Origin of the sequence: Butyrivibrio sp. (assembly GCF_017635265.1) — a bacterium.
GTDB lineage: Bacteria > Bacillota > Clostridia > Lachnospirales > Lachnospiraceae > Butyrivibrio.
In genome coordinates this window covers 1-57,671 of the sequence record NZ_JAGBLU010000015.1, presented here as the reverse complement: position 1 = coordinate 57,671, position 57,671 = coordinate 1, and the positions used below count along the sequence as shown (strand labels likewise).

54 protein-coding genes, 1 pseudogene and 1 riboswitch are annotated in these 57,671 nt (G+C 40.0%); of the genes and pseudogenes, 53 read left to right on the top strand and 2 right to left on the bottom strand.

All coding sequences use genetic code 11. The features are described from left to right. The first annotated feature begins 8 nt into the window (after window positions 1-8). The 46 genes and pseudogenes from J6O61_RS02265 (at window position 9) to J6O61_RS02040 (ending at window position 47,713) form a co-directional block, all read left to right on the top strand. Entirely contained in the window at window positions 9-158 is a 150-nt protein-coding gene (locus J6O61_RS02265) for a YezD family protein (protein ID WP_292209065.1), read from the top strand. 176 nt (window positions 159-334) lie between these two features. Further along, entirely contained in the window at window positions 335-1,204 is an 870-nt protein-coding gene (locus J6O61_RS02260; RefSeq protein ID WP_292209061.1) for a radical SAM protein, read from the top strand. Then, window positions 1,197-1,607 (top strand): NifB/NifX family molybdenum-iron cluster-binding protein, encoded by a 411-nt coding sequence (locus tag J6O61_RS02255; RefSeq protein ID WP_292209058.1) that lies wholly within the window; start codon window positions 1,197-1,199, stop codon window positions 1,605-1,607. Before J6O61_RS02260 ends, J6O61_RS02255 begins: the two co-directional genes overlap by 8 nt. 49 nt (window positions 1,608-1,656) lie before the next feature. Beyond that, the gene (gene nifH / locus J6O61_RS02250) at window positions 1,657-2,514 is read left to right on the top strand and encodes a nitrogenase iron protein (RefSeq protein ID WP_292209056.1); all 858 of its coding nucleotides are present in this window, start codon (window positions 1,657-1,659) and stop codon (window positions 2,512-2,514) included. 24 nt (window positions 2,515-2,538) lie between these two features. Beyond that, a complete protein-coding gene (cysK, locus tag J6O61_RS02245) occupies window positions 2,539-3,483 on the top strand; it encodes a cysteine synthase A (protein WP_292199850.1) in 945 nt (314 codons plus the stop codon). Window positions 3,484-3,494: 11 nt separating this feature from the next. Further along, the gene (locus J6O61_RS02240; protein ID WP_292209053.1) at window positions 3,495-4,841 is read left to right on the top strand and encodes a nitrogenase component 1; all 1,347 of its coding nucleotides are present in this window, start codon (window positions 3,495-3,497) and stop codon (window positions 4,839-4,841) included. A gap of 11 nt (window positions 4,842-4,852) precedes the next feature. Continuing rightward, window positions 4,853-6,388: a nitrogenase component 1 gene (locus J6O61_RS02235; protein WP_292209050.1), complete on the top strand. Its 1,536-nt coding sequence runs from the start codon at window positions 4,853-4,855 to the stop codon at window positions 6,386-6,388. A gap of 16 nt (window positions 6,389-6,404) precedes the next feature. Continuing rightward, window positions 6,405-7,532: an ABC transporter substrate-binding protein gene (locus J6O61_RS02230; RefSeq protein WP_292209047.1), complete on the top strand. Its 1,128-nt coding sequence runs from the start codon at window positions 6,405-6,407 to the stop codon at window positions 7,530-7,532. A gap of 16 nt (window positions 7,533-7,548) precedes the next feature. Continuing rightward, on the top strand, window positions 7,549-8,577 hold the full coding sequence (locus tag J6O61_RS02225) for an ABC transporter permease (protein ID WP_292209045.1): 1,029 nt from the start codon (window positions 7,549-7,551) through the stop codon (window positions 8,575-8,577). Beyond that, on the top strand, window positions 8,577-9,362 hold the full coding sequence (locus tag J6O61_RS02220) for an ABC transporter ATP-binding protein (RefSeq protein WP_292199236.1): 786 nt from the start codon (window positions 8,577-8,579) through the stop codon (window positions 9,360-9,362). Before J6O61_RS02225 ends, J6O61_RS02220 begins: the two co-directional genes overlap by 1 nt. 35 nt (window positions 9,363-9,397) lie before the next feature. Then, on the top strand, window positions 9,398-9,814 hold the full coding sequence (locus tag J6O61_RS02215; protein ID WP_292209044.1) for a DUF4418 family protein: 417 nt from the start codon (window positions 9,398-9,400) through the stop codon (window positions 9,812-9,814). A 1-nt stretch (window position 9,815) separates the two neighbouring features. Then, window positions 9,816-11,030: an ABC transporter permease gene (locus J6O61_RS02210; protein WP_292209042.1), complete on the top strand. Its 1,215-nt coding sequence runs from the start codon at window positions 9,816-9,818 to the stop codon at window positions 11,028-11,030. Beyond that, window positions 11,031-11,699: an ABC transporter ATP-binding protein gene (locus J6O61_RS02205; RefSeq protein WP_292209040.1), complete on the top strand. Its 669-nt coding sequence runs from the start codon at window positions 11,031-11,033 to the stop codon at window positions 11,697-11,699. A 148-nt stretch (window positions 11,700-11,847) separates the two neighbouring features. After that, entirely contained in the window at window positions 11,848-12,786 is a 939-nt protein-coding gene (locus J6O61_RS02200; RefSeq protein ID WP_292209038.1) for a transporter substrate-binding domain-containing protein, read from the top strand. 25 nt (window positions 12,787-12,811) lie between these two features. Continuing rightward, the gene (locus J6O61_RS02195; RefSeq protein ID WP_292209036.1) at window positions 12,812-13,474 is read left to right on the top strand and encodes an amino acid ABC transporter permease; all 663 of its coding nucleotides are present in this window, start codon (window positions 12,812-12,814) and stop codon (window positions 13,472-13,474) included. Window position 13,475: 1 nt separating this feature from the next. Continuing rightward, entirely contained in the window at window positions 13,476-14,246 is a 771-nt protein-coding gene (locus J6O61_RS02190) for an amino acid ABC transporter ATP-binding protein (RefSeq protein WP_292209034.1), read from the top strand. A 20-nt stretch (window positions 14,247-14,266) separates the two neighbouring features. Next, the gene (locus tag J6O61_RS02185) at window positions 14,267-14,653 is read left to right on the top strand and encodes a VOC family protein (RefSeq protein ID WP_074883906.1); all 387 of its coding nucleotides are present in this window, start codon (window positions 14,267-14,269) and stop codon (window positions 14,651-14,653) included. A 38-nt stretch (window positions 14,654-14,691) separates the two neighbouring features. Beyond that, entirely contained in the window at window positions 14,692-15,681 is a 990-nt protein-coding gene (locus tag J6O61_RS02180) for a PLP-dependent cysteine synthase family protein (protein ID WP_292209030.1), read from the top strand. Window positions 15,682-15,799: 118 nt separating this feature from the next. Then, window positions 15,800-16,735, top strand: coding sequence for a cysteine synthase A (gene cysK, locus J6O61_RS02175; protein WP_292209028.1), 936 nt, complete (start codon window positions 15,800-15,802; stop codon window positions 16,733-16,735). 84 nt (window positions 16,736-16,819) lie between these two features. Next, window positions 16,820-18,010, top strand: coding sequence for a MalY/PatB family protein (locus tag J6O61_RS02170; RefSeq protein ID WP_292209025.1), 1,191 nt, complete (start codon window positions 16,820-16,822; stop codon window positions 18,008-18,010). A 48-nt stretch (window positions 18,011-18,058) separates the two neighbouring features. Then, window positions 18,059-19,234 (top strand): PLP-dependent aspartate aminotransferase family protein, encoded by a 1,176-nt coding sequence (locus tag J6O61_RS02165; protein ID WP_330613709.1) that lies wholly within the window; start codon window positions 18,059-18,061, stop codon window positions 19,232-19,234. Window positions 19,235-19,269: 35 nt separating this feature from the next. Further along, window positions 19,270-19,483, top strand: a riboswitch (cobalamin riboswitch). A 149-nt stretch (window positions 19,484-19,632) separates the two neighbouring features. After that, on the top strand, window positions 19,633-21,276 hold the full coding sequence (locus J6O61_RS02160; protein ID WP_292209023.1) for a sirohydrochlorin cobaltochelatase: 1,644 nt from the start codon (window positions 19,633-19,635) through the stop codon (window positions 21,274-21,276). 176 nt (window positions 21,277-21,452) lie between these two features. After that, on the top strand, window positions 21,453-22,889 hold the full coding sequence (locus tag J6O61_RS02155) for an ABC transporter substrate-binding protein (protein WP_292209020.1): 1,437 nt from the start codon (window positions 21,453-21,455) through the stop codon (window positions 22,887-22,889). Window positions 22,890-22,892: 3 nt separating this feature from the next. Beyond that, window positions 22,893-23,909, top strand: a complete 1,017-nt coding sequence (locus J6O61_RS02150) for a FecCD family ABC transporter permease (RefSeq protein WP_292209017.1) — start codon at window positions 22,893-22,895, stop codon at window positions 23,907-23,909. A gap of 25 nt (window positions 23,910-23,934) precedes the next feature. Continuing rightward, window positions 23,935-24,432, top strand: a pseudogene (locus J6O61_RS19550) (ABC transporter ATP-binding protein); the annotation flags it as partial. 339 nt (window positions 24,433-24,771) lie between these two features. Then, the gene (locus J6O61_RS19545) at window positions 24,772-26,247 is read left to right on the top strand and encodes a cobyric acid synthase (RefSeq protein WP_292209071.1); all 1,476 of its coding nucleotides are present in this window, start codon (window positions 24,772-24,774) and stop codon (window positions 26,245-26,247) included. Beyond that, entirely contained in the window at window positions 26,232-26,858 is a 627-nt protein-coding gene (locus J6O61_RS02135; protein ID WP_292209014.1) for a precorrin-8X methylmutase, read from the top strand. Before J6O61_RS19545 ends, J6O61_RS02135 begins: the two co-directional genes overlap by 16 nt. 8 nt (window positions 26,859-26,866) lie before the next feature. Next, entirely contained in the window at window positions 26,867-27,988 is a 1,122-nt protein-coding gene (gene cbiD, locus J6O61_RS02130; RefSeq protein ID WP_292209012.1) for a cobalt-precorrin-5B (C(1))-methyltransferase CbiD, read from the top strand. Further along, complete coding sequence (cobM, locus tag J6O61_RS02125) at window positions 27,988-28,755, top strand: precorrin-4 C(11)-methyltransferase (RefSeq protein ID WP_292209009.1); 768 nt, start codon at window positions 27,988-27,990, stop codon at window positions 28,753-28,755. The genes cbiD and cobM overlap by 1 nt, the downstream gene beginning before the upstream one ends. After that, a complete protein-coding gene (locus J6O61_RS02120; RefSeq protein WP_292209007.1) occupies window positions 28,752-29,762 on the top strand; it encodes a cobalt-precorrin 5A hydrolase in 1,011 nt (336 codons plus the stop codon). Before cobM ends, J6O61_RS02120 begins: the two co-directional genes overlap by 4 nt. Before the next feature lie 12 nt (window positions 29,763-29,774). Continuing rightward, window positions 29,775-30,503 (top strand): precorrin-3B C(17)-methyltransferase, encoded by a 729-nt coding sequence (gene cobJ / locus J6O61_RS02115; RefSeq protein ID WP_292209004.1) that lies wholly within the window; start codon window positions 29,775-29,777, stop codon window positions 30,501-30,503. Beyond that, the gene (gene cobK, locus J6O61_RS02110) at window positions 30,500-32,497 is read left to right on the top strand and encodes a precorrin-6A reductase (protein ID WP_292209000.1); all 1,998 of its coding nucleotides are present in this window, start codon (window positions 30,500-30,502) and stop codon (window positions 32,495-32,497) included. Before cobJ ends, cobK begins: the two co-directional genes overlap by 4 nt. Before the next feature lie 6 nt (window positions 32,498-32,503). Further along, window positions 32,504-33,898, top strand: a complete 1,395-nt coding sequence (locus J6O61_RS02105; RefSeq protein WP_292208997.1) for a cobyrinate a,c-diamide synthase — start codon at window positions 32,504-32,506, stop codon at window positions 33,896-33,898. Between the two features lie 68 nt (window positions 33,899-33,966). Continuing rightward, window positions 33,967-34,863, top strand: coding sequence for a LysR family transcriptional regulator (locus tag J6O61_RS02100; protein ID WP_292208994.1), 897 nt, complete (start codon window positions 33,967-33,969; stop codon window positions 34,861-34,863). Between the two features lie 157 nt (window positions 34,864-35,020). Continuing rightward, window positions 35,021-35,371 carry a PilZ domain-containing protein gene (locus J6O61_RS02095; protein ID WP_292208991.1) on the top strand — a complete coding sequence of 117 codons (351 nt, stop codon included), beginning with the start codon at window positions 35,021-35,023 and terminating at the stop codon, window positions 35,369-35,371. Between the two features lie 429 nt (window positions 35,372-35,800). Further along, window positions 35,801-36,817, top strand: a complete 1,017-nt coding sequence (trpD, locus tag J6O61_RS02090) for an anthranilate phosphoribosyltransferase (protein ID WP_292208988.1) — start codon at window positions 35,801-35,803, stop codon at window positions 36,815-36,817. A gap of 95 nt (window positions 36,818-36,912) precedes the next feature. Continuing rightward, the gene (gene trpC, locus J6O61_RS02085) at window positions 36,913-37,692 is read left to right on the top strand and encodes an indole-3-glycerol phosphate synthase TrpC (protein ID WP_292208985.1); all 780 of its coding nucleotides are present in this window, start codon (window positions 36,913-36,915) and stop codon (window positions 37,690-37,692) included. Between the two features lie 15 nt (window positions 37,693-37,707). Beyond that, window positions 37,708-38,316, top strand: a complete 609-nt coding sequence (locus J6O61_RS02080; RefSeq protein WP_292208982.1) for a phosphoribosylanthranilate isomerase — start codon at window positions 37,708-37,710, stop codon at window positions 38,314-38,316. A 31-nt stretch (window positions 38,317-38,347) separates the two neighbouring features. After that, the gene (gene trpB / locus J6O61_RS02075) at window positions 38,348-39,538 is read left to right on the top strand and encodes a tryptophan synthase subunit beta (protein ID WP_292209070.1); all 1,191 of its coding nucleotides are present in this window, start codon (window positions 38,348-38,350) and stop codon (window positions 39,536-39,538) included. Further along, entirely contained in the window at window positions 39,531-40,298 is a 768-nt protein-coding gene (trpA, locus tag J6O61_RS02070) for a tryptophan synthase subunit alpha (protein ID WP_292208980.1), read from the top strand. Before trpB ends, trpA begins: the two co-directional genes overlap by 8 nt. 39 nt (window positions 40,299-40,337) lie before the next feature. Next, window positions 40,338-41,804, top strand: a complete 1,467-nt coding sequence (gene trpE, locus J6O61_RS02065) for an anthranilate synthase component I (protein ID WP_292208977.1) — start codon at window positions 40,338-40,340, stop codon at window positions 41,802-41,804. Continuing rightward, a complete protein-coding gene (locus J6O61_RS02060) occupies window positions 41,801-42,367 on the top strand; it encodes an anthranilate synthase component II (RefSeq protein WP_292208974.1) in 567 nt (188 codons plus the stop codon). The genes trpE and J6O61_RS02060 overlap by 4 nt, the downstream gene beginning before the upstream one ends. Window positions 42,368-42,436: 69 nt before the next feature. Beyond that, window positions 42,437-43,204, top strand: a complete 768-nt coding sequence (locus J6O61_RS02055; protein ID WP_292208971.1) for a ZIP family metal transporter — start codon at window positions 42,437-42,439, stop codon at window positions 43,202-43,204. 100 nt (window positions 43,205-43,304) lie between these two features. Next, complete coding sequence (locus tag J6O61_RS02050) at window positions 43,305-44,000, top strand: response regulator transcription factor (RefSeq protein WP_292208969.1); 696 nt, start codon at window positions 43,305-43,307, stop codon at window positions 43,998-44,000. After that, window positions 43,997-45,250 (top strand): sensor histidine kinase, encoded by a 1,254-nt coding sequence (locus tag J6O61_RS02045; RefSeq protein WP_292208965.1) that lies wholly within the window; start codon window positions 43,997-43,999, stop codon window positions 45,248-45,250. The genes J6O61_RS02050 and J6O61_RS02045 overlap by 4 nt, the downstream gene beginning before the upstream one ends. Before the next feature lie 84 nt (window positions 45,251-45,334). Beyond that, on the top strand, window positions 45,335-47,713 hold the full coding sequence (locus J6O61_RS02040; protein WP_292208962.1) for a hypothetical protein: 2,379 nt from the start codon (window positions 45,335-45,337) through the stop codon (window positions 47,711-47,713). A 64-nt stretch (window positions 47,714-47,777) separates the two neighbouring features. Here J6O61_RS02040 and trxA read toward each other — a convergent pair whose 3' ends face one another. Beyond that, window positions 47,778-48,095: a thioredoxin gene (gene trxA / locus J6O61_RS02035; protein WP_292208960.1), complete on the bottom strand. Its 318-nt coding sequence runs from the start codon at window positions 48,093-48,095 to the stop codon at window positions 47,778-47,780. A gap of 221 nt (window positions 48,096-48,316) precedes the next feature. On the opposite strand from trxA, the gene J6O61_RS02030 reads away from it, so the two are divergent. From J6O61_RS02030 to J6O61_RS02020, 3 genes are read left to right on the top strand one after another with little or no spacing between them, the layout of a single operon-like run. Then, complete coding sequence (locus J6O61_RS02030) at window positions 48,317-48,565, top strand: GlsB/YeaQ/YmgE family stress response membrane protein (protein ID WP_292208958.1); 249 nt, start codon at window positions 48,317-48,319, stop codon at window positions 48,563-48,565. Window positions 48,566-48,625: 60 nt separating this feature from the next. Beyond that, window positions 48,626-49,183, top strand: a complete 558-nt coding sequence (locus J6O61_RS02025) for a chromate transporter (RefSeq protein WP_292208956.1) — start codon at window positions 48,626-48,628, stop codon at window positions 49,181-49,183. Next, window positions 49,180-49,746 carry a chromate transporter gene (locus J6O61_RS02020; RefSeq protein ID WP_292208953.1) on the top strand — a complete coding sequence of 189 codons (567 nt, stop codon included), beginning with the start codon at window positions 49,180-49,182 and terminating at the stop codon, window positions 49,744-49,746. Before J6O61_RS02025 ends, J6O61_RS02020 begins: the two co-directional genes overlap by 4 nt. A 31-nt stretch (window positions 49,747-49,777) precedes the next feature. Here J6O61_RS02020 and J6O61_RS02015 read toward each other — a convergent pair whose 3' ends face one another. Continuing rightward, window positions 49,778-50,674: an AraC family transcriptional regulator gene (locus tag J6O61_RS02015; protein ID WP_292208950.1), complete on the bottom strand. Its 897-nt coding sequence runs from the start codon at window positions 50,672-50,674 to the stop codon at window positions 49,778-49,780. Window positions 50,675-50,945: 271 nt separating this feature from the next. On the opposite strand from J6O61_RS02015, the gene J6O61_RS02010 reads away from it, so the two are divergent. From J6O61_RS02010 to J6O61_RS01995, 4 genes are all read left to right on the top strand, one after another. Then, a complete protein-coding gene (locus J6O61_RS02010; RefSeq protein ID WP_292208947.1) occupies window positions 50,946-52,883 on the top strand; it encodes a beta-L-arabinofuranosidase domain-containing protein in 1,938 nt (645 codons plus the stop codon). A 9-nt stretch (window positions 52,884-52,892) separates the two neighbouring features. Next, window positions 52,893-54,923, top strand: coding sequence for a glycoside hydrolase family 31 protein (locus J6O61_RS02005; RefSeq protein WP_292208946.1), 2,031 nt, complete (start codon window positions 52,893-52,895; stop codon window positions 54,921-54,923). 388 nt (window positions 54,924-55,311) lie between these two features. Next, complete coding sequence (locus J6O61_RS02000) at window positions 55,312-56,211, top strand: glycerophosphodiester phosphodiesterase family protein (RefSeq protein ID WP_292208944.1); 900 nt, start codon at window positions 55,312-55,314, stop codon at window positions 56,209-56,211. A gap of 38 nt (window positions 56,212-56,249) precedes the next feature. Next, on the top strand, window positions 56,250-57,671 hold a 1,422-nt coding region (locus tag J6O61_RS01995; RefSeq protein WP_292208942.1), incomplete at its 3' end, for a pyruvate, phosphate dikinase.

The window sequence follows — 57,671 nt, the reverse complement described above, 5'->3', positions numbered from 1 at the left end:
GAAAATGTATGGCAGGCAGAATTGAAGATAATACTAATAAGGATTGCTGGGAAAAGATAAAAGAGCTCGTATCGGGGCTAAGATACGGGAGTGTGATAATCACTGTGCATGATGGCAAGATTACGCAGGTTGAGACAAGCACAAAGATCAGGTTCTAACTTTTCTTTATAACCAGCGATAAGAAATACTTGTTTTTCTTACGCTTATGACCATGATAGAATTCACTTTAATTTAATAAAGCCGACTAGACAACTAGAGGCTTACGCATACTTCACTTTATTTTAAGTGAGGCATTCGTAAGCCTCTTTTTGTTTGAAACGATGAGGTAAGTAATATGCCACTAGATAAAGAATTAGTGTACAAAGAGCATCCATGCTTTGGACCATGCAAAAAGAATAAAGGAAGAATACATTTACCGGTAGCACCGGGATGCAATATAGAATGTCGTTTCTGCGACAGAAAAATAAATGAGGATGAGCAAAGGCCAGGAGTTACCAGTACTGTACTGGAGCCGGAGGAAGCATCAAGATTTATAGATCTTGCGCTTATGCAATGCCCTGAAATAACTGTAGTTGGTATAGCAGGTCCGGGAGATACGCTGGCAACCGACAGAGCGCTAAAGACATTCAGACTGATAAAAGACAAATATCCAAATCTTATTAAATGCATGAGTACCAACGGACTTTTATTAGATGAGAAAGCGGATGAAGTCAGTGAACTTGTAGATACGCTTACAGTCACAGTTAATGCGGTGGATCCTGAAATTGAAGCAAAGATAAATAAAAGGATCATTTACCACGGAAAGGTATACGAAGGGGTAGAGGCCGCAAAGATACTGATACATAACCAGCTAAGCGGGATCAGAAAGGTAGCAAAATCAGGAACGCTGGTAAAAGTAAATACTGTTTTGGTACCGGGAGTAAATGATAAGCACATCGAGGATGTGGCAGCTACAGTCAAGGCAGCAGGAGCGCTTATCTACAACATTATTCCGCTGATCCCGCAGAATGAAATGAAAGAATTTAGAGCACCTAGCTGCGAGGAACTCTACAAGGCAAGAGAAGAGGCAGAAGTCCACATAAACGTATTCAGACATTGTCAGCACTGCAGAGCAGATGCCTGCGGAGTTCCGGGAGTTTATGACATAGGTGCAAAGCTTTATCAGGGAAGATTATTCGTAAAGGAGACTTTTTCTCATGGCTGAAGAAACTTTTAAAGTTGCGGTAGCAACATCAGATGGGATAAATGTTGATTCTCATTTTGGACATGTCACTGAACTTACAATTTATGAGGTCGATTCAAGAACCGGAGGCAATGAGCCTGTTGAGAGCAGAAAGCTGATCCAGAGTGCATGTAAAAGCGGAACCTGCAACGACCATGAAATATTTGAACTGATAAGTGAACAGCTTTCGGATATTGAATATGTTCTGGCAGCAAAAATAGGTCCTAAAGCGGTTCAGGCCCTTAGCAGAAAAAATATAACAGCTTTGGATATTGTGGCAGATATAGATGAAGCAATCCACAAAGTCAGAGACTATCGGGACAGAAAGACTTTGAGCAGGGAAAGAGCCAGACAGATATTGTTAAATGCCGGGATTGAAGATTAACAGATCCCGAATATATAAGCAAAACAGATTGAACGGAGGAGAGTTTTTAATGTCAAATGGGAAAATCAGACAGGTAGCTATTTATGGAAAAGGAGGAATCGGAAAGTCTACAACTACACAGAATCTTACAGCGGGACTTGTATCGCTTGGAAAACAGGTAATGGTAGTTGGATGTGATCCAAAGGCCGATTCAACAAGACTTCTCATGGGCGGCCTTGCCCAGAAAACAGTTTTGGATACTATACGCGAAGAAGGCGAAGATATCGAACTTGACAGAATAATGGGAACAGGCTTTGGCGGAACAAGATGTGTAGAATCCGGCGGGCCTGAACCGGGAGTTGGCTGTGCCGGCCGAGGAATCATTACTTCCATCGGAATGCTTGAAAACCTTGGAGCATACACAGAGGATCTTGATTATGTATTTTACGATGTCCTTGGCGATGTAGTATGCGGAGGATTTGCAATGCCTATCCGTGAAGGAAAGGCTCAGGAAATATACATAGTAGCTTCCGGCGAAATGATGGCTTTGTATGCCGCAAACAATATTTCAAAAGGTATAGCTAAATATGCCAAGACCGGTGGTGTTCGCCTTGGTGGAATCATTTGTAACAGCAGAAATGTTGACCGTGAAAAAGATCTTTTGAGAGCATTTGCTAAAGAGCTTAATTCTCAGCTCATATATTTTGTGCCAAGAGACAATATTGTGCAGAGAGCGGAAATACATAGACAGACAGTAATACAGTATGATCCGGATTCACAGCAGGCACAGGAATACAGAAATCTTGCGGAGGCAATTGAGAATAATACTTACTTTACTATTCCAACACCAATGACGCAGGAAAGACTTGAAGAGATCCTTATGGAATATGGCCTTATGGAAAATCTTAAGGACGATTACAGAATTTAAGCATTTTAAACAGGAGGAGATAAGATGAAGGCTGTGCAGGATTTGACTGAACTTGTTGGCAAAACTCCGCTTTTAAAGCCCAACAGGTTTCTGAAAGAAAACGATCTTGAGGCAGAAGTGTATTTCAAGGTAGAGTATTTTAACCCCGCCGGATCTGTTAAAGACAGGATTGCACTTGGAATGATCGAAGATGCGGAGAAGAAGGGACTTTTAAAGCCCGGCTCCACAATAATTGAACCAACCAGCGGAAATACAGGTGTTGGACTTTCCTTTGTGGGAGCAATAAAAGGTTATAACGTCATTTTGACAATGCCTGACACCATGAGTATTGAACGACGCACACTCGTTACAGCTCTTGGAGCCCAGGTAGTACTTACACCGGGAGCCCAGGGTATGAAAGGGGCCATAAGACAGGCAGAAGCCCTTAACGCTCAGATTGAGAACAGCATAATACTTCAGCAGTTTGAAAATCAGGCCAATGCTGTTACTCATGAAAACACAACTTCTCAGGAAATATGGGAAGACACAGATGGAAAAGTTGACATCTTTGTGGCAGGTGTAGGAACCGGCGGAACAGTTACAGGCGTTGGAAGAGGGCTAAAAAAGCATAATGAAAATATTAAGGTTGTGGCCGTTGAACCTTTTGAGTCACCTGTTTTATCGGGAGGAAATCCGGGACCTCACAAGATCCAGGGAATAGGCGCAGGATTCGTGCCCAGAGTATTTGGTGAAGATGTAATTGATGAAGTCCTCCAGATCCGCGGAGATGAAGCTATTGATACTTCAAGACTTCTTGGCAGAAAAGAGGGGCTTTTAGTTGGAATATCCTCAGGAGCAGCAGCTGCAGCAGCACTGATGCTGGCAAAAAGACCTGAGAACAAAGGAAAAGTCATCGTAGCATTACTTCCGGATACCGGAGAGAGATACCTTTCAACTGAATTATATCAGTATCCTAGCGATACACATTAAAGGGGAGAACAATGGGAAGCACAGCAAAAGGAATAATCGAAAGACCGCGTACTACTTGTGCCCAGGGAGGAGCATTGGCTACGCTGGCATCACTGCCGGATGTTATCGGTATATCTCATGCGGCTGAAGGATGCTCAGGAAATCTTACAGGTTCAATCGGTACATGTTCGGGATATAACGGAGAAGGATACTGTGGTGGAACGCAGACACCTTCAAGCGCAGTTAGAGAAAAAAATGTAGTTTTTGGCGGAACTGACAGACTTCGTCAGGAGCTTAAGTCAGCTCAGGAGCTGTTAGAAGCAAAGCTCTTTGTTGTAGTTACAGGATGTATGACAGAGATCATAGGAGATGATGTTCAGGCCGTAGTTGATGAGTTTGAAGATGCTGAAACTCCTGTAATAGCAGTTAATACGCCAAGCTTTGAGGGAGATGCATATTCAGGTTATGAGAGAGTACTCACCGGAATATTCAATAAATATATCCCTACGTCAGATGAAAAGGATGACAAGCTGGTAAATATTTTTGGAGTGATACCTAATTTTGATCCAAATTACAGAGGAGATCTTGAAGAGATAAAAAGACTCCTTGAAAGTGTCGGATTAAAGGTAAATACCTTTTTTACTCCTGATCAGACTTATGACAATATCCTGTCTGCCTCAAAAGCATCTTTGAACATTCATTTTTCAAGAGTATGGGGAGTTGATTTTGAAAAAGGCTTTGAGCAAAAGCATGGTACACCACACTGGATCACTGATCTTCCAATAGGATCTGTACAGACAGGAGCATTTTTAAGAGAACTTGCAGAGCATATAGAAATTGATAAGGATCTGCTTGAAGAGGTGATAAAAAAAGAAGAGGAGAGATACTACAACTATTTTATCAAAACTCTTGATCTTGTGATAAACGCTCAGTTCTTCTATTATGCAGCAACTGTAACAAATTCTAATTATGCTATTCCTCTGGCTAAGTATTTGAAAAATGAACTTGGCTGGAAAGTTGATGATGTCTTTGTAACAGATCTTTTGACAAAGGTAAAGGCAAAGAAATTTGAGGATGTTTTTTCTGAACTTGGAGTTCCGGGCGACCTTATTAGAGAAACGGACACCAAGCAGATAGCATGGCAGCTGAACAAGCGCCACGCAAGGAATCAGGGACAAAGATATTTTGACCAGCATGGGCCTCTGTTTATCGTAGGCAGCAGCTTGGAAAAGTATGCGGCACAGGATATAGGAGCGCTGACATATGCAGTATCTTACCCTGTTGTAAACAGAGTGATCACTCAGCGCGGCTATTCAGGCTATAACGGCGGATTGAATCTGCTTTCAGATCTTATAACTGTACCTGTTTCAGGAAGATAGGAGGAAATAAAATGAGCGAACTTGAAAATAAATACGTCGAGAAATCAATTCCTCCTACCAGAGAGGAAAGGCTTGAAGCAACCGATGCCTACCACGGATGCAGCTGCGATCTTCTTGACTGTTCCAGAAACTGCTGTCTGAAAGGAAAAGACAGAGACTTTTGGCAGGGAAGTTCATCCTGTCAGATGTTCCTTTCAATCATGATGTCAGCACCCATTGAAAATTCTGTTCTTATAATGCATGGACCTGTAGGCTGCGGACATCAGCTGCACATACAGACTTTTTCAACAAATAACGGAAAGAGAGTAAGGGGGCTTACACCCAATCCGGTGAACTGGCTTTCAACAAATCTTTCTACAACAGAGATAGTAAACGGCGGAGAAAAGAAACTGAGGGAAGCAATTGAATATGCTGACAAGACCTTCAGACCTGAATTTATTTTTGTTCTTTCTACCTGCGCACCAAACATTATCGGTGATGATGTAGAAAAGATAATAGAGGATGAAAGCAAGGTTGTATCTGCTCAGCTTACAGCAATACACTGTCCGGGCTTTAGATCAAAATATGTATCAAGTGCCTATGATGCTTTTTACCACTCACTTATCCGTCATATTCAGCTTGAACCTATAGAATACAAGGACTATGTTCCGCTTAATCCGGCTGACCCCAATGCGACATTTCTGGCAGCAGGCTATGAGTATAAGAAAAAATATACTGTAAATGTCATGACCCTTGAGTCAATGGGAGCACAAGATGAAGCTGAACTTTCAAGAATTCTTAATGCACTTAATCTGAATGTGAATGTTCTTCCTGAGTACAGTAATGCTGACAAGATCAGATTTGTATCCGAGGCAGCTTTAAATGTGAGTCTTTGCTGGATGCATGACGATTATTTTGTTAAGTACTTAAAGGACAAATATAACGTTCCATATTACATGGGAATGCCACTTGGACTTAAGGCAACAAGAAAATGGCTTGTTGATATAGGAGAACACTTCGGACTGAAAAAAGAAGCTGAAAGACTTGCCGATTATGAGGAAAAACTTGTACTTGAAGCAATAGCTCCTTTTAAAGAAAAGCTTAAAGGTAAGCGCGTAATGATCTCCGGAGGAAGCGTACGAAGTGCTGTTGAGGCTTCACTTATCCATGACGATCTTGGAATGGAGATTGTGTCTGTCATAGGTCTTTTATATGACTCCAATGCCGAAGCAGCTTTTGAGGATCTGGTAAAGGATCATCCGCAGGTTCCTGTTGTCGTAAGTGACCAGCCATATGAATTTGTAAATCAGGTTAAGCAGAGCAATCCGGATATTGTTCTCTGTCATGCAAATGGTCTTACTGAGCCTGCAAAGCTTGGAGCAGTAACTGTTCCTGAGTTTGATATCGGAGGAGCATATTTTGGATATAACGGAGTTTTCCAGGTAGCAAGACAGCTTGCCTTTGCACTTGAAAATGACTCTTACGTAAAAGAAGTATCAAAGCATGTCAAGTTCCCATACAAAAAGACTTGGTATGAAAAAGACCCATTCACATATCTTAAAGACTGAAAATAAGGAGGAGAGTATGAAAAAAGCAATTTACAAACTTATCGCAGCATCTTTTGGAGCGATCCTTACATTGACAGGATGTGGTGCTGCAAGCTCAAACGCAGCATCTGATTCAGCAGGTGCATCAAACCTTCAACTTGGAGCGGCTGAGGGAACAACCCTTACAGAGGAGGGGCTTATTGATTATTCAACCTTAAGCGAAGAGGAGCTGACAGCTCTTTATGAAAAAGAACCGGCTCATGATCAGACAATAACAGTAAACTACACCGGATCTCTTTGTCCTGTGGCACTTCCTGTGGCAAAATACCTTGGCTATGTTGAAGAAGAAGGAATCAGTTCTTTTGACTTTGTGCAGATCTCAGGTAGCGCTGCAAGAGATGCTCTTGCATCAGGAAACCTTACAGTGGCAATAGGATTCTTGTCAGACTGGCTTTTGTATTATCAAAACGGTGAAGAAGTTGTAAGTACACTGGCTCTTCACTCAGGATGCGCTTCTGCTGCAACTTTGGCAGATTCAGATATAACCAAATTTGAAAAAGGACTCAGAGTTGGCGTTTCAGGCGATATCGGGGGCGTATTCCATAACATCGGACTTAGATTTATAAACCACGATGGATTTTCCACTGAAGATTTTACCTGGGTTGCCCTTGAGCCGGGAACACTTCTTGCAGCACTTCAGGAAGGACAGGTAGATGTAATTGTTGCCAGCGATGAGCTTATTTACAACTTTGTTGAGGATGGATATGCAAAGGTAATCCGCTCACAGGACTACGATCCTGATTTTGAGAGCGAAGTGTGCTGCTCACTTGGATTTAATAAGGACTTTGTAAAGAACAATCCTGTTACAGTTTACAAGATCACAAGAGCTGTTTACAGAGCATCAAAGTGGCTTGCAGAGAACGAAGAAAATCGTGAAAAGGCAGTAGATCTTTTGATAGATAAACAGTACATCTCAGCAACTAAGGAAATGGGCGTCAAGCTTGTTAATCTTTTGCACTATGGCTTTGGTACAAAAGAGCTGGTGGCTACCACAAATGTTATCGGACAGGAGTACAAGGATCTTGGTCTCCTTCCGGCAGATTTCGATTTATCTGATGCTGAGGAAAAATTCCTTGTAAAGTATGATCTTACAAAAATAAAGTGATCAGGGGAGGGCATGTATGGCAGAAATAGCAGGTACTTTAAATGTAAATATTTCCCGTAAAGAACTCAGACTCCTTGAACAGAGAGATTTAACAGGCAGGGATAAATTGATAAGAAGGATTGTTGTTTTTTTGCCTGCGGTCTTCGTATTACTGCATATATTGGAGCATCTCTATGTACCCTCATTTAAAAGCTACAAACCATCTACAGCGTATGTCGCTCTGCTGGTAGCTTTCCTGGGTGCTCTTGTGATATGGGATGTTTTTACCTTCTTTTCTTATGAGGCCTTTGAAAAACTCAGATTCAAAAGTGCACTGTATGTGGCTATTGTGATAATTCTTACCATGTATGATGTTGCAACTATAAAGGTTGGTCTTTTAGCACTTCCATATTTTCCATGGATTGGGAAAATACTGGATGCGATGATATCTGACAGAAGTAAGCTCTGGGAGTGTATATATCATTCATTTAAACTTTTGTTCACCGGATACTTTTGCGGAGTTGGAATAGGTCTTTTGTGCGGAATACTGGCAGGATGGTCAAAGACAGTACACTATTGGATACAGCCTATAACAAGAGTTCTTGGAGCGATTCCCAGTACAACCTATATGCCGATAGTGATGATGCTTGCGTCATCACTCTTTGGCGGAGCTGCTTTTATTATCGGACTTGGCGTGTGGTTTCCTGTAACTGTTTCAGCGATGAACGGAGTTCAGAATGTCCAGAAACATTACTATGAAGCTGCAGAGACACTTGGAACAAAAAGGCTTGGAATTCTTTCAAGAGTAGTTATACCGGCTTCGATGCCGACGATTTTTACAGGACTTACTCAGGGAATGAGCATAGCGTGCCTGACCCTTGTAGTTGCAGAGATGATGGGTGTTGAGGCCGGCCTTGGATGGTACATCAACTGGCAGAAAGGCTGGGGAGATTTCACCAAGATGTACGGAGCTATTATCCTTATCTGTTTAACATTTATTTTAGTCAACTCAATACTGGGACTTATAAGGAAAAGAGTACTTCGTTGGCAGGATGGAGGTATTTGATGGCTGTAGGAAATGTTGAGATAAAAGACGTAACAAAAATATTCAGAAGAAGTGATGAACAGGAGACACTTACTGCGCTTGATCATATTAACCTGTCGGTAGCACCTGGGGAGTTTGTATCAATAGTAGGTGCAAGCGGCTGCGGAAAGTCAACGCTTCTAAGGATCATAGCGGGTCTTGAAAAGCCAACTTTAGGGGAAGCTGTCTGTGACGGGGATGTTATAACAGGGACAAGCGAAAAGAGGGGACTGGTTTTCCAGAATCACGCCTTGTTTCCATGGCTCACTGTTTGGGACAATGTCTTGTTTGGATTAAAGTCAACAGGGAGAGTCAGTGAAAAAACAGATCTTGCCGAGCAGCTCCTTGATCAGGTTGGACTTACCAAATTCAAAAAGTCATATCCAAATCAGTTATCCGGTGGAATGAGTCAGCGTGTGGCCCTTGCGAGGGCTCTTGCCACAGAACCTGATGTCCTTCTTTTGGACGAGCCCCTTGGCGCTCTGGATGCTTTTACCAGGATGAATATTCAGGATGCTCTTATTGATCTGTGGAAGACAAGGGAAAAGACAATGATACTTATCACTCACGACGTTGATGAAGCAATTTATCTCTCCCAGAGAGTGATAATAATGTCTCCGAGACCTGGAAGGGTTATTGAGACGCTTAATATTGATCTTCCTTATCCGCGCAACAGAAGTGATTCCAACTTTACTTATTACAGGAATTATATCCTTGAAAAGCTCGATTTTGCGCAAAAGGGCGGAGAGATAGAATACGTGATCTGATGAAATTTAAAGTTCTTTTGAGAAGGAGATATAGTATGAAAAATAAAGTTATCGCACTGATCACATCGCTTCTTGGACTTGTGGCAGCGGTAGGACCAAGAACTGTTTTTGCAGTTTGTTCTTCACATGAAATGAAAATGAAATGTTATTACACAGCAGGCTGGGAACTTGCAGTAGGAATCATTGCTGCGATTGCGGGAATTGCACTCTTTCTGGCTAAGGACATAAAGCTTAAGATTGCATTATCTTCTGTGCAGGCAGTGCTGGGAGCATTCATTATACTTATTCCAACTGCAATAGTAGGTGTTTGTTCAAGTCCGATGATGCACTGCGTTTCAGTAACGAAACCTGCGCTTATTGTGACAGGTACTCTGGAAATAGTAGCAGGTCTTTTATCATTATATTTTTATGTAGCAGAGATCAGTGTAAAAGATAAATTGAAGGTGGCATGATTTGAGAATTAAAGATATTGCTTTTAAGAAAATTAAAAATGGTAAAACCGGAGGCGCGGTAGCTTTTTTGTTCGCTATCATCTTGTCCTTTACTGTTTTTGCAGGAATGCTTTTAGCTTCAAGCATCTCTATTGGAGCAGGGAATCTAAAACAGAGGCTTGGAGCGGATATAGCTGTTGTTCCCAAGGGACAGGAGAGTAACTATCAGGGGATCATCTTGAACGGAGAGCCTGTAGAATGCTCTTTTGAAAGAAAATATGAGGGTGTTATCCGCAGTGTGGAAGGAGTAGATAAGGTAACTCCCGTAATATATCTTGCAAGTCTTAATGCTTCATGTTGTTCGGTTCCGATACAGATCATAGGATATGATCCGAAAACTGATTTTGTAACAACACCCTGGATCTCAGATGAATTTGTAGATAAATTTTCTGATGGAAATCTTATCGCCGGAAACAATATAGCTGTTGATGATGAGAATACCCTTACGTTTTTTGGCCGAACTTATGAAGTTGGAGCAAGACTAAACAAAACAGGAACAGGAATGGATAAGTCTGTGTATGTTTCTTTTGATGTTATGGAGCAGCTTATAAGTGACGCAAAAGAAAAAGGCATATCATTTGGGGATGAAAATGCAGGTGATACAGCCAGTATTACAGAGGAATATGTATCTGCATTTCTTGTATCCGTCAAAGAAGGGTACAGCGTAGACAATGTAGCAGGGAACATCATGAGACAGGTCCCGGGCGGAGTTGTTCAGAGTAAGAGTCTTTATAAAACAGTTACAAACGGTATAGCTCTTATTTCAGATATCATTAAAACCATAACCTATGCCATGTTTATCAGCATAACCTTAGTTACTGTATTTTTGCACCTTTACAGAGTTGGCACCAGAAAAAAAGAATGGGCTATCTATAGGATGATGGGAGGATCAAGGAATTGGATCCTTGGCCTAATTTTTACTGAGACAATTGCTCTGTCGTTTTTGGGAGCAGTAGTTGGAATAGCTTTGGGAGCACTGATATATTTCCCATTCAGTAATCTTATTTCCCAGCAGGTCAAGCTTCCCTTTTATTTGCCGGGGATCACAGGAATAATACTGACAGCTCTTGCAAGTATTGCAGTTACCATGTTAAGCGGAGTTTTACCGGGGATAATTGCAGGAGAATCTGCAGCAAGGACGGAATGTTACGAACTTATGCGTGAGGGGGAGAATTAAATGCCCGTAGTTTCTGAAAATGTTGTAAAAGAATATAAGAGGCGTGGAACTTCCTTTACGGCAGTAGATGATGTGAGCTTTACTGTGGAAGAGGGGAAAATAACCGCAATAATGGGGCGCTCCGGAAGCGGTAAAAGTACTCTGTTAAATATCCTTTCAGGTATGATAAAGCCTGAAAGGGGCCTGGTGACTATTGATGGGAAAAAAATTTTTGATGAGAGCGTCAGATCTAGAGATAGATTAAGAGCAGAAAAAATAGGAATAGTTCCGCAGACACATAGCCTTGTGTCAGGCCTTACCTCTTATGAAAACATCCTGCTTCAAAAGTCTTTTGCTTTAGAAAAAAAAGAAAGCTCTGAAGATTCTTTTTCTGAAATAGTTGGTGCACTTGATCTTAAGGATCTTTTGGATGCTTATCCCGGTAATCTTTCAGGCGGCGAGATGAAGAGAGTATCAATAGCAAGAGCTCTGTTTGGAAATTTGAAATATCTTTTTGCTGACGAGCCCACAGGAGAACTGGATAAAGATAACTCGAAAAAGGTCATGGAGCTGTTCAGAACTGAGGCTGATAAGGGAAAAGGAATACTGATTGTGACCCATGATAAGCTGGCTGCGGATATGGCTGATATCGTATATACAATGGAAAACGGAAAACTAAGACTGCTATAATCGGCAGTCTTTTTTGATTAAGAAAAATTTATATCTGCCTATAAGAACAGTGTCTTTTACATGGAGCTTTGGATACTGCATAATCTCAATTATCAAAAACAAAGAGCAAAGAAAAATAGCAAAGAAAAATCTGAGGAGGATAACCATTATGAGAAAGAACTTATTAAACAAGACAGTTTCTATTGCAGCAGCTGCTGCACTTACAGGAAGTTTTTTGACAGGATGCGGAAGCGCTGAAGCAGCAAGCGCTGCAAATGAAGAAGCAAAGGCAGCAGAGAGTGTTGCTGAAGTATCAGAGGAAGTTAAAGAGGAAGGTTCACAGGAGAGCAGCACAGAAACAGCAGAAGCAGCAGAGGCAGAATCAGCTGATGCAGGTCTTCTTGCAGATATTAAAGAAAGAGGCTACATCGTTGTTGGGACAGAAGGAACCTGGAGTCCATACACATATCATGATGATAATGATGAACTTGTTGGATTTGAGGTTGAGGTAGCAAAGTACATCGCTGACTACATTGGAGTCGATGTTCAATTTTCAGAGACAGTTTGGAGTTCAATGTTTGCTTCTCTCGATGCAGGCCAGATAGATATCGTTGTTAATGGCGTTTCATATTCTGAAGAGAGAGCAGAAAAATATGATTTCTCAGAGCCTTATAACTATTCACAGTACGCAATCCTTACACTTGCTGATAACGATGAGATTAATTCCTTAGAGGATGCAAAGGGTAAGACAGCAGCAAATGATCCAACAAGTTCAATCGGTAAATTTGCAGAGGAGAGCGGAGCAGTGCTTGATGAAGTTGGTGAAGCTGCACAGGCTATAAGCGAAGTTAAAAATGGAAGGGCAGATCTTACATTCAGCCCTGTAACTGTTTTTGCAGATTACTTAAAGAATCATCCTGAGGATGCTGACAAGTTTAAGGTAATTGTTGTTACAGATCCAGAGCCTAGTGCATACGTTCCTGTTGTAAAAGGAAATGAAGCACTTGTAAGTGTTATAAACGAAGCACTTGACCAGGCTAAAGAAGACGGAACTTTATCAGAACTTGCACTCAAGTACTTTGATGTTGACACAACCAAGGGTGAATAAAAAATAAATTGATTGGATAGTGGTTATGAACGAGAGAATTGTAACTGAGTTAATTGAATCATTTGGAAAGCTGTTTTGGGCCGGAGTAAAGGTGTCAATCCCTCTTACGGTAACTTCATTTTCAGCGGGGCTTCTCATAGCATTTTTAGTTGCTCTTGCACAGATAGCCAAGGTGCCAATCTTAAGGAGACTAGTGAGGATTTATGTCTGGATCATAAGATGTACGCCGATGATCGTTCAATTATTTGTAGTATACTTTGGACTTCCAAGCATTGGCATCACATTAAATTCTTTTTTTAGTGCATGGCTTGTAATGTCACTTAGTGTCGGAGCTTACTGCTCTGAAACAGTGAGAGCAGCAATAGAGTCAGTTCCAGCAGAACAGCTTGAAGCCTGCTACTGTGACGGACTTACATTCTGGCAGGGTATGATATATGTCATAGTTCCCCAGGCGCTGAGAACAGCATTTCCACCACTGTCCAATTCGATAATTGGTCTGGTGAAAGATACATCACTTGCTTACAGTGTCGCATTGGTGGAAATTCTTGCAACAGCCCAGAGAATAGCTGCAAGGACCTATGATTATTTCTGGCTTTATATGGAGGCAGGTCTTATCTATCTTATCATATGCTCAGTTCTTACAGTACTTCAAAGTAAGGCAGAGAAAGCACTTGAAAGGAGAAGATAATATGCTGGAGCTGAAAAATGTACATAAGCAGTTTGGTGATAATGTGGTTCTAAAGGATGTCAGCCTAAAAGTAGATAAAGGAGATGTTGTAGCAATACTTGGTCCAAGCGGATCAGGAAAAACAACATTTTTAAGATGTGCAGGGTATCTTAACAGAGCTGACAGTGGAAAACTTATTATCGGCGACGAGGAATATGACCTTAAGAAGATTAAGGGAAAAGATTTACTTAGATACAGAAGCAGAGTTGGTTTTGTTTTTCAGAGTTTTAATCTCTATGGAAATAAGACGGCGCTTGGAAATGTTACTTTGGGACTTAAGGTTGCCCAGAAAATGAAAAAAGAAGAAGCAGAAGAAATAGGGAGAAAGCTTCTTAAGAAAGTTGGGCTGTCCGACAGAGCCGATTTTTATCCATCCAAGCTCTCAGGTGGTCAGCAGCAAAGAGTAGCCATTGCAAGGGCGCTTGCAACAAATCCCGAAGTTATCTTTTTTGACGAGCCAACATCAGCTCTTGATCCGGAACTTACAGGTGAAGTACTAAATGTTATAAAAGAACTGGCTGATGAGGGTGTAACAATGATAGTTGTAACTCATGAGATGGAATTTGCAAGAAAAGTTGCTACAAAGGTTGTATTTATGGAAAACGGAGAAATTGTAGAAGAAAATAATTCGAAAGATTTCTTTGAACATCCGCAAAAAGAAAGAACGAGAGAGTTTATTTACAAGTCAAGTACATGGGCAGCAGATGCCCAGTATGACGGAAGCGGAATTTGACAAAAAGGGGATTTACAAATATGTATCTGAAGAATGTAGGAATTTTTGTAGAAGATCTTGAGGGAGCAAAAAAATTTTTTGAAAGCTATTTTGGAGCTAAAGTATTAAAAACTTTTGATAACCCAGCTAAGGAGTACTATTCATATATTCTTGAGTTTGATGGTCAGGCCTGGGTTGAACTTATGAAAAAACCTGAGACTGTCAGTCTTCCAAAAGATCCAAACAGACTGGGATTGGCACATATATGCTTTAAGATTGATACCAGAGAAAAACTTAATGAGATCATCTCCGGGTTTAAAAAAGATGGTTATAAAATTCAATATGAACCAGAAAACGAAGACGGTCCAGGAGAAGTAAGAGCAATAACTTTTGAAGATATAGTAATTGAGGCCAATTACGGATATTGATATAGATACTAAAAAATAGTCTGACAGGGGATAAAGAAATGGCTCATATTGTGAAAAATATCTCTGAACTGGTAGGGCACACGCCACTTTATGAATTTGTTAGATTAGAAGAAAAATACGGATTAAAGGCGACAGTACTCGGCAAACTTGAATATTTTAATCCGTCCGGATCAATCAAGGACAGGACAGCACTCAACATGCTGCTTGATGCTGAAGAAAAGGACCTTATAAAACCAGGGGATACAATAGTTGAAGATACTTCAGGAAATACAGGAATTGGACTTGCTGCGTTTGCTGCCAGCAGAGGGTACAAGCTAAAGATATTTCTTGAAGAAGATCAGTCAATCGAAAGACGCAAGATATTAAAGGCATATGGAGCTGACGTCATGTTTACCAGTCAGGTTCCGGGAATAAAAGAGGCGAAGGAAGCCGGAATTTTTTCTATGGCTTTTTATCAAAAAGCAATTGAAGAATACTGCGCAGCTCAGGAAACAAAGCATTTTTTTATAAATCAAATGTCAAATGAATCAAATCCAAACGTACATTATTCTACGACAGGTCCTGAAATATGGAATGATGCAGATGGCAAAGTGGATATCTTAGTGGCAACAGCGGGAACCGGTGGAACAATAACAGGATTATCCAAGTTTTTTAAAGAGAAAAACCCTGATATCAGGATAGTGGCAGTACAGGCTGATAAAAAATCAAGAACAGGGTCATCGGATAATCCAAAAACAATTGATGGTATCGCTCCGTTCTATGGAGATGACATTAGAAATGAATACAAAGCTCCATTTATGGTGTCATTTGAATATGATGAATGTATTGAAGTCAGCGGAGAAGATACATATAGCACAGGACGGGATATTGCCAGAACGGAAGGAATTTTCCTTGGACAGTCTGCGGCTGCAGCAATGGTGGCTGCAAAACAAGTCGCACAAAGGCCTGAAAATGAAGGAAAAAATATTGTAGTAATTCTGGCAGACAATGGAATGAAATATCTTAGTACGCAGATGTATGATAAGTAACCTTTAACCCTGCCTATAACCTTTGTTTAATTTCACTTTATTTTTTTCTGTGCTAATATCAATTTATCAAAACAAACAAAGAACACAAATACATTAAGAATACATGGAGGAAATCATTATGGCAGACATCAAAGAAAGCGCATTGGAACTTATTGGCAAGACGCCAATTCTTAAGCTTAACAATTATAGCAAAAAGGCAGGAGCTACAGAGACGACTCTTCTTGCAAAGCTTGAATATTTAAACCCAGCAGGATCTGTAAAGGACAGAGTAGCCCTTAGTATGATTGAAGATGCTGAAAAGAGTGGAAAACTTAAACCAGGCGCCACAATCATCGAGCCAACATCTGGAAATACAGGAATTGGTCTTGCAGCAGTTGCTGCAGCAAAGGGATACAGAGCAATTCTTACTCTTCCTGACACAATGAGCGTTGAGAGAAGAAATCTCTTAAAGGCATATGGTGCTGAGATTGTTCTCACAGAAGGCTCTAAGGGAATGAAGGGAGCAATTGCAAAGGCTGATGAGCTTAATGGTCAGATTGAAGGATCTATTATCCTCGGACAGTTTATCAATCCTGCAAATCCAAGAGTCCACAAGGAGACTACAGGTCCTGAGATTTGGGAGCAGACCGGTGGAAAGGTTGATATCTTTGTAGCCGGTGTAGGTACAGGTGGAACTGTTACCGGTGTAGGTGAGTACTTAAAAGAGCAGAACCCAAATGTTAAGATAGTTGCTGTAGAGCCTGCAACAAGCCCTGTTCTTTCAAAGGGAGAGGCTGGCGCACATAAGATCCAGGGTATCGGTGCAGGATTTGTTCCTGATACACTTAATACAAAGATTTATGATGAGGTTATCGCAATCGAGAACGAAGATGCCTTTGAAGAAGGCAAGAGATTTGCAGTTTCAGAGGGAATTCTCGTTGGTATTTCATCAGGTGCAGCACTTAAAGCTGCTACAATTTTAGCTGGCAGGGAAGAAAACAAGGGAAAGAATATCGTAGTTCTTTTACCTGATTCAGGTGACAGATATCTTTCAACTCCATTATTTGCCGACTAATAATTTCGCTTCATAATAATCTTCTTTCACATATTGCTCCGAGGCTCATTTGCTTCGGAGCAATAATCATAAACGGAAAATAAAATGGGAAAATATAATTTTGATGAAATAATAGATAGAAAAGGCACAAGCAGCCTTAAATATGACTTTGGACCAGAGAGAAAGGGAAGGGATGATCTGCTTCCGCTGTGGGTGGCGGATATGGACTTTAAGCTTCCGGAGGAAATCCTTTCAGATATAGAAAAAAGAGTTCGACACGGTATTTTTGGATATACGGATCCAAAAGACGGATATAAGAAAGCTCTGAGCAGCTGGTACAAAAAGAGACATGGTTTTGAAATCAGGGATGAATGGAATACTGTGGTTCCGGGAATTGTATATTCCATAGCACTTGCCATAAAAGCTTTTACGGAGCAGGGGGATGGCGTACTTATCCAGCAGCCGGTGTACTATCCTTTTATGGAGACAATAAAGCTCAATAACAGGAAAGTTGTTAACAATCAGCTTATATACAAAAATGATCACTATGAAATTGACTTTGAAGATTTTGAGAAAAAGATTGTTGATGAGAATGTAAAGCTTTTTTTGCTGTGTAGTCCGCACAATCCGGTTGGAAGAGTATGGACAAGGCAGGAGCTTCTTAAAATGGCTGATATATGCTTAAGGCATAAGGTGTATGTGTTTGCCGATGAGATACATTCGGATTTTGTATATAAAGGTCATAAACATACGTCATTTATCACCCTGGGAGATGAATATAACGATTTACTTGTTTTGGGAACCGCACCAACCAAGACTTTTAACATAGCCGGATTGCAGGTTGCCAATGTCATTATTCCAAATGGAAACGTCAGGAAAGTCTTCAGAAAAGAGAATGATGCAGCAGGATACAGTCAGGGAAATGCCCTTGGAATGGTTGCAACACAGTCAGCCTATACAAATGGTGAAGAGTGGCTGGATGAACTTATTCATTACCTTGAGGGAAATGTCAGCTTTATCAGAAATTATTTAAACGAAAATATGCCGCAGATTCATATGATAGAGCCGGAAGGAACGTATCTTGTATGGCTTGATTTTTCAGAAATAACGGATAGTCCTAAAGAGCTGGAAAGACTCATTGCAGATGAGGCAAAGCTCTGGCTTGATCCCGGATCGATTTTTGGAAAAGAGACAGCTCTTTTTGAAAGAATAAATATAGCCTGTCCAAGAAGTGTTTTGGAGCAGGCACTTAAGCAGCTATATACTGCAATAAAGAAACATGAATTTAAAGACTAAAAGCGTGAATATACAAATGATTCTGCAAGAAAATGAGAGGATATAAACATGGATTGTAATGGTTGTAACAGATGTACAGATGTTAAATGCAGCATAGAAACAAAGTGTCAGCAGCTTGACAGATCTCTTATGGATAAGTGGGGTGCCATAAGCTTCCCTATTTATCAGACGGCAACTTTTGCCCATGAAGGGCTGGGACAAAGTACGGGGTATGACTACACCAGAATGCAGAATCCAACCAGAAAGCAGCTTGAGTCTATAGTTGCCTATCTTGAAAACGGAATTGATGCTATAGCTTTTTCCAGTGGAATGGCAGCAGTTGCAACAATAATGGAGCTTTTTAAACCGGGAGATCATTTCATTATAGATGAGGACCTCTATGGCGGAAGCATCAGGCTTTTTAACGAGATAAGTACCAAAAACGGGCTGACTTATACCGCAATCAACTTAAGCAAAGAAGACATCACTCCATACATAAAAGAAAATACAAAAGCAGTATATCTTGAGACACCAACCAATCCCATGATGAATGTGACAGATATTAAAAAGCTTTCGAAGATTACTGCTGAGAAAAAACTTTTACTGATTGTTGATAATACATTTCTTTCGCCTTATTTCCAAAATCCCCTTGATCTTGGGGCGGATATTGTAATTCACTCAGGAACCAAATTTTTGGGAGGACATCACGACACAATAGGCGGCTTTGTGGTCGTAAAAGATGAAAAGCTTGATGAGAGACTTAGATTCATTTATAAAACGACAGGTGCAGGTCTTTCCCCTTTTGACAGCTGGCTTATTTTAAGAGGCATAAGGACTTTGGCTGTAAGACTTGACAGAGCACAGCAAAATGCGCTGGAACTGGCAAAATTTTTGAAACTAAAAAAACGTGTCACTAAAGTTATTTACCCGGGACTTCCGGATCATCCCGGATATGAGATCATGAAGGAGCAGGCAAGGGGCTTTGGAGCGATGCTCACTTTTGAAGTGGACAGTGCAGAAACCGCCAAATACATACTGGATAATGTACAGCTTATTTATTTTGCCGAGAGCCTTGGTGGAACAGAAACCCTTATAACATATCCGATAACGCAGACTCATGCTGATGTTCCCAAGGATCTTTTGGAAAAGAACGGTATAAATGACAGGGTGCTCAGATTATCTGTGGGAATTGAAGGAATTGCCGATCTTAAAGCTGAGTTTAACAGAATTTTTGAAAGTCTTTGATAAACTTGTTATTCTATGTTAGTATTTAAGAAATTTAATAGAGAAAGATATGCGGTGCCACTTCAGCTTGCCAGCTGACTTTGGTTAAAAGGGAAACAGGTGTAAAGCCTGTGCGAACTCGTCACTGTAAATGTGAGTATCTTTATCGCGCTTTTATTTTAATAATGGGCGGCCACTGTGAGAACGGGAAGGTAGATAAGGATATGTTGAAGCATGAGCCAGGAAACCTGCCGGATATCTGGTACAGGAATATAATTCCGGATCACGAGTAATTGATCGTACTGCTATATGGGAGCATTGCTCCTTTTCTTTTGTGCGCTATTTTACTCATTTTGATCAGGTCAAAATGAGTTTTTTTATTTCTGTGCCGTCTCAAATTTTAAGACAGGAGAGGAATTATGAAAAAGAAATCTTTAACCCAAGTATTGGCTGTTGCAAGTGCGTTTATATTACTTGCCGGATGCGGAAGTACGAAAAGCGCTGATGTGACAACCGAAAGCAGTACAGAGTCTTCCAATCAGGAGGTTAGTACTGAAGTTTCAGAAAGCGCAGATGGTAGTGAGATGACAGATGAAGAAAGAGCAAAAGAAGTAGCAGATCTGATTGATGCAATCTATGTTCAGGAATGGACCGATGAGACGGATGAACTTTGCAAAAAGGCAAAAGAAGCCTGGGATGCGCTTACAGATGAGCAAAAAGAACTTGTAGAAGGTGAGTTCGCCGATCCGGATTATTTTGGAAAAGATACCGGTGATGCTTCAAAAGATGATCCATTAAATGCAGATGACATCGGAGAGAATGAAATTCTTGTAGTAAGCTTTGGTACATCCTTTAACGATAGCAGAGCCATGGACATTGGCGGAGTTGAAAAAGCTATTGCAGAAGAGAATCCAGACTGGTCAGTCAGAAGAGCATTTACGGCACAGATCATTATAAATCATATTTTGGCAAGGGATGGAGAGAAGATTGATAACGTCCAGCAGGCTCTTGAGAGAGCAGTTTCAAACGGAGTAAAAAATCTTGTTGTTCAGCCTACACACCTTATGCATGGTGCTGAATATGACGAGCTTACAGAGGCTTTATCAAAATATTCAGATAAGTTTGAAAGTGTTTCAGTTGCTGAACCTCTTCTCGGAGAAGTTGGAAATGATGCGACTGTTATAAATGAAGATAAGAAAGCTGTTGCTGAAGCTGCTGTAGATGCTGCGGTTAAGACAGCAGGATACGACACTCTTAAAGATGCAGAGCAGGATAATACAGCATTTGTATTTATGGGACATGGAACAGCTCATACAGCAAAGGTAAGTTACAGCCAGATGGCTACTCAGATGAGTGAGCTTGGCTATGAAAATGTGTTTGTCGGTACTGTTGAGGGGGAACCGGAAGAGACATCCTGTGAAAATGTTATTGAAAAGGTAAAAGAGGCAGGATATAAAAAGGTGGTTCTTCGTCCGCTTATGGTAGTAGCAGGCGACCATGCCAACAACGATATGGCAGGAGATGAGGAAGATTCATGGAAGAGCATGTTTACGGCTTCAGGCTTTTTTGAAACTGTAGATTGCCAGATTGAAGGCCTTGGAAGAATTTCAGAAGTAGAAGACCTTTATGTTTCTCATACAAAAGCTGCAATTGAAAGCACAGAAGCTGTAGTTGACTCTTCAGAAACAGCCTCTGCTGCACTTGAAGATGGCGAGTATCAGGTGAAATTTACAACCGACAGCTCTATGTTCAAAATAAATGAAGCATATGATGATTACGGAACTCTTACGGTAAAAGACGGTGAGATGACTATTCACATTACACTTCCTTCTGAAAATGTTGTTAATCTTTACCTGGGACTTGCAGAAGATGCTGAAAAGGATGGAGCCGTGCTTCTTCAGCCGACTAAGGATGAAGTAACATATAGTGATGGAACAACCGAAACTGTAAACGGATTTGATGTACCTGTTCCATATCTTGATAAGGAATTTGATCTTGCTCTTGTCGGAACCAAGGGAAAATGGTATGACCACAAAGTTACAGTTGAATCTCCAAAGCAGTAATGAGTGGCAGCAAAATAATAAAGCAAAAAATGTTCAGTTAAGTCTGATACAGTTCCTGATTTAGGAATATTTATATGATAGAAAAATTGATTTTTATTAGAAATAAATTATGTATATTTTTTTTATGTGTTATAGGAATGATCACGGTGACCTCCTGCGCTTCGCAGGAGGCCTCCTTGCTGCTGCAGGGAGAAGAAAACAGCAGCTTTTGGATAGATATCACATTTGAAGGCGGCTCAGGAAAAGCCTATATAAAGTCACCGGTTGAAGTAACTGATAATAATGGGAAATTGACTGCAAAGTTTGTCTGGAGCAGTGAAAACTACGACTATATGATAGTCGATGGTAAAAAATATGATAATGAGAACAAAGGTGGAGAATCAATCTTCACCGTTGATATAGAAAATGTGTCAGAACCTCTGACTGTCATTGGCGATACGGTTGCCATGAGCACTCCCCATGAAATTGAATATGTTATTACATGGGGTGAGAAAAAAGAGGATGAAGGGGAAGATGAAGGTAACCTCATTTCTATCATAGAGACCAATAAAGAGTCTGTAAGAGAAGCCCTCTTAAAGTCGGGGCTTGAAAAGACGGGTGATATCAGCCTTAAATATGCAAACAGATTTTTCATAGAAGAATACGGCGATTACTACTATATATCAATAGAGAATTCAGGGGACTATTTACTGGTGCCGGAAAATAAAGAAGCTCCTGCAAATCTTCCGAAGGATACCGTGGTAATCAAAAGGCCTGTTAGTAACGCATATCTCGTTTCCACAGCAGCATTTGACCTTGTAAATACCTGTGGAGCTCTTGGAGATGTAAGGTTTTTGGGTGCAAAGGAAAGCGACCTCTACATTGAAGAGGTAAAAAAAGCCATGCAGGAGGGAAAAATACTTTATGCCGGTAAGTACAGGGCACCGGACTATGAGCTTCTTTTACAGGAAGAGTGCGACATGGTGATTGAAAACACTATGATTTTTCATGAGCCCTCAGCTATGGCAAAACTAAAGGAACTTGGAATGCCGGTACTAGTTGAGACATCAAGCTATGAAAAACATCCCCTTGGAAGACTTGAATGGATTAAGCTTTACGGCGTATTGTTTGATAAAGAAAAAGAAGCTGAAGATTTTTATGACGAACAGTTACAAATTATGGAGCCTTTGATGCAGGAAAAAACTGACACAGGCAAGACGGTGGCTTTTTTCCATGTGACATCAAACGGAAATGTAAATGTCAGAAAATCCGGAGATTATATTACCAAAATGATTGAGTTATCCGGGGGAAGATATGCTCTTACCAATGCAGGGGAGGGTGAAAATGCGCTCTCTACTATGAATATGCAGATGGAAGATTTTTACACCAATGCGGTGGATGCAGATATCATCATTTATAACAGCACAATTGGCGGAGAAATTTCATCTATAGATGAGCTTATTTCTTTAAATCCGCTTTTTGCAGATTTTAAGGCGGTAAAGGAAAAAAATGTTTACTGCACCAAGCGGAATCTTTTTCAGCAGATTACGGGAATGGCTGATTTTATGCAGGATTTGAATAACATATTTTTTGATATAGAAAGCGATTATACATATCTGAATAAGTTGGAATAATAAATGAGTAAGAAACGAAATATTTGCTTTTTTTCTTTGGCAGTAATCCTTATAGTGGGACTTATGTGGATAAATACAGCAGTTGGGAGTACCTATGTATCACCGGCTGAGGTTTTTGATATCCTTTTTGGCAAAAATACGGATAGTATGCATATGGCTGTAATATGGCAGATTCGCCTTCCAAGGTGTATTGCGGCATTTTTTCTTGGAGGAGCGCTTGCGCTTTCGGGTTATCTTTTACAGACATTTTTCGGAAACCCCATAGTAGGACCTTTTGTGCTGGGAATTTCTTCAGGAGCAAAGCTCTGTGTTGCCCTTATTATGATTTTCTTTCTTTCAAAAGGAAAAGAAATAGGACTTGGGAGCATGGTTATTTCAGCATTTTTTGGGTCCTTATTATCTGTTGTCTTTGTGCTTGCGGTTTCAGTTAAGGTAAAAAGCATGAGTGTGCTGGTTATCTGCGGAATAATGATAGGGTATGTTTGTTCCGCAATTACTGATTTTGTCGTGACATTTGCAGATGATTCCAACATTGTTAATCTTCATAACTGGTCTATGGGAAGTTTTTCGGGAATCAATTGGGATGAGATCATATTCATAGGAGTGATAGTAGTTTTTGGACTTGTTATAGCTCTTTTAATAATAAAACCAATGAATGCCTACAGGCTTGGAGAAAGCTATGCGCGAAGCGTCGGAGTCAACATAACTGCATTCAGAGTAATACTGATACTTCTTTCAAGCCTTCTTGCCGCCTGTGTAACAGCTTTTGCAGGTCCCATATCATTTGTTGGAATTGCTGTTCCGCATCTGTCAAGAAGCATATTAAAGACGGATGCTTCATACATTATGATACCCGCAAGTTTTCTTGGAGGTTCTTTAGTAACTTTGTTTTGTGATCTTTTAGCGCGAAGTCTTTTTGCGCCGACAGAGGTTAGTATCAGCTCTGTTACAGCGGTTTTTCTGGTTCCTGTGGTCATATTCATGATGATAAAAAGAACCGGTAAAAACTATATGCAGTAAATTTTGAAAAAACAGGGAAAATTCTATGTCTGAAAAAACAGGAATTGAGACTTTAGAACTAAATATTGGCTATAAATCAGACCTTGTAAAGAATATTGACATTAAGATAGAGCCTGGGACCATAGTAAGCTTAATAGGACCAAATGGAAGCGGCAAATCCACTCTTTTAAAAACTTTGACGGGAGAGCTTAAAAAAAGAGGAGGAGTTGTTTATTTAAACGGTCGTGACAGGCAGGAGATGTCCGAATCTGAAGTGGCAAAAGAAATGTCGATGGTCATGGCTACCGGAGTAAAGGCAGAACTGATGACCTGCAGGGAAGTGGTTGAGATCGGCAGATATCCATATACCGGAAGACTTGGCATTTTATCGGACTTAGACCGGGAAAAAGTCAAAGAGGCCATGGAGTGGACAGATATTTATGAGCTTAAGGACAAACTTTTTCAGAATATAAGTGATGGACAAAGACAAAGAGTTATGCTGGCAAGGGCAATATGTCAGGAACCGGAGATACTTATTCTTGACGAACCGACTTCTTATCTGGACATAAGACACAAGATCGACATTTTGCAGAAGATAAAATCTTTTGCCGTTCAAAAAAATGTGGCGGTTTTAATGTCACTTCATGAGCTTGAAATTGCAAAGAACATTTCCGACAAGGTTATAGCTCTGGGAGATGGAGAAGTTTTAAAGGTTGGACATCCTGATGATGTTATACAGGAAGAATTTATAAGAAAACTTTACAACCTTGAAAACATAGACACATCACTTTTGAAAAATTCTCTCTGGAGGTTTGATGGACCTAAGGATCATACACAAAATCCATCCTTTACCCTGAATAAAAAGGGTAAGGCCAAAGTCATAATGATACAGGGAACCATGTCAAATGCCGGGAAAAGCGTTATTGCGGCAGGTCTTTGCAGAATCTTTTCAGATGAAGGATACAAGGTTGCACCATTTAAATCGCAGAACATGGCACTTAATTCCTATATAACTAAAGATGGGCTTGAAATGGGAAGGGCGCAGGTGATGCAGGCTGAGTGTGCAAGGATTGAGCCTATGGCCATAATGAATCCTATCCTTTTAAAGCCTACAACTGATGTGGGCTCACAGGTGATAGTAAACGGGAAAGTTATTGGAAACATGAAGGCAATGGAATATTTTCGCCGCAAGAAAGAATTCATTCCGTGCATATTGGAAGCTTATGAAAAACTTTCCGGGGAGGCAGACATCATAGTTGTAGAGGGAGCAGGGTCCCCTGTTGAAATGAATCTGAAAAGCGGAGACATTGTAAATATGGGACTTGCAAAGATGATTGATGCTCCTGTTCTTCTTGTGGGGGATATTGACAGAGGAGGCGTTTTTGCACAGCTGATCGGAACCCTTGACCTCCTTGAAGATGATGAGAGAAAGAGGGTAAAGGGTGTCATCGTCAACAAATTCAGAGGAGATGGAAGGCTCTTTGAGGAAGGCATAAGGATACTTGAAGATAAGGGTAAAACAAAGGTTATTGGAGTGGTTCCTTTGATAGATGTCAGTCTTGATGATGAGGATTCTTTGTCTGAGAGATTTTCAAATACAGGAAAGGGAATATTTGATATTGCAGTTATAAGACTTCCCCATATTTCCAATTTTACCGATTTTGGGAGCTTTGATCAGATTCCGGAGGTGTCAGTAAGATATGTATCTCAAAAATCTGACCTTGGAAATCCGGATATGATAATAATACCCGGATCAAAAAGTACTGTTTCGGACCTTAAGTATATAAAGGAAAACGGTCTTGACAGAGCTATTATCAAAAAAGCTCATGAGGGCGTATGTATATTTGGTATCTGCGGCGGTTTCCAGATGCTGGGAAGACATATTTTGGATCCTGATGAAGTTGAAGGCGGTGGAAGTGAAGAGGGATTAAACCTTTTACCTGTTGATACTGTTTTGGGAAAAGAAAAAGTAAGGACTAATTACAGCGGAGTGATATCCGGCTCATCAGGAATTTTGAGAGACCTTGAAGGAACAAGGGTAAACGGATATGAAATACATATGGGAATAAGCACGGCTTTTGACGATATTAAAGAGTTTACTTCATCAAAAACAGGTTATTGCAACGAAAACATATACGGAACTTATATACATGGCTTTTTTGACAATAAAGAGGTGCTGCAAAAAATACTCAAGGCAATTTCAGAATATCGGGGGAAAACAATTGACCTTGAAAATGTGTCAGACTACGCGGATTTTAAGGATTTTCAGTATGATATTCTGGCAAAGAAGCTAAAGGAAAGTCTTGATATGGATTATATATACGAAATTATGGGGGGTAGAGCATGGAGTTTGAAGTAGTAAGACCTGATGAAATTGAGAAAAGAAGTTTTGAAATAATAACAAAAGAGCTTGAAGAAGCCGGAATAAAGATAGATGAAAAAAATGCTTTTGTGACTAAGAGGTGCATCCACACCTCAGCAGATTTTGATTATGCCAAAACACTTGTCTTTTCAGAGGGCGCAGTAGAAAAGATGAAAGAGCTTATAAGACAGGGAGCGTATATAGTAACCGATACCAATATGGCTCTTGCGGGTATAAACAAAAAAAGACTGGAAAAGTTCGGCGCAAGGGCTCTTTGTTTTATGGCAGATGAGGATGTTGCTGCAAAAGCCAAAGAGCAAGGCATAACAAGAGCAGCAGTTTCCATGGAAAAAGCTGCGCGTCTTGACGGCAAAGTTATTTTTGCGATTGGAAATGCGCCCACAGCTCTTGTTAAGCTTCATGAAATGATGGAGAAAGAGGGCTATATTCCAGACTTTATAATTGGTGTTCCTGTTGGATTTGTAAACGTGGTATGGGCTAAAGAACTATTTATAAACTCAGATGTTCCATACATCATCAACAGGGGACGCAAGGGCGGAAGTAACATCGCTGCCGCAATATGTAATGCGGTTTTATATGATATGTGAGAAAAAATATGAGAAAAGGCTTTACGACCGGGAGCTGTGCTGCTGCAGCCAGTAAGGCTGCGGCTCTTATGCTTCTTGGTGGAAACAAAAAAGAAAAAATTGAAATAGATACACCGGCTGGAATAAAGTACTGTCCTGTAATAGAGGAAATAAGCATCACTGAAAACTACGTCTCCTGTGCTGTAAGAAAGGACTCCGGTGATGATCCCGATGTGACAAACAACGCCCTTATTTTTTCCAAAGTGAGCTTTTCCGATAGAGAAGAGCCTTCTGAAAAAGCCTGCAGGATAAGAATTACAGGTGGAGTGGGAGTTGGAACAGTTACAAGACCTGGACTTGATCAAAAGGTTGGAAATGCCGCAATTAATTCCGTGCCAAGGCAAATGATTGAAAAAGAGGTGCTAGAGGTCTGCGATTTATTTGACTATGAGGGAGAACTTGATGTGGAGATTTTTGTTCCGGAAGGTGAAAGGATAGCCGAAAGGACATTTAATCCAAGGCTTGGCATAGAGGGAGGCATATCTATAATAGGGACAACAGGCATTGTTGAGCCTATGAGTATGAAGGCAATACTGGACACAATCCGGATAGAACTACGACAACAAAAGCACCTTTTTGCTCCTGTCGCAGTTGTATCTCCGGGAAATTACGGGCTTGAGTTTATGAAAGACACTTATGGCTATGATCTTGACAGGGCAGTAAAATGTTCCAATTTTATTGGCGATACCATAGACATGGCAATAGAGCTTGGCTTTGATAAAATGCTTCTTTGCGGACATGTAGGAAAGCTTATTAAAGTTTCCGGTGGAATCATGAACACCCATTCAAGGGAAGCCGATTGCAGGATGGAACTGATGGCAGCTGCAGCAGCAAAGGCAGGAGCCAAAACAGGAGATATTTTGGATATTTTAAACTGTGTTTCAACGGAAGAAGCTGTTGAAGTGTATTTAAGAGCAGGGATCATGGAAAAAAGCTTTGACCATATAATGGACAGAATAGATTTTTACCTGAATAAAAGAGCGGGCTTTAAAATGGATGTTCAGTGCATTGTATATTCCAATCAGTATGGACTTTTGGGAAAGACCAAAAAAGCAGAAGAATTTTTAGATAAAGCAAAGGGAGTATCATAATGGTTCATTTTGTAGGAGCAGGACCCGGAGCAGTAGACCTTATAACCGTAAGGGGAATGGAATTATTAAAACAAAGTGACGTGATAATTTATGCAGGGAGTCTCATTAATCCTGAGATTTTAAATTATGCCGGTGAGGGAGCCGTTATTTATAACAGTGCCCAAATGACTCTTGAAGAGATCATTGAGGTAATAAAAAAAGCTGATAAAGATGGAAAGAGCGTTGTGAGACTTCATACGGGAGAACCAAGTATTTACGGAGCTGTCAGAGAACAGATGGATATACTTGATAAGGAGAAAATACCATATGATTCCTGTCCCGGAGTAAGTGCCTGTTTTGGAGCAGCAGCGAGTCTTAACCTTGAATATACCCTTCCGGAAGTATCGCAGACTCTTATAATCACAAGACTTGAAGGAAAAACTAAAGTCCCTGAAAAAGAAAAGATGAATCTTCTTGCTTCTCACAGAGCCTCAATGGCGATTTATCTAAGTACCGGTCTTTTGGATGAACTGTCAAAAGAACTGATAGACGGAGGCTACAACAAAGATACTCCTGCAGCTATTGTCTATAAAGCAACATGGCCTGAAGAGAAAAAGGTGATATGTACAATTGGTGAGCTTTCTAAAGTTGCGGAAAGAGAAAATATTACAAAAACGGCGATTGTACTTGTGGGAGATGTAATAGGAAAAAAAGACTATGAGAGGTCAAAGCTTTATGATCCTTCATTTTCAACAGAGTTTAGGAGCAGCAAAAAGGAAAAACAGTGAATAAAACAGCAATATGCTTTACTTCAAATGGAATTGAAGTAATAAAAAAAATAAAGTACGAATGTGAAAAAACAGGGATCAAGGCTCCAAAAGCTTATGTCTTAATGGCAGAGTATAAGGATGATGGGGAAGGCTTTGACAAAGTTAATGTTACTTTAAATGAATGGACAAAGGAGCACTTTACATCCGGTAATGCACTGATATTCGTAGGAGCAATGGGTATTGCAGTCAGGGCGATCGCACCCTTTGTAAGGGATAAGCTTGTTGATTGCCCGGTGGTTGTCATAGACGATAAGGGGCAGTTTGTGATTCCTGTTTTATCAGGGCATGTAGGAGGTGCCAATAAGCTTTCGATGACTCTTTCAAAGCTTATTGGGGCAGTGCCTGTGATTACTACTTCAACTGATGCGGAAGGAGTTTTTTCCGTGGATCAGTATGCAACGGAAAACAGATTTATTATAGCAAATCGTGATGGGATAAAAAAAGTGTCAGCCAAGGCGCTGGAGGACAAAAAGATCACACTTTCCATAAAGGACTATCCGCCGAAAGAAAAGGTTGATGTACTTGTGGCAGACGATACGGATGCAGAGTATTCTCTTTTGCTGAAACCTAAAAAATATACAGTCGGGATCGGAATGAAAAAAGGAAAGGATAGGGCTGCGGCAGAGGAGTTTTTCCTTGAAACCTTAAAAAAACTGGAGCTTGATGTATCTGATATTTATGCTTTTTGCACCATTGATATTAAAGAGGATGAAGAGGCACTTATTTTTTTACGGGATAAGTACAGGATACCGCTTCTTACTTTTGACAGTAAGCTGCTTGGTAAGGCAGAAGGAGAGTTTTCTTCATCTGATTTTGTAAAAAAGACTGTCGGAGTTGGAAATGTCTGTGAAAGGGCAGCAGTACTCGGTGCAGGAGCAGGAAGCAGTCTTGTTATGAAAAAGACTGCAAATGAAGGAATGACTATCGCAGTTGCAAAAAGAAACATTTTTGTCAGCAGAATATAAACGGAGCAAAATATGAGAAAAATATACGTGGTCGGAATAGGTCCCGGAAGCATTGATAATATGACTATAAGAGCCAAAAAGGCTCTTGATGAAAGTGATATATTTGTTGGCTATCGCGCATATATCGACCTTATCAGGGAAGAATACCCTCATAAGGAATTTTATGAAAACGGAATGAGAGGGGAAATTGAAAGGTGCGAGAAATGTGTTGAGCTTGCTTTAAGTGGAAAGACGGTTTCCATTATTTGTAGTGGTGATGCCGGAGTGTACGGCATGGCATCACCAATATACGAAGTGGCTCAAAGTAAAGGCTTTAAAAACATTGAGGTTATTTCAGGAGTTACAGCAGCACTTAGCGGAGGAGCTGTTTTAGGAGCACCCCTTTCCCATGATTTTTGCGTTATCAGTTTGAGTGATCTTTTAACTCCATGGGAGATCATAGAAAAAAGGTTAAGAAGTGCTGCCAAGGGAGATTTTTGTATTGCCATATACAATCCTTCGAGTAAAAAAAGAGCCGATTATCTGAAAAAAGCCTGCGATATACTTATGGAAATTCTCCCAAAGGACAGAATCTGTGGATACGTCAGAAACATAGAAAGAGAAGGATGTGAGAAAAAAGTCTGTTCTCTTTTGCAATTATCAAATGAGAATGTTGATATGTTTACGACTGTTTTTATCGGTAATTCGATGACAAAAGCTTTTGATGATATATTGGTTACCCCAAGAGGCTACAGACTATGAGAAAGATAGTTATTTTTTCCGGAACAACTGAAGGAAGGCTATTATCCGAGATGCTTTCAAAGCAAGGTATAAGTCATTTTGTTTGTGTCGCGACAGAATATGGAAAAGATATGATGGATAAAAGTCCTCTGGCAAAAGTCTTATCCCGCCGCATGGATAAAGAAGCCATGGAAGATTTTTTTTATTCCGAAAAAATTGATGATGGAGCTGTTGTTGTAGATGCAACGCATCCTTATGCAAGGGAAGTAACGGATAATCTTAAATATGTGACATCAAAACATAATATAGAGTATGTAAGGATCATCAGGGAAAAAAGTGATGCTTATTATGAAGGTGTTACTTATTATTCTGATGCGTCAGAATGTGCGGAGGCTCTTTTAGCTCAGGAAGGAAACATTCTCCTTACAACAGGAAGTAAAGAGCTGGACAAGTTTAGTATTTTGCTAAAAAAAGATGATAGGACAAGAGTTTTTGTAAGGGTACTGCCTGCATTGGAAAGCATTAAACTATGCATCAATATGGGAGTTATGCAGGATCATATAATTGCCATGCAGGGGCCTTTTAGTCAAAAAATGAATGAAGCTCTTTTGCAGCAATATGACATAAAGCATTTGATTACCAAGGACAGTGGCACAGCCGGAGGCTTTGATGAGAAAATCAGGGCAGCTCTTTCCGGGAACGCCAAGGTTCATGTTATTGAGAGACCTGCTTACGAAAATGGTATAAGTGTGGGAGAAGCCTTTAAGCTTATTACAGGTAAAGAAGCAGATGAACATGGGACCATGAAGGTTGTTCTTGCCGGTGCAGGAATGGGAAATAAGCTATTTGAAACAGTGGCGCTAAAAGAAGAAATAGAAAAAAGCGATATTGTTTTTGGTGCAGAAAGGCTTTTAAAGGAAATCTCAAAACCAAAATATAATATGTACCTTTCATCTGATATCATACCCGTTCTGGAAAAAGAAAAACCGGAAAAAGCAGTAATTTTATTTTCCGGTGATACCGGCTTTTACAGCGGAGCAAAAAAGATGGAAAAAGCACTAAGGGACTGGAAAAAGGATTTAGATATAACTGTTTTACCCGGAATATCCTCTTTTTCATATCTGGCTTCAAAAACAGGTGAGAGCTATGAAGATGCCAAAATGTGCAGCCTTCATGGCAAAAATAAAAAAGAGGATATGGCAGAAGTTATTGATAAGATACAACATAATCGCAAAACTTTTGTCTTACTTTCCGGCAAAGAAGATGTTAAAAAACTGTCTGAAAAAATGCTTTCCATGGGAATAGATGCTGAAATTACAATCGGAAGAAACTTATCCTATGAGGGAGAAGTGATAAAAAAATTAACCTTGGAGGAAGCTGGAAAATACAGTGATGAAGGTATTGTGACTGTCTTTATAAAGAATAATTCACCCAAAAGAAGGCTTCTGATCAATATAAAAAAGGATGACTTTTTTATAAGGGACAAGGTTCCTATGACAAAAGAGTGTATAAGGCATGAAAGCATTATTCGCCTAAAACTTAAGGAAGGAGACATTTTTTATGACATAGGCGGGGGAACGGGCTCTGTGGCTGTAGAGGCAGCAGGTCTTAGCAGGACGCTTAAGGTTACAACAATTGAGAAAAAGCCGGAAGCCGTAAAACTTATAAAAGAAAACGTTCAAAAGGCGGGGCTTGAAAATATAGATATCATATGTGATGAGGCTATTGAAACTGTTAAAACACTTCCAAAACCGGATGCGGTTTTTATTGGCGGTAGCGGAGGAAAATTAAAGGAAATAATCGACATTTTAAGGGAAAAAGGTCCCGGTATACGATTTGTGATAAATGCTGTAAGTCTTGAGACAATAGAGGAAATTACATGTATTTTAAAAGACACCCCTCATAAAGATGAGGAGATAACCATGATTTCAGTAAGCGATGTTAAAAAGGCGGGAGAACATCACCTTTTGTCAGCCCAGAATCCTGTATGGATTTTTTCATTTGTAATGGAGTAGATAAAGTTGAGTGATATTTGTGCTAAGAGAGTAATGATAGCTGCTTTAAAAAGTGGCAGCGGAAAGACTTTGATTACCTGCGGATTGTTAAAGCATTTAAAAGATAAAGGACTAGATGTAGTTTCTTTTAAATGCGGACCTGATTATATTGATCCCATGTTCCATAAAAAGGTTTTGGGAATCGACGGGAGAAATCTCGACACATACTTTTCCGGAACAGAAGGGGTTAAGAGAATAGTTGCAGAGGTAGGTGAAAAGTATGCTGTTATGGAAGGCGTAATGGGAATCTATGATGGCATGAAAGCTGATTCTTTAGAAGGTTCATGCTATGAAGCTTCTAAGGTAACTAAAACGCCTGTTATCCTTATTGCAGATGCTTCAGGCTGTGGCAGGACTATTATTTCTCTCATAAAGGGAGTTCTGCATGATGATACTGATTGCCTCATAAAAGGAATCATCTTAAACAGGATAAGCAGCTCTTTTTACGATTCACTAAAAGATGTGCTTATTAAAGAAATCAGGGCTTTTAGAAGTGATGTAGAGCTTCTTGGTTTCTTTCCCAAAAAACCTGAGCTGTCAATTGAGAGCAGACATCTGGGACTCAGGCTTCCCAAAGAGATAGATCTTTTGCGGGAAAAGATAGAAAAATCAGCAAAAGTTCTTGATGAAAACATTGAAACAGACAAGATAATTCGCATCATGGAAAATGCTGAAAATCTTTATGTTGATTTAAAAGAAAATGTCGCCTTCAATGATAAAAAAAAGAAGGTGAATCTTGCAGTTGCTTATGATGAGGCGTTTTGTTTTTATTACAAAGACAACCTTGATCTGTTTAGGGAAAACGGAGTAGAGATAGAATTTTTTTCTCCGCTTTGGGATAAAACTCTTCCAAAGGATGCAGATGGAATCTTATTAGGAGGAGGGTATCCTGAGCTCTACCTTGACAGGTTAAGTAAGAATACGAACATGTTATCATCCATAAGGTGTGCTATTGAAAATAATGTTCCTAGCCTTGCCGAGTGTGGCGGATTTATGTATCTGCATAAATCTGTTGCAGATACAGACGGAAATGAATATGAAATGGTTGGCGCAATTGATGGAAAATGTAGTTTTTCAGGACACCTTGTAAGATTTGGCTATATGAGAATAAATTCGGCAAACGAAGATGCTTTTCAGGATGAGCTTTTTGGAAGTCTTATAGGCATGAAGGGGCATGAATTCCACTATTACGACAGTTCCATTAATGGAGAAGCTTTTGTGGCAGGAAAGCCGGATAACAGCAGAATGTGGAAATGCATGATAACAGAGAACAACGGAATATGGGGATTTCCGCATTTTTATTACAGATCAGATCCTGAATTTGTTTTGAAGTTTATAGATAGAATGTCAGAAAAAAAATAATTGTATGTTTATACGGATGTTGTGGTATCATAGAGCAAATACTTTTTTGCTTTAAAGGAGTAATGTATATGACGATACTACAGTTAAAATATGTAATAGCAATAGATGAAGAGTGCTCTATGAGGAAAGCCGCCGACAGGCTCTATGTTTCACAGCCCGGTCTTTCAAGTGCCGTAAGGGATTTGGAAAGTGAGATTGGCATTCAGATTTTTGAAAGAGTCCATAACGGTGTTGTTACTACATCAGCAGGGGCATCTTTCATAGCATATGCCAGAAATGCAGTAGAACAGTTTGAAAAGGTTGAAAATAAATATCTTAATTCAGGCAGTCAGAAGCAGACATTTTCCGTGTCGATGCAGCATTACACCATTGCTGTAAACGCATTTATCGATACCGTAAAAGAATTTGATCTTGATGAATATCAGTATTCAATAAGGGAAACACAGACAAGCGAAGTGATTGAAGATGTTAAGACCTTAAGAAGTGAAGTAGGTGTTATCGCTCTTTCTGACTTTAACAAGAATACTTTTAAGAAAGTATTTGCAGATGCATCCTTGGAGTTTCATGAGCTCTTTTCAAGAGACAGCTATGTTTATCTTAGAAAAGATCACCCCTTGGCAGAGAAAGATGAGATATCTCTTGAGGAACTTCATGACTACCCCTGCATGGTGTTTGATCAGGGAGACAATACGTCTTTTTACTATAGGGAAGAGGCACTTGCGACCTATGACTATAAAAAGGTAATAAGTACCAACGAAAGAGCAACATCTATTGAGCTTATGCTGGGACTTAACGGCTACGCTGTGGGAGCTGCTATGCTTGGAGACAGCCTTAATGAATCTGAACTTACTGCAATTAAGCTCAAGGAAGAAGAGAAACTTTTATTTGGCTACATTACCAGAAAGGGAAGCGAATTAAGCAAGATGGGATGCGCCTTTGTAGAAAAGCTTGAAGCTTACAGATAATACTTATGACTTCTTGAACTAAATTTCAGAAATCCGCATATACTGCGGATTTCGTGAGAATATGAGCAAAGACACAGATTTTCTGACCAAAATAGTGTATAATGAATCATATACAAGAGTCCGATATTTCATTTGATTCATTTATACGGGGGTATTTATGGAAGAAAAAAGACGTAGCAAAAGAATTGATTTATCCGGAGAAATTATCATCAAGGAAATAGGAACAGGTTCCGAAAAAACAGTTGAAATTAAGATCAATGACGCTTCAAGTGTAGGAGTAGGTTTTACTACTGAAGAGAAGCTTACCATCGGCAACAACTACGAGGCTAATCTTGCTATTTGGACCAAGGAAGTTCTGCACGTGTTTATAAAGATAGTCAGGGCATCTGTAGATGAAGACGGTTATCACTATGGCGGATTGTTCATAGGTATGCCGGAAGATATCAAACAGAGAATTGATGTTTATGAGATTGTTGAAGAAGAGAAGGCAAAACTTGAAGGAAAATGAAAAATTTATAAAAATGCATTGACTCTTAAAATAAAACGTAGTAAGATTTTATCAATTTAAAAATTTAAACCAATGAAGCGGAAGAAAAAGCGTATTCTGCACCGAAAGATATTTCTTTCCAGAGAGTCCGGGATGGTGGGAGCCGGATGGTAGCGGGGCGCGTGGGTGTTATTCATCCTTATATGGGCCGCCGAGGGCATGGGGAAAGAGCTTTTGCTTTAGTATCCGTGACGTGAGGCTTACGTTAGTAGTCGGGGATATGTAGGTATCCTGCAAGCGCACGAAGTCATTTTCGTGAATCAAGGTGGCACCGCGGATAGTGTATAATTATTCGTCCTTGACAGAAAAAACAAGAATTTTCTGTCAAGGACTTTTCTTTTGCTCAAAAATAGAAATCCTCATGACAGAACACCCAAGGGAGGAAATGAAATGATCAAAGAAGCTATTGTAAAAATCGTAAACAAAGAGGACTTATCCTATGATGAGGCCTACACAGTAATGAATGAGATCATGAGCGGAGAAACAACACCCACTCAGAATGCTGCATTTTTGGCAGCTCTTTCAACAAAGAGTGCAAGAGCAGAGACAACAGATGAAATTGCAGGCTGTGCAGCAGCAATGAGAGACCATGCAACTAAAGTTGACACAGGCATGGATGTTCTTGAGATTGTAGGTACAGGCGGAGATAATGCCGGAAGCTTTAACATTTCTACAACTACAGCAATTATTACAGCTGCAGCAGGAATCAAGGTAGCAAAGCACGGAAACAGGGCAGCTTCTTCATTGTCAGGAACAGCAGACTGCCTTGAAGCACTTGGAGTAAATATCGATCAGAGTCCCGAAAAGTGTGTAGAGCTTCTTAAAGAGGCAGGAATGTGCTTCTTTTTTGCACAAAAGTATCACGCTTCAATGAAATATGTTGGTGCCATCAGAAAAGAATTGGGATTCAGAACAGTATTCAATATTCTTGGACCTTTGACAAATCCTGCTTCACCCACACGTCAGCTTTTGGGAGTATATGATGACTATCTTGTTGAGCCTCTGGCTCAGGTTCTTGTAAGTCTTGGAATAAAGAGGGGAATGGTTGTTTACGGAATGGATAAGCTTGATGAGATTTCTCTTTCAGCTCCGACCAAAATCTGCGAGATTAACGACGGATGGTACAAGACATTTGTTATAAGACCTGAGGATTTTGGCTTTGAGACATGCGACAAGAGTGAGCTTAAGGGCGGGACACCTAAAGAAAATGCGCAGATCACTCTTGATATCTTAAATGGTGTAAAGGGACATAAGAGAAATGCTGTTTTATTAAACGCAGGTGCAGCTCTCTATATCGGCGGAAAGGCTGATTCAATGGCTGATGGAGTAAAAAAAGCTGCCGAGATCATTGACTCCGGTAAGGCAAAAGAAACCTTGGATAAAATCATAGAAGTCAGCAACAGATGATGAGCTGCAAACACAGATTTGGAAAGGATGCTTGATAAGTAAATGTAGCAAAATGATCAAGGTATTTTTCTACATTTCGTAAGCCGGGAGGCGGGATGAATATTTTAGATGAAATTGCAGAGTATACGAAAATAAGGATTGCAAAGGAAAAACAAAAGATATCGCTTGATGAAGTGAAAAGAAAAGCATTTGACCTTCCTAAAGGTGATTTTTCTTTTGAAAAGGCTTTGAGAAAAAAAGACATAGCTTTTATCTGCGAGTGCAAAAAAGCATCTCCGTCAAAAGGAATCATAGCGCAGGATTTTCCTTATCTGGATATAGCCAAAGAATATGAGAAGGCCGGGGCAGATGCAATATCTGTCCTGACTGAACCCAAATGGTTTCTTGGAAAAAATGAGTATCTTAAGGAAATAGCCCAAAATGTGAGCATTCCGATTATCAGAAAGGACTTTACGGTTGATGAGTACATGATCTATGAAGCCTTTGGTTTGGGGGCTTCGGCAGTTCTTTTGATAGTTTCGATACTGGATAGTAAACAGATAAGAGAATATCTTGGAATATGTGATGAACTTGGTATTTCAGCTCTTGTGGAGTGTCATGATGAGAATGAGATCAGAATTGCCATAGATGCAGGAGCAAGGATAATCGGCGTAAATAACAGAAATCTTAAGGATTTTAGCGTTGATATAAGTCTGGGGAAAAAGCTTAGGGACATGGTTCCGAAGGATATTGTTTTTGTTTCCGAAAGTGGCATAAAGACTTCAGATGACATTAAAGCTTTAAGAGAAATAGGAACCGACGCAGTTCTTGTGGGTGAAACTTTGATGAGGGCTGCAGATAAAAATGAGGCTTTGAAAGTACTAAAGGGAGCCTGAAAAAGAGAAAACAAAATGACTAAGATTAAATTTTGCGGATTAAAAAGCAGGGAAGATATAATGGCTGCCAACATTTTTAAGCCGGACTATATAGGCTTTGTGTTTTGGGAAAAGAGTAAACGCTATGTTGACGAAACAAAAGCAGAAAGCCTTAAGAAAGACTTAAACAGAGAAATCAAAGCAGTCGGAGTTTTTGTGGATGAGGAACCTGACAGGGTTATAGAGCTTTTAAATAAGGGAATAATCGATGCAGTACAGCTTCACGGAAAAGAAAGTGAAAGCTATATAAATCATTTAAGACTTCATACTGATAAGCCCATAATCAAGGCTTTCATCATAAGAAACGAAGAGGATGTTTTTTGTGCCAATGAGAGCATTGCAGACTATGTACTGCTTGATGCGGGACTTGGAGAAGGAAAAAGCTTTGACTGGGAATTCTTAAAAAATATAAACAGACCTTTTTTTATGGCGGGAGGTCTTTTGCCTGAGAATGTAGGGGAAGCTGTACGGAGAATTAAGCCTTACGGCGTTGATGTGAGCTCGGGAATTGAAACTTCAGGCCATAAAGATGCCTCAAAAATGGGAAGTTTTGTAGCAAATGTAAGACTTGCAGCCAATATGTAAGAATGTAAGGAGCAAAGAAATGAAAGCAGCAATGGAAAACAGAAAGGGAAGATTTGGTATTCACGGCGGCCAATACATTCCTGAAACACTGATGAATGCAGTAATAGAACTTGAAAATGCGTACAACAGATATAAGGATGATCCTGATTTTAACAGGGAACTTACAGAGCTTTTAAATGAATATGCAGGTCGTCCTTCAAGGTTGTATTACGCCAAAAAGATGACTGAGGATCTGGGCGGAGCAAAGATATATTTAAAAAGAGAGGATTTAAACCACACCGGAGCACACAAGATAAATAACGTGTTGGGACAGGCTCTTTTGGCTAAAAAGATGGGAAAGACAAGGCTGATTGCAGAAACAGGAGCCGGTCAGCACGGAGTTGCTACAGCTACAGCCGCAGCTCTTATGGGAATGGAATGTGTTGTGTTCATGGGAGAAGAGGACACAAAGAGGCAGGCGCTTAATGTATATAAAATGAGACTCCTTGGTGCGGAAGTAGTTCCTGTTACTACAGGCACGGCAACACTTAAGGATGCGGTGTCCGAGGCAATGAGAGAATGGACCAGAAGAATAGATGATACTCATTATTGCCTGGGCTCGGTAATGGGACCTCACCCTTTTCCGACCATAGTAAGGGATTTTCAGGCAGTTATTTCCAAGGAAATAAAAGAGCAGATTCTTGAAAAAGAGGGAAGGCTTCCTGATGCGGTTTTAGCCTGTGTTGGAGGCGGCTCAAATGCCATTGGAACCTTTTATAACTTTATTGAGGATAAAGATGTAAGGCTTATAGGCTGTGAGGCAGCAGGGCGAGGTGTTGATACTTTTGAAACTGCAGCAACAATTTCTACAGGTCGTGAGGGCATATTCCATGGAATGAAGTCATATTTTTGTCAGGACGAATTTGGACAGATAGCCCCTGTTTATTCCATTTCAGCCGGACTTGATTATCCGGGAATCGGACCTGAACATGCATACCTTCACGATATCGGAAGAGCGGAATATGTTGCCATAACAGATGATGAAGCGGTAAATGCATTTGAATATATGTCAAAGACGGAAGGAATTATTCCGGCTATAGAGTCTTCTCATGCTGTAGCTTACGGCATGAAGCTGGCAAAAGAGCTTTCAAAGGACAAAATAATAGTAATCACAATTTCAGGCAGAGGAGATAAGGACTGTGCGGCAATAGCCCGCTACAGAGGGGAGGATATCAATGAGTAATATAAAAAAAGCTTTTGAAAACGGAAAGGCATTTATTCCTTTCATTACCTGCGGAGATCCCGATCTTGAGACAACCAAAAAGTGTATATATGAGATGGTAGAAGCAGGAGCAGACTTAATAGAACTTGGAATCCCCTTTTCCGATCCCACAGCTGAGGGACCTGTCATTCAGGAAGCCAACGTCCGTGCATTATCTGCCGGAACTACAACTGATAAGATATTTGACATGGTAAAAGAGGTAAGGGAAAAGGTAAGTGTACCTATGACTTTTATGACCTATGCCAATGTTGTTTATTCCTACGGGGCTGAAAAATTCATAAAGATATGCAGCAAGATTGGCATAGACGGTCTTGTTTTACCTGATATCCCGTTTGAAGAGAAGGGGGAATTTGAGGATCTATGCAGTCAATATGATGTAGACCTTGTATCCCTTATAGCACCGACATCAAAAGACAGAATTTCAATGATTGCCAAACAGGCCAAAGGCTATATCTATCTTGTATCAAGTCTGGGAGTTACGGGAACAAGAACTGAGATCACAACAGACCTTGATTCTATAGTGAAAGTCATAAGGGACAATACAGATGTTCCATGCGCCATCGGATTTGGAATTTCAACTCCTGACCAGGCAGCTAAAATGGCATCTATATCCGACGGTGCAATTGTGGGTTCAGCAATTATTAAGCTGATTAAAGAGCATGGAAAAAATGCTCCGAAGGTAGTCGGAGAGTATGTCAGAAAAATGAAGGAAGCAGTTTGACTATCCGCTTTGCGGGCTTTGATAACGGGGAAACAATAGATGAAAATTTATCCTACCTATGAACAGGTAAAAGAAATCAAAAAAGAAGGAGATTTCAAGGTTGTTCCGATAAGTACCGAGATTCTCTCCGATTTTACGACACCTATAGAAACATTAAAGATATTACAGAATGTATCGAAACACTGCTATATGCTTGAATCGGCAAGTGCAGATATGAGGTGGGGAAGATACACCTTTTTGGGATTTGAACCCAAGCTTTCCATAACATGTATGGATGGAAATATTCAGATTGGAGATCTTACGATAGAAACTGAAAATCCATCTGACTACATAAGGAAAGTACTATCTGAATACAAAAGCCCCAGACTTGAAAATCTTCCGTCATTTACAGGGGGACTTGTGGGATATTTTGCCTATGATTATTTAAAATACAGCGAACCACAGACCAAGGTCAATGTGCAGGATTCAGAAGGCTTTTTTGATGCAGATCTCATGCTTTTTGACAAGGTAATAGCCTTTGACCATATTAAACAAAAGATAATTGTTATTGTAAATATGACTCTTGGAGATGAAGAGGAAGGCTATAACGGTGCAGTCAGAGAAATTGAGAATCTTGTGAACCTTATTAAGACAGGGAAAAAGAAAGAAAACACCAGGGGAGAGCTTCTTGGAGAAGTCACAGCTCTTTTTACACGGGATGAATACTGCAGCATGGTAGAAAAAGCCAAGAGCTATATCAGGGAAGGTGATATTTTCCAGATAGTTTTGTCCAACAGATTAAGTGCTCCGTTTAAAGGAAGTCTTTTAGATACTTACAGAGTTTTAAGGACAGTTAATCCATCGCCCTACATGTTCTATTTTTCAGGAACTGACATAGAGGTTGCAGGGGCTTCTCCTGAGACACTTGTAAAGCTTGAAGACGGGATTCTTCACACTTTTCCTCTTGCGGGAACGAGAAAACGCGGAAGCTCTGAAGAGGAGGACATAAGGCTGGAAAAAGAGCTGCTGGCAGATGAGAAGGAGCTTGCTGAACACAACATGCTTGTGGATCTTGGAAGAAATGATCTGGGAAAAATAAGCAGGTTTGGAACTGTAGAAGTTGAAAGTTTAAGACAGGTTGTCAGATTTTCTCATGTTATGCACATAGGCTCAACGGTCCGTGGACAGATACGTGAGGATAGGGATGCTCTAGATGCAATTGAATCGGTACTTCCTGCAGGCACTTTGTCAGGTGCGCCCAAGATAAGAGCCTGCCAGCTTATAGGAGAACTTGAGGATAATAAAAGGGGAATCTACGGAGGCGCTATAGGTTATATAGATTTTACAGGCAATATGGATACCTGCATAGCCATAAGGATTCTTTATAAAAAGAATGGCAAAGTATTTGTAAGAAGCGGCGCCGGAATAGTAGCAGATTCGGTACCCGAAAATGAATATGAGGAGTGTCTCAACAAGGCAAAAGCATGTTTGTCGGCACTTGATCTGGCACAGGAGGGAGAAATATGATAGTACTGATTGACAATTATGACAGTTTTTCCTATAACCTGTATCAGTATATAGGTGAGATAAGTCCGAACATCACAGTTATAAGAAATGATGAGAAGACTGTTGATGAGATCAGACAAATGAAGCCAAGCCACATTATTCTTTCTCCGGGACCGGGAAGACCTGAAAATGCAGGAGTGATAATAGATGTGGTAAAAGAGCTTAAGGGAGAAATTCCGATTTTGGGAGTCTGCCTTGGTCATCAGGCAATATGTGCCGCCTTTGGCGCAGAGATAACATATGTCAAAAGGCTTATGCACGGCAAGCAGTCACTTACTAAACTTGATACGGAGTCTTTGATATTTGCAGGATGTGAAGAGGAGACTTTTGTTGCAAGATATCATTCTCTTGCAGCTGATGAAAAGACCATTCCCGATGAGCTGAAAGTGATCGCCAAAACTGTAGAGGGTGAAATAATGGCTGTAAGTCATAACACTTATCCTGTTTACGGACTTCAGTTTCATCCTGAATCCATTCTTACCCCGGAAGGTAAGAAAATGCTTAAGAACTTTCTGGAAATATAGCCGCGGCAATAATGTTTTTCTTGCCCTATGAGGCTATATTGCAGATAATGGAGTTAGGAGGGCTAATATATGTGGTCTGTAATTCTTATTCCGTTTCTTGGAACCAGTCTTGGAGCGGCATGTGTTTTCTTTTTTAAAAACAGTATAGGTGAGAATCTTCAAAGAGCTTTCACAGGTTTTGCAGCGGGAGTCATGGTTTCGGCATCGTTTTTTAGTTTGTTCATTCCTGCAATAGAACAGTCAGGAGATATGGGAAAGTTTGCTTTTATTCCCTCATCGGTTGGATTTGCTGTCGGGATGTTATTTCTTTTGATACTGGATGTAGTGATCCCTCATATGCATATGGATAACAGCGAAGAAGGTGTTAAGTCGGGACTTAAAAGGACAACAAAGCTGGTACTGGCAGTAACTCTTCACAACATTCCCGAAGGAATGGCTGTCGGTGTTGTATGTGCGGGGTGGCTATATGGAGGCGAAACCACCAGTTTTCTTGGAGCCTTGTCACTGGCTATTGGTATTGCCATTCAGAACTTTCCTGAGGGAGCAATTGTGTCGATGCCTCTTTTGGCTGAGGGTGAAACTAAGTGGAAGACGTTCCTTTATGGCGTTTTGTCAGGGATAGTTGAACCTTTGGGAGCTGCTTTGGTTGTACTGGCAGCAGGTTTTTTCGTACCGCTTATGCCATATTTCCTTAGCTTTGCAGCAGGTGCCATGATATACGTGGTAGTAGAGGAGCTTATTCCTGAAATGGCAGAAGGTAAGCATTCCAATATCGGGACTATCAGCTTTGCGCTGGGCTTTATTATAATGATGGCTCTTGATGTGGGACTTGGCTGATAGTTACGGTTCGGCAACTGAATATATTAACAAAATTCAATCTTTTTTAAAGCTTCATTTAGTATAATATCCTTATGGGAGATATATAAGGAGATACTGAATGAAGCTTTTAATTGTTGAAGATGAAAAAAGAATGTCCGATGCCATATGTGCAATCTTAAGACAGGAAAAATATGATGTGGATCCTTTTTATGAAGGATACGGAGGCTTGGATGCAGCAAGAAGCGGGATATATGACCTTATTATTCTCGATGTGATGCTTCCGGGGGTAAATGGATTTGATATCGCAAAGACTGTCAGAAAGACGGGAATACAGACGCCTATCCTTATGCTGACCGCAAAGTCCGATGTTGACGATAAGGTTACAGGTCTTGACAGTGGGGCAGATGATTATCTTACCAAACCTTTTGAAACAAGGGAACTTCTTGCAAGGATACGTGCCATGTTAAGAAGAGAAAATATCAAAAGAACAGATGATATGGGAATGCTTACTGTAGGAGATCTAAAACTGGACCAGGCAAAGTCCATGCTAATAAATACCGAGACAGGGGGTGATATACGTCTGTCAGAAAAAGAGCTTCATATAATGGAGATTTTTATAAGCAATGCAGGCAATATTATAAACAAAGAGCAGTTGGCCGTAAAAATCTGGGGATATGAAAACGAAGCAGAGTACAACAATGTGGAGGTATATATATCTTTTACCAGAAAGAAATTGCAGTTTCTTGGTTCATGCATGGAGATAAAGGCAGTCAGAGGACTTGGATACGAACTTCGAAAGAAGGAGGAAACATGATCAGACAAAATATGAATAAACTCCTCAGATCATCGAGAAATAAAATAATTGCCACCATAATGGGAGCTTTAGGTCTGATATTACTTGGAACTTTGCTTATTATATTTTTTACTACATATAGCGCAGTTTACAGAAACAGTCAGAATCTGCTGCGTGTATTTGCGGAGGATTATCTGGAAGGAAAGGGACCAAAAGGAGTTCCGGATGAATCTGATGATATTCCTGAGATGAAGGTGTTTGAAGATGCCTCAGTTATGTACCTTGTCGGCTTTTCTGAAAACGGTGAAGTTATTGATATTATGAACGATGTAAAGCCGTTTATGAGTAATGATGATCTTGCTGCATATGCAAAGTCCCTTGCAGACGGGGAAAGAAACGGGGGAGTAAGCGGAAGGCTTATTTATGTGGTGGTAGAAAAAAATGATAATACATATGTTGTAATGATGGATAACACCCTGATCAGCAGCAGTATGAAGACATTAATACTAAATACCGTAATATATGGATGTGCAGCGCTTGTCATCCTTTTTTTTGTTTCATTAAAAGTTGCTGATGGGATAATGAAGCCAATTGATGAAATGTATAAAAAGCAGAAACTATTTATTTCCGATGCCGGTCATGAACTAAAAACGCCTATTTCAACAGTAAGTGCAAACGCAGAGCTTTTGCAGCGGGAGATAGGAGATAACAGATGGCTTGATAACATCATTTTTGAAAATCATAGGATGAAGGAACTGGTAAAGGAGCTTCTTGATTTATCAAGAACCGAAAACATAGAAACAGTCAAAGAAGATGTGGATTTTTCAAAAACAGTTATGGGAGGAATGCTTCCTTTTGATTCTGTGGCTTTTGAGAAAGGTCTTTTGATAGAAAGTAGTATTGCTCCTGATATTCATGTATCAGGAGATTTAAATGAACTTGGCAAATTGTTGTCAACACTTATAGATAATGCCATTTCACATGCAGATACTTCTTCTGAAAAAAATAAAAATATATGTGTTAACCTTTTTGCTTCGGATAAAAAAGCGGTTCTTGAAGTGTCCAATCCCGGAAAAGAAATCCCGCCTGATGACATAGAAAAAATATTTGAAAGATTTTACAGGACGGATTCATCCAGGAAACTCAACGGACACTATGGTCTTGGACTTGCGATTGCCAAGGCAATAACAGAAAACCATGGTGGAAATATCGGCGTAAAGTGTGCAGATGGCATTACAACATTTTTTGTAGAATTACCTATGGTCAGATAATATATTTTTTAAATTTCTTTCAAGGTTTCTTTAAGCTTTTATTACTATTATATGATCATCACATGAATACATATGGAGGTTATCATGAATAGAAAGAAAATTCTGGCACTTATCGCAACAGCGGCTGTTACAGCCCAGGTAATCGGTTGCGGCAGCACTGATACAACAAGTGCTGATACAGTATCATCAAAAAGTGAAGAGACAGATACAACTGCATCAGAGGCATCTTCAGATTCTGTAACTACAGATTCAGAAGCTACTGATGAGGAAAAGGCTACATCTTCACTTGAAGCTACTTCTCAGGAAGAGAGACAGGCCATTGAGGATGCTCTTAATCTGGCGAATAATGAAGAAGTAACATGGTCCTATGATTCTGAAGCAGATGCATGGGTTATGAGTATTGTAACAGCAGTTGCAAATGCTGAAATTGAAGATGAAGAAGGTGTATCTGTTTGCGTTCCCGGAGCATATATTAAGGGAATAGATACAGACGGCGACGGAGTAGAAGATATTACATCTCAGAATTATCAAAGTGATGTACATGGTCAGCTCGTAATTGATTATGATGCACAGGTAACAAGTTCAAACGGCCAGGTATATACTGCTTCCACAGCACCGGTTATAGTAAATACAGGCGCAGCAGGTTACAGCTCTTCAACAAACACTACAGCATCTACAAGCTATGCGGCAGAAGGTTATATAAATGTTTCCTGCGGTAACAGAGGTAAAAATGATACAGCCACAGATGAGAATGGTGAAGAATACTATACAGGTGATGCACCATCATGTCTTGTGGATCAGAAGGCAGCAGCCAGATTTGTAAGATATAACATTCTCCTCGGCAATCTCCCCGGTAGTACAGAGTACTTTGTATCTACAGGAGGAAGCGGCGGCGGAGCTCATGCCACAATGTTTGCGGCAACTTCTGATAACTCGGATTTTTATGATTATCAGATAGAGGTTGGAGCTGTAGGTGTATATGTTAATGAAGATGGTACATATGACACTACGGTTACAATTGACGGAACAACCTATGACCTCTCAGACGGCGCATGGGGAGCAGTTGCTTATTCTCCTATAACTTCTCTTTACGAAGCAGATATGGCCATGGCTTTTGAGTATTACATGGATACTGACTATGACTTTGGTACTTCGTTTAAGGAGCAGATGGCCAAGTATCTGTCAGAGGAGTATATGACATATATCAATGATCAAAACCTCTCAGTTAATGAAGCTGATGTATCCCTTGATATCAATGGAGACGGAGATACTGATGATACAATTGAACTGTCAATAGAATATGATGAAACCAAATATGCTGATACAAACGGATATGGCGGAACCTATGTAGATTTTTATCTTGCTGAGTTTACATCTAACCTTCAGTGGTATCTGGATAATTTGGATTATGCTGAAGACTGGACATGGTTTGACAGCGACGGAAATGCCCTTTCAGATGAAGAAGTTGCTGCTATGACTTCAGAAGATAAGGCTACGGCATTTATAGAAGGAAGATATGCAAAGAGTACATCATCCAGAGGCGGTATGGGCGGCCCCGGAGGTATGGGTGGCCCGGGAGAAGCTGGATTTGATATGGAAGGTATGCCTGATGGAGCAGGTGGTCCCGGTGGAAACATGAAAGGTGCACCTTCCGGTGAAGGTGAAACTGCAGATGCAGAAACAACTTCAGAGGACAGAAGCTTTGCAAATTCAGATGTTGCTGCAAATTCAGCAGGCGATACAATGGATGTAGGAACTCCTGATGAAGGTACAACTCAGGCTGCAGGCAGTACAACGGATTCTTCTAATTACGCTACTTATGATGAAATGCTTGCTTCCTATCAGAGCGATGTATCTGAAGTCTATGCGGGCGATGAGTATGGAAATGTAATTGTAGAACTCTATAATCCGCTTAATTATATTGGTGATAGCGACGGAAATGATCCTACATGGATTAGAATGGTTTGTGGTGCTGCTGAAGGTGATATTTCGATGTTCAACTCACTTAACTTACAGCTTGCATTCCTTTCAGCAGGTGTAGATGCAACTATTGAGTGGCAGTGGGATGGCGGACATGTTCCATCTGAAGTACTTGGTGAATCATTATCTCTTACAGTCGATACAATGTATGGAGAATACGTTGACGGAGCAGTAAAGATCACAAAGGCTGCTGCCCAAAAGCAGACGACTAACGGTGATGCAACAGAGCCTACAGGAACAGATATAAGCAGCTGGGTTAACTATGATGATATATCCAATGTTTCAATATCCCTTGCAGATGCTGTAAGCTACAGAACAGACGGCGCAAGCAAAACAACTCCGGGCTTTGATGTTATAGATTATGGTCAGGAAGATTATGTATTCGGTGATTCTGAGACTGATGCAAGGCATTGGAGTAAATGGGTACTCAAAGTTCTTGAAGAACATAAGGATGAACTTGAAGAACTGTTTAATAAAGGATAAAAGGGAATAAAAAATAACTCCGCCTTGAATATACAAGACGGAGCTATTTTAATTAGAGGAAAAATTATAATAAAGAATCAAGTTTGCCGGCTAAAGTATCAGCAGGCATTGCACCGGTAAGAGTATCAACAAGCTCGCCATTTTTAAATAAAAGGAAACTTGGAATTGACATTATGTTATATTTAGCAGCAAGCTGGTTTTCTTCATCAGAATTAACCTTACCTACCTTGATCTTTCCATCATACTTTTCTGCCATCTTTTCAACTACAGGCATCATCATTTTGCAAGGACCACACCAGTCTGCGTAGAAATCTACGAGAACAGGGATATCACTTTTGATAACTTCCTCTTCGAAATTTGCTGTTGTAAATTTATATTCCATAGTAAATTACCTCCGTTTAATCGTGCATTTGTTTTTGATAAATTAAATTTAACACAATTTAATTTAGTTGTCAACAATTTAATTGTAAAATTATTCGGGAGGGGTAAATCGCTGTTGGAAAAGGCTTGGCCGGCTGTAATTTTCATAAAAAGAAATATGTATATTTGAAAGCATATGCTATACTATGTTTTGAAAAAAGAATTTGAAAGGGGACAAATAATATGATAAATGGAATGGGTCTTATTACAGGACTTATTATTGGTGCAATTGCCGGATGGATCGCCGGAAAATTCATGAATAACGATGGAAGCCTTTTAAGAAACATTATTCTAGGTGTTATAGGTGGATTTGTAGGAAACCTTGTTCTTGGACTTGTTGGAATTCATGGAAGCGGAATTATTGGTAACCTGATTGTTGGTGTTATAGGTTCCTGCATCGTAATTTATGCCGGCAAGAAACTTTTGAAGTAATTAAAAAGCTCCGGAAGATAGCTCTTTCGGAGTTTTTTATATCGTTTGGGAGACTTTATTTTGAAAGATAAGTTAAGAACACTGTTTTTTTCAACATTATATTTAAGTGCGTTTACATTTGGCGGAGGATACGTCATTATAACGCTTTTAAAGAATAAATTTGTAGATGAGTTAAAGTGGATAGATGAGGAAGAGATGCTTGATTATGTAGCTATTGCCCAGTCATCGCCGGGACCCATTGCAGTTAACGGAGCAATCGTCATAGGATATAAGATCTGTGGAATCCCGGGAATTGCGGTGGCTGTCTTTGGGGCAATAATTCCGCCATTTGTCATTTTGACCGTAGTATCAGCATTCTATACTATTTTTAAGACTAATCCATATATACAATCTCTTTTATTCGGAATGAAGGCAGGAGTCAGTGCTGTGATTGTTTCAGTAGTGTGGGATATGGCCTTTGGAATAGTAAAAAAGAAAGACCTGCTCTTAATAATTGTTATGATACTTTCGTTTGTTTTGAATTATTACTTTAAAGTAAATGCAGTTCTTTTGATATTTGCATCTTTGATAATAGGAGTTTTCAGGTCATTGATTTTATCGAGAGGTAAAAGAGTATGAGTATATATTTGGAATTATTCTTTGCCTTTTTACAGGTTGGGGCATTCAGCTTTGGCGGTGGTTATGCGGCAATGCCGCTAATAAGCGGACAGGTTGTTGATAAATATGGCTGGCTTTCATCTTCTGAGTTTGCGGATCTGGTAACTATTGCTGAAATGACACCTGGACCAATTGCTGTAAATGCTGCAACCTTTGTGGGCAATCAGACCGCAGGTATTTTGGGCGCAACAGTTGCAACAATAGGAGTAATTCTTCCTTCATGTATCTTTGTTACGGTACTTGCCCTGTTGTATGCAAGGTATAAAGAGATGCCCCTTTTAAAGGATGCCCTCATTTCACTTCGCCCGGCAGTGGTTTCTATGATATTCGCAGCAGGCTTATCAATTCTTATTCCAACTGTTTTTAAATCAGGAAGCATCGGTTTTTCTGAGGGAAATCTATCAATAAGGCCGCTTGTTTTATTTGTATTGTCTGTCTTTGCATTAAGAAAACTAAAGCTGAACCCGATTCTTGTTATGGTCATGTGCGGCGTAGTGGAACTGGCAGTCTATTTGGTTTTGTAATAATTGAAAGAGATCTCACTAATAATGCTTCTTATTCATGGTACAAGAGTCTTTTTGCGTAGGTGTTTCGATATACTTTTGGCGGAAGACCTATGACATTTTTAAAGGTCCTTGAAAAATTGTGCATGTCAGAAAAACCAAGTTCTGCTGATATTTCTGTGATGGTTTTGTCGCTGTCAGTAAGGTAGTAGCAGGCTGTCTCAATCTTTTGCTGGATAATAAACTGTTTAAGAGATATGCCCTGTACCTTACTGAATAGGTTAGAAAGGTATTTGGGGCTATATCCAAATTCTTCAGCTATTTCACTGATTTTTATGTTCTTAGTAATATTGCTTCTGATATAATCTGCTATATCAGAATAAATCTGATTATTTCCCAATGGATTTTTTTCGAGAGATGACTCTATCTGCAGTTGTCCGTAAAGCTCTGTAATAATTGCTGTGGTAGATGCGTTTAATGCTATGTCAGGATAGTTGTTTCTTTCAAGATCCTGGAGCTGTTTCATCTGAACAATCATCTTTTCAAGTTTTGGAACAATTCCTGTTTGCGGCATAAGAAAGCAGTTACCTCTTTTGTACGAACCAATGCTGCTTGAATCAACTCTGGCAGGAAACAAGCCAAGGTCAGCTGTAAAATGGATCCAGTAAAAAGAGCAGTAAGCTTTCTTAAATCCTATGCGGCTTGACGTACTTGGTGGAAGTATCAGATAATTCCCTGTTGATACAGTAAAATCCTCATCCATATATCTTAAAAAAAGTGTCCCCTCTGTGACTACAATCATTTCGTAATCAAATTCCAAAGGCATCTTCTCGTGTTTCCAATCCTTAGAAAGAGCTTTGAATTTACCACTTCTTAAGTAACAATAGATTTGATTTTTGGGGAATATTAAAAGATGTGGTGCTTTTGCAGCAAATTTCCTGAAAGCCATATTTTTCTACCTTTCACAAGCATTTAACTATTCGTTGATACATCATGGGAAAAAAAAATATTCATATTTTGACACTAAATGTAGAAAAATGACACAAAATGCGAATGAAATTTACACATTGATCTCTACTTGCATCAATAATATCACAAAAACAAGGTAACTTGAAGATGTTCTAAAATTACACCCTTTCTATCATTGTGCTATTTTACTAAAACAGCGGAAATGCTAACCTTTTTATAGTGCAATATGCATATTGAGAGGATAACAGAAAATGTGGGAATTAACAAATTTGAAAAGCGTAGAGGTTACAGACAGATACTTCGATGAAGCGCTTCACCTTGATGTGAAAAATATGCTGCTTTTGGATCCTGACAGGCTTCTTGCCGGGTTCAGAGAGACTGCTTCAATCATTGGTGGGATTGATGAAAACTCTAAAAAAATACTAATGAAAGGGAAAAAACGATATGGCGGCTGGGAAGATGGTCTTATTGCCGGACACACACTTGGGCATTACATCAAGGCTCTTTCGCAGGCACAGATAAATCTGGGATTATCAATATCTGAACAGGGTGAGGTAAAAGAGCGCCTTGACTATCTGATAGACGGGCTGAAAGAGTGCCAGAAGCTGACATGTGGTACCAGCTACGAAGGATATATATTTGGAGCTTCACTCATCAATCAGGATTTTATAGATAACCCTGCTTTGCAGTTTGATAATGTGGAGAGAGGAAAACAGGATATATTTACCCAGGCCTGGGTGCCGTGGTATACGATGCATAAGATTTTGAGCGGACTTAATGCAGCTTTTAAACTTGCGGGAAATAAAACTGCTCTTGAAATTGCAAACAGCCTGGGACTTTGGATATCAAGAAGAACTAAAAAGTGGAATACAGGCACTAAGAGAACGGTACTTGGTATCGAATATGGCGGAATGAATGATTGCCTGTATGAGCTTTATGAGATTAACAAAGATTTAAAGAATAATGGTGGCGAAGAATATGAACCTGATTTTGGGGAATATTTTGCTGCTGCTCATAGCTTCGATGAAATCGAGCTTTTTGAAGATGTTTTGTCCGGCAAAAGTAATGTCTTAAATAACATGCATGCCAATACTATGATTCCAAAGTTTATAGGTGCGCTTGCAAGGTATGAGGCTGACAGATCCGAAAAAAGATACCTTGAGTATGCTGAAAGCTACTGGGAGATGGTAGTTGGGAAACATACCTATGTAACAGGTGGAAACAGCGAGAACGAACATTTTGGCGAGGATGATGTTCTTGATGCCGAGAGAACCAATGTAAATAATGAGACCTGTAATACTTACAACATGCTTAAGCTTTCAAGAAGGCTTTTTGCGGCCACAGGGAAAAAGAAATATCTTGATTATTCCGAAAAGACACTTATAAATGCAATCATGGCATCTCAAAACCATGAAAGCGGATTTACCACTTATTTTCAGCCAATGGCTACAGGTTACTTTAAGGTATTTAACACTCTTGACGGGAATTTCTGGTGCTGTACAGGAACAGGATATGAGAATTTTACAAAGCTTCAGTGTGGCATCTATTACAGAACAGAGGGAAAACTTGCTGTAGCTCTTTACCTTGCGTCAAAGCTTGAACTTGAAGATTATGTTCTTATACAGGAATGTGATCTTACAAAATCTGATGTGGTTAGGATAAATATAGAGCCAAAGCAGGGAAAAACAGTAAAAGATGATATATATCTTAGGATTCCTACATGGCTTAATGGTAAGGCTCTTATCAGGGTAGATAATACTTCTGTTGTACTAAGGGAATGCGAAGGATTTTATATTATAAAAAGCGAAATGATAAGTTCCGGTGCGAATATAGAAGTCACCTTGCCTATGGGAACGTATTACAGCGGTCTTGTTGATAATGAAAGCTCTTTTGCATTCTGTTATGGACCATTTGTGCTCTCTGCAAGACTTGGAAACAAGAAAATGGAATGCAGGTCACATGGTGTAAATGTAAGTGTGGCAGAGTCAAAGTGTGTTGATAATGATGATATTAATATATTAGATGAAAAATCCGTTGGTGAATTCCTTGAGAATCTTGACAGGCATCTTGTTAAAAGAGATGGCGAAATGGAATTTGATCTGACAGGAACCGACAAAAATCTTGTGTTTACTACTCATTTTAATCAGTATAAAGAAAGCTACGGAATATATTGGCATCTGAAAGCGTGAGGTGAAAAAATGCAGTTTTTTTCAAATGAAGATGGTAAATTAGTATTTCGCGAAAATGGAGAAACACTTCAGATTGAACCCTGGGGAGAAAGTAGTTTCAGGGTTCGAAGTGTATTTCTGGGAGATATAAGTGATATAAACTACGGACTGCTTGAACCGGAAAATAAAATTACGGCTGATATCGATGTTTCAAAGACAGACGGAAGCGAAGGCGACGCCGATCCGGGCAGGAGAGCAACCATAACAAATGGCAATATAACTGCAAGGTGCTTTGTTCAGCCTTGGGGAAATGCTTTGAGAATATCTTTTTATGAGACTAAAACAGGAAAACTTCTTCTTGAAGAAATACCCAATGGCGGTGCACTCTCTTTAAAGGCAAGGAGTTTTAAAAGAATAAGCGGCGATAATTTCAGGTTGAAGGTCAGATTTAGCTCGGATAGTTGCGAGAAGCTTTATGGAATGGGACAGTATCAGCAGGAACGAATGAATTTAAAAGGGTGCAATCTGGAATTGGCACATAGAAATTCACAGGCGAGTATACCGTTTGTTCTTTCTGACAAAGGATATGGATTTTTGTGGAACAATCCTGCAATTGGGGAAGTACACTTTGGACTTGATACAACAGAGTGGGTTGCAGAGGAAACAAAGCAGCTTGACTATTGGATTACAGCAGGGGACACGCCGCAGGAGATAATAACAAACTTTACAGCAGTAGTCGGAAGAGCGCCTATGATGCCGGAGTATGGCCTTGGGTACTGGCAATGCAAGCTTCGCTATTACAATGAAGAGCAGGTTTTGGATATAGCAAGAGAGTACCACAAAAGAGGCGTTCCTGTGGATGTACTTGTTATTGACTATTATCACTGGCCAAGATGCGGCGATTGGCGATTTGACACAGAGTATTTCCCAAATCCCAAGAAAATGATCGATGAGCTAAAGAGCATGGGAATAGAGTGCATGGTTTCATTCTGGCCGCAGGTTGATATCAGAAGTGAGAATTACCCGGAAATGAAGCAGCAGGGACTTCTTGTTAAGAGCCGCTCCGGAGTTGATGTCCAGATGGTTTTCCATGGAGACAATCTCTTTATGGATGCAACCAATCCCAGAACCAGAAAGTATGTGTGGAATAAAGTAAAAAAGAATTATGCAGATCTGGGAATCAATACCTTTTGGCTTGATGAGGCCGAGCCTGAGTTTACGGGATATGATTATGAAAATTATCAGTATTTTGCAGGATCTGTTTTGGAAACAGGCAATATATATCCAAGAGAATATGCAAGGCTCTTTTACGAAGGACAAAAAGAAAACGGTCAGGAAACAATTGTCAATCTTATAAGGTGTGCGTGGGTTGGAAGCCAGAGATATGGAGCTCTTGTATGGTCCGGGGATATCATGTCCTCATGGGAGGATTTCAGGAAACAGATAGTAGCCGGGCTTCAGATGGGAATTGCAGGTATTCCATGGTGGACAACGGATATCGGAGGATTCCACGGCGGAGAAGTTGACAGCGAAGAATTCAGGGAGCTTCTTATCAGATGGTTCCAGTTTGGATGCTTTTGCCCTGTTATGAGGATGCACGGCAGCAGGCTCCCTCACAGTAAGATAATCAATAAGGCGGGGGAAGAGCGTGAAGTTACGGGAGCAGCCAATGAAATCTGGAGCTATGGTGAAAAGAATTACCATATAATGAAACGTTTTATAGAAATAAGAGAGAGCATGAGGGACTATATCCGCTCTATAATGAAAGAAGCTTCAGAAACCGGAAAGCCTGTTATCAGAACGTTGTTCTTTGAATTTCCACAGGATGAGAGAACATGGAACATTACCGATGAATACATGTTTGGAGGTAATCTGCTGGTTGCGCCGATATGTCATAAAGGACAAGTCAAAAGAAATGTCTACCTTCCTTCAGGATGTAATTGGATTAATGCATTTACCGGTGAAAAATTTGCCGGCGGTCAGGATATTGCAGCTGATGCGCCAATAGAAAGACTTCCTGTATTCTATAGAGAGGATAAAGAATTGAATTTTATGTTTTAAATAACGATAATAACTATTTGAGCAAACGTAAAAATGCAAGAAAACTTTCTAAAAAGGCTATAAAATGCAAGTTTACATAATTTTTATAATTAAAGACAACAATATTTGGTATCTGTAATTGTATTGACACAATTTGTTGAAAAAAATTTGCATGTATAATTGCAAAATGCAAGAACTCCTTGAAAGCGGCATTCAATCACCATTTGATTGTACGCCGCTTTTAAAATGTGATACTATGCATGTTTTTAATTTATTTAAACGTTTAAGCTGTTGTAATTTCCTAATAAAATAATATTGCTTTATATGAAATATGGCTGTAAAATATTTAGCGGACGCGTTACGTATATAAATTAACGGAGCGTTGATATTTAACTTGGGAAGTGAGTATATGTTTTTTTTGAAGGTTTTAGCTATTATTGTTCCGGTGATTGCAGTATTGTATTTCCTTATGATAATGCCCAGAATGATACACAGGCCTTCAAGGGAACCTTTCACAAAAGTTCTTTATGCACACAGGGGATTGCACGATAATACATCCGATGCTCCCGAAAATTCAATGGTTGCTTTCAAAAAGGCTGTTGATGGTGGATTCGGAATAGAGTGCGACGTGCAGCTGACAAAGGATAATGTGCCGGTGATTTTTCATGATTTTACGCTGGCCAGAGTTGCCAGATATGAAGAAGGTAAAGCTCCTGAAGATGCCGTTATTAATGAAGATGGTTCAATTGGAGTAAAAGGGAAAGTTATAGACTATACATATGACGAGTTAATGGCTTTTCACCTGCTTGATTCAGAAGAAAAGATTCCTAAGTTTGAAGATTTCCTTAAGCTTGTAAACGGCAAGGTTCCGCTCATAGTTGAACTTAAGATTGAATTTACAGACCTGTCTTTATGCGGAGTAGTTGATAAAATGCTTGCTACTTACAACGGACTGTACTGTATTGAATCCTTTAACCCATTGGGAGTTCACTGGTACAGGAAGAATCATCCGGAGGTTATGAGAGGACAGCTTTCAGATGCATTTCACAAGGACAAGCCGGATGAGTTTAAGGGACCTATGTATTTCATTCTTACAAATTTGCTTTTGAACTTTATAACCAAACCGGATTTTATCGCATACAATCACAAATATGCAGACAATATATCCAGAAGATTATGCAGAAGTTTATACAAGAATGTTGCTGCAGCCTGGACTATAAAGTCTGAAGAAGAGCTTGAGAGAGCCAAAAAGAATTTTGATATTTTCATTTTTGATAGTTTCGTTCCGAAAACCGGAGCTAAATTATAAATAATTATTATTAGTTTTGAAAGGGTAAAGGTAAAAACATGGCGAACAAGTGGGTTTATATGTTCAGTGAAGGTAACATGACAATGCGTAACCTTCTTGGTGGTAAGGGTGCTAACCTTGCTGAAATGACAAGCATCGGACTCCCGGTACCACAGGGCTTCACAATCACAACAGAGGCCTGCACACAGTATTATGAAGATGGACGTAAGATTAACGACGAGATCATGGCTCAGGCTATGGAAGGCGTTAAGAAGATGGAAGAGATCAACGGTAAGAAATTCGGAGATCTTCAGAATCCTCTTCTTGTTTCTGTACGTTCAGGTGCTCGTGCATCTATGCCGGGTATGATGGACACAATCCTCAACCTCGGTCTTAACGACGACGTTGTAGCAGCAATGATCAAGGGCAATCCTGATCCTGCATTCGAGCGTTTCGTATATGATTCATACCGTCGTTTCATTCAGATGTTCTCAGATGTAGTTATGGAAGTTGGTAAGAAGTACTTCGAGCAGCTTATCGACGAGATGAAAGAGAAGAAGGGTGTTAAGTTTGACGTTGATCTTACAGCAGCAGATCTTAAAGAGCTTGCTGAACAGTTCAAGGCTGAGTACAAGAAACAGCTTGGCAAGGACTTCCCTTCAGATCCTGTAGAGCAGCTTAAGCTTGCTATCGAGGCTGTATTCCGTTCATGGGATAACCCTCGTGCTAACGTATATCGTCGTGATAACGATATCCCATATTCATGGGGAACAGCTGTTAACGTAATGCCTATGGTATTCGGTAACCTTAACAATGAATCTGGTACAGGTGTTGCATTTACTCGTGACCCTGCAACAGGTGAGAATAAACTTATGGGCGAGTTCCTTATCAATGCTCAGGGTGAGGACGTAGTTGCCGGTGTTCGTACACCTATGCCAATCGCTCAGATGGAAAAAGAATTCCCAGAAGCATATGCTGAGTTCATCAAGGTTTGTGAGACTCTTGAGAATCACTACCACGATATGCAGGATATGGAGTTCACAGTTGAAAATAAGAAGCTTTACATGCTTCAGTGCCGTAATGGTAAGAGAACAGCTCCTGCTGCTCTTAAGATCGCCTGCGACCTCGTTGATGAGGGACACAAGACTCCAGAAGAAGCTGTAGCAATGATCGATCCAAGAAACCTTGATACACTTCTTCATCCACAGTTCGATGCTGCTGCTTTAAAGGCTGCAACACCACTTGGAAAAGGTCTTGGTGCATCACCGGGAGCTGCTTGCGGTAAGATTGTATTCACAGCTGATGACGCTGTAGAATGGGCTGCAAGAGGCGAGAAGGTTGTTCTTGTTCGTCTTGAGACATCTCCAGAAGATATCACAGGTATGAAGGCTGCTCAGGGTATCCTTACAGTTCGTGGTGGTATGACATCACACGCTGCCGTAGTTGCTCGTGGTATGGGTGAGTGCTGCGTATCAGGTTGT

Bases quoted from the DNA above. Each gene is read 5' to 3' on its own strand.
- J6O61_RS02080 (WP_292208982.1), top strand. From the start codon at position 37,708: ATGACTAAGATTAAATTTTGCGGATTAAAAAGCAGGGAAGATATAATG.
- J6O61_RS02265 (WP_292209065.1), top strand. From the start codon at position 9: ATGGCAGGCAGAATTGAAGATAATACTAATAAGGATTGCTGGGAAAAG.
- J6O61_RS02015 (WP_292208950.1), bottom strand. From the start codon at position 50,674: ATGGCTTTCAGGAAATTTGCTGCAAAAGCACCACATCTTTTAATATTC.
- cysK (WP_292199850.1), top strand. From the start codon at position 2,539: ATGAAGGCTGTGCAGGATTTGACTGAACTTGTTGGCAAAACTCCGCTT.
- J6O61_RS02095 (WP_292208991.1), top strand. From the start codon at position 35,021: ATGGAAGAAAAAAGACGTAGCAAAAGAATTGATTTATCCGGAGAAATT.
- J6O61_RS02195 (WP_292209036.1), top strand. From the start codon at position 12,812: ATGAACGAGAGAATTGTAACTGAGTTAATTGAATCATTTGGAAAGCTG.
- J6O61_RS02020 (WP_292208953.1), top strand. From the start codon at position 49,180: ATGAGTATATATTTGGAATTATTCTTTGCCTTTTTACAGGTTGGGGCA.
- cobM (WP_292209009.1), top strand. From the start codon at position 27,988: ATGGTTCATTTTGTAGGAGCAGGACCCGGAGCAGTAGACCTTATAACC.
- J6O61_RS02005 (WP_292208946.1), top strand. From the start codon at position 52,893: ATGCAGTTTTTTTCAAATGAAGATGGTAAATTAGTATTTCGCGAAAAT.
- J6O61_RS02165 (WP_330613709.1), top strand. From the start codon at position 18,059: ATGGATTGTAATGGTTGTAACAGATGTACAGATGTTAAATGCAGCATA.
- trpD (WP_292208988.1), top strand. From the start codon at position 35,801: ATGATCAAAGAAGCTATTGTAAAAATCGTAAACAAAGAGGACTTATCC.
- J6O61_RS02255 (WP_292209058.1), top strand. From the start codon at position 1,197: ATGGCTGAAGAAACTTTTAAAGTTGCGGTAGCAACATCAGATGGGATA.
- J6O61_RS02000 (WP_292208944.1), top strand. From the start codon at position 55,312: ATGTTTTTTTTGAAGGTTTTAGCTATTATTGTTCCGGTGATTGCAGTA.
- J6O61_RS02045 (WP_292208965.1), top strand. From the start codon at position 43,997: ATGATCAGACAAAATATGAATAAACTCCTCAGATCATCGAGAAATAAA.
- cobK (WP_292209000.1), top strand. From the start codon at position 30,500: ATGAGAAAGATAGTTATTTTTTCCGGAACAACTGAAGGAAGGCTATTA.
- nifH (WP_292209056.1), top strand. From the start codon at position 1,657: ATGTCAAATGGGAAAATCAGACAGGTAGCTATTTATGGAAAAGGAGGA.
- J6O61_RS02220 (WP_292199236.1), top strand. From the start codon at position 8,577: ATGGCTGTAGGAAATGTTGAGATAAAAGACGTAACAAAAATATTCAGA.
- cobJ (WP_292209004.1), top strand. From the start codon at position 29,775: ATGAGAAAAATATACGTGGTCGGAATAGGTCCCGGAAGCATTGATAAT.
- J6O61_RS02260 (WP_292209061.1), top strand. From the start codon at position 335: ATGCCACTAGATAAAGAATTAGTGTACAAAGAGCATCCATGCTTTGGA.
- J6O61_RS02235 (WP_292209050.1), top strand. From the start codon at position 4,853: ATGAGCGAACTTGAAAATAAATACGTCGAGAAATCAATTCCTCCTACC.
- J6O61_RS02240 (WP_292209053.1), top strand. From the start codon at position 3,495: ATGGGAAGCACAGCAAAAGGAATAATCGAAAGACCGCGTACTACTTGT.
- J6O61_RS02160 (WP_292209023.1), top strand. From the start codon at position 19,633: ATGAAAAAGAAATCTTTAACCCAAGTATTGGCTGTTGCAAGTGCGTTT.
- J6O61_RS02040 (WP_292208962.1), top strand. From the start codon at position 45,335: ATGAATAGAAAGAAAATTCTGGCACTTATCGCAACAGCGGCTGTTACA.
- cbiD (WP_292209012.1), top strand. From the start codon at position 26,867: ATGAGAAAAGGCTTTACGACCGGGAGCTGTGCTGCTGCAGCCAGTAAG.
- J6O61_RS02215 (WP_292209044.1), top strand. From the start codon at position 9,398: ATGAAAAATAAAGTTATCGCACTGATCACATCGCTTCTTGGACTTGTG.
- trpE (WP_292208977.1), top strand. From the start codon at position 40,338: ATGAAAATTTATCCTACCTATGAACAGGTAAAAGAAATCAAAAAAGAA.
- J6O61_RS02060 (WP_292208974.1), top strand. From the start codon at position 41,801: ATGATAGTACTGATTGACAATTATGACAGTTTTTCCTATAACCTGTAT.
- J6O61_RS02185 (WP_074883906.1), top strand. From the start codon at position 14,267: ATGTATCTGAAGAATGTAGGAATTTTTGTAGAAGATCTTGAGGGAGCA.
- J6O61_RS02030 (WP_292208958.1), top strand. From the start codon at position 48,317: ATGATAAATGGAATGGGTCTTATTACAGGACTTATTATTGGTGCAATT.
- J6O61_RS02150 (WP_292209017.1), top strand. From the start codon at position 22,893: ATGAGTAAGAAACGAAATATTTGCTTTTTTTCTTTGGCAGTAATCCTT.
- J6O61_RS02180 (WP_292209030.1), top strand. From the start codon at position 14,692: ATGGCTCATATTGTGAAAAATATCTCTGAACTGGTAGGGCACACGCCA.
- J6O61_RS02010 (WP_292208947.1), top strand. From the start codon at position 50,946: ATGTGGGAATTAACAAATTTGAAAAGCGTAGAGGTTACAGACAGATAC.
- trxA (WP_292208960.1), bottom strand. From the start codon at position 48,095: ATGGAATATAAATTTACAACAGCAAATTTCGAAGAGGAAGTTATCAAA.
- J6O61_RS02230 (WP_292209047.1), top strand. From the start codon at position 6,405: ATGAAAAAAGCAATTTACAAACTTATCGCAGCATCTTTTGGAGCGATC.
- J6O61_RS02055 (WP_292208971.1), top strand. From the start codon at position 42,437: ATGTGGTCTGTAATTCTTATTCCGTTTCTTGGAACCAGTCTTGGAGCG.
- J6O61_RS02190 (WP_292209034.1), top strand. From the start codon at position 13,476: ATGCTGGAGCTGAAAAATGTACATAAGCAGTTTGGTGATAATGTGGTT.
- J6O61_RS02205 (WP_292209040.1), top strand. From the start codon at position 11,031: ATGCCCGTAGTTTCTGAAAATGTTGTAAAAGAATATAAGAGGCGTGGA.
- J6O61_RS02170 (WP_292209025.1), top strand. From the start codon at position 16,820: ATGGGAAAATATAATTTTGATGAAATAATAGATAGAAAAGGCACAAGC.
- trpC (WP_292208985.1), top strand. From the start codon at position 36,913: ATGAATATTTTAGATGAAATTGCAGAGTATACGAAAATAAGGATTGCA.
- J6O61_RS02050 (WP_292208969.1), top strand. From the start codon at position 43,305: ATGAAGCTTTTAATTGTTGAAGATGAAAAAAGAATGTCCGATGCCATA.
- trpA (WP_292208980.1), top strand. From the start codon at position 39,531: ATGAGTAATATAAAAAAAGCTTTTGAAAACGGAAAGGCATTTATTCCT.
- trpB (WP_292209070.1), top strand. From the start codon at position 38,348: ATGGAAAACAGAAAGGGAAGATTTGGTATTCACGGCGGCCAATACATT.
- J6O61_RS02135 (WP_292209014.1), top strand. From the start codon at position 26,232: ATGGAGTTTGAAGTAGTAAGACCTGATGAAATTGAGAAAAGAAGTTTT.
- J6O61_RS02225 (WP_292209045.1), top strand. From the start codon at position 7,549: ATGGCAGAAATAGCAGGTACTTTAAATGTAAATATTTCCCGTAAAGAA.
- J6O61_RS02100 (WP_292208994.1), top strand. From the start codon at position 33,967: ATGACGATACTACAGTTAAAATATGTAATAGCAATAGATGAAGAGTGC.
- cysK (WP_292209028.1), top strand. From the start codon at position 15,800: ATGGCAGACATCAAAGAAAGCGCATTGGAACTTATTGGCAAGACGCCA.
- J6O61_RS19545 (WP_292209071.1), top strand. From the start codon at position 24,772: ATGATACAGGGAACCATGTCAAATGCCGGGAAAAGCGTTATTGCGGCA.
- J6O61_RS02200 (WP_292209038.1), top strand. From the start codon at position 11,848: ATGAGAAAGAACTTATTAAACAAGACAGTTTCTATTGCAGCAGCTGCT.